The sequence below is a fragment of the Mesorhizobium sp. WSM4983 genome, from assembly GCF_029625765.1.
GTDB lineage: Bacteria > Pseudomonadota > Alphaproteobacteria > Rhizobiales > Rhizobiaceae > Mesorhizobium.
Genome location: NZ_JARTVM010000014.1, coordinates 57,672 through 115,342 on the forward strand (window position 1 = coordinate 57,672; position 57,671 = coordinate 115,342).

Annotated in this window: 46 protein-coding genes (2 of these 46 cut by a window edge); 35 read left to right on the top strand and 11 right to left on the bottom strand. The window is 62.4% G+C overall.

The features are described from left to right. The 5 genes in view from P9254_RS26930 to P9254_RS26950 are tightly spaced (at most 49 nt apart) and all read left to right on the top strand, a layout consistent with a single transcriptional unit that may run on beyond the window. A protein-coding gene (locus P9254_RS26930) for a mannose-1-phosphate guanylyltransferase/mannose-6-phosphate isomerase (protein WP_278056125.1) crosses the window boundary here: on the top strand, positions 1-290 show its final stretch. 1,126 nt of this gene lie to the left of the window's left edge; only the last 290 of its 1,416 coding nucleotides appear in the window; the start codon falls outside the window, past its left edge; its stop codon occupies positions 288-290. A gap of 49 nt (positions 291-339) precedes the next feature. Beyond that, positions 340-1,428: a GDP-mannose 4,6-dehydratase gene (gene gmd, locus P9254_RS26935; RefSeq protein WP_278056127.1), complete on the top strand. Its 1,089-nt coding sequence runs from the start codon at positions 340-342 to the stop codon at positions 1,426-1,428. 2 nt (positions 1,429-1,430) lie between these two features. Continuing rightward, positions 1,431-2,540, top strand: a complete 1,110-nt coding sequence (locus P9254_RS26940; protein WP_278056129.1) for a DegT/DnrJ/EryC1/StrS family aminotransferase — start codon at positions 1,431-1,433, stop codon at positions 2,538-2,540. Then, entirely contained in the window at positions 2,527-3,315 is a 789-nt protein-coding gene (locus tag P9254_RS26945; RefSeq protein ID WP_156752695.1) for an ABC transporter permease, read from the top strand. Before P9254_RS26940 ends, P9254_RS26945 begins: the two co-directional genes overlap by 14 nt. Next, complete coding sequence (locus P9254_RS26950) at positions 3,312-4,064, top strand: ABC transporter ATP-binding protein (RefSeq protein ID WP_278056131.1); 753 nt, start codon at positions 3,312-3,314, stop codon at positions 4,062-4,064. The genes P9254_RS26945 and P9254_RS26950 overlap by 4 nt, the downstream gene beginning before the upstream one ends. Before the next feature lie 50 nt (positions 4,065-4,114). Here the strand turns inward: P9254_RS26950 and P9254_RS26955 are convergent, their stop codons facing one another. Further along, positions 4,115-5,782, bottom strand: coding sequence for a glycosyltransferase (locus P9254_RS26955; protein WP_278056132.1), 1,668 nt, complete (start codon positions 5,780-5,782; stop codon positions 4,115-4,117). Continuing rightward, the gene (locus P9254_RS26960; RefSeq protein ID WP_278056133.1) at positions 5,782-8,109 is read right to left on the bottom strand and encodes a glycosytransferase; all 2,328 of its coding nucleotides are present in this window, start codon (positions 8,107-8,109) and stop codon (positions 5,782-5,784) included. The genes P9254_RS26955 and P9254_RS26960 overlap by 1 nt, the downstream gene beginning before the upstream one ends. A gap of 265 nt (positions 8,110-8,374) precedes the next feature. Between P9254_RS26960 and P9254_RS26965 the strand changes: the two genes are divergently transcribed. The 7 genes from P9254_RS26965 (at position 8,375) to P9254_RS26995 (ending at position 15,283) form a co-directional block, all read left to right on the top strand. Next, on the top strand, positions 8,375-8,989 hold the full coding sequence (locus tag P9254_RS26965; protein WP_278056135.1) for an acetyltransferase: 615 nt from the start codon (positions 8,375-8,377) through the stop codon (positions 8,987-8,989). Continuing rightward, the gene (locus P9254_RS26970; RefSeq protein ID WP_278056136.1) at positions 8,986-10,221 is read left to right on the top strand and encodes a glycosyltransferase; all 1,236 of its coding nucleotides are present in this window, start codon (positions 8,986-8,988) and stop codon (positions 10,219-10,221) included. The genes P9254_RS26965 and P9254_RS26970 overlap by 4 nt, the downstream gene beginning before the upstream one ends. 148 nt (positions 10,222-10,369) lie before the next feature. After that, positions 10,370-11,488 carry a glycosyltransferase gene (locus P9254_RS26975; RefSeq protein WP_278056138.1) on the top strand — a complete coding sequence of 373 codons (1,119 nt, stop codon included), beginning with the start codon at positions 10,370-10,372 and terminating at the stop codon, positions 11,486-11,488. Positions 11,489-11,731: 243 nt separating this feature from the next. Continuing rightward, positions 11,732-13,768 carry a UDP-N-acetylglucosamine 4,6-dehydratase gene (locus P9254_RS26980; protein WP_278056139.1) on the top strand — a complete coding sequence of 679 codons (2,037 nt, stop codon included), beginning with the start codon at positions 11,732-11,734 and terminating at the stop codon, positions 13,766-13,768. 65 nt (positions 13,769-13,833) lie between these two features. After that, positions 13,834-14,076 carry a glycosyltransferase gene (locus P9254_RS26985; RefSeq protein WP_278056141.1) on the top strand — a complete coding sequence of 81 codons (243 nt, stop codon included), beginning with the start codon at positions 13,834-13,836 and terminating at the stop codon, positions 14,074-14,076. Continuing rightward, positions 14,073-14,750: a glycosyltransferase family 2 protein gene (locus P9254_RS26990; RefSeq protein ID WP_278056142.1), complete on the top strand. Its 678-nt coding sequence runs from the start codon at positions 14,073-14,075 to the stop codon at positions 14,748-14,750. Before P9254_RS26985 ends, P9254_RS26990 begins: the two co-directional genes overlap by 4 nt. Positions 14,751-14,788: 38 nt before the next feature. After that, positions 14,789-15,283, top strand: coding sequence for a sugar transferase (locus tag P9254_RS26995; RefSeq protein ID WP_278056530.1), 495 nt, complete (start codon positions 14,789-14,791; stop codon positions 15,281-15,283). Here P9254_RS26995 and P9254_RS27000 read toward each other — a convergent pair. Continuing rightward, positions 15,271-16,206, bottom strand: a complete 936-nt coding sequence (locus tag P9254_RS27000; protein ID WP_095823922.1) for an NAD-dependent epimerase/dehydratase family protein — start codon at positions 16,204-16,206, stop codon at positions 15,271-15,273. The two genes, P9254_RS26995 and P9254_RS27000, sit on opposite strands and share 13 nt — an antisense overlap. After that, the gene (locus P9254_RS27005; protein WP_278056145.1) at positions 16,203-17,492 is read right to left on the bottom strand and encodes an O-antigen ligase family protein; all 1,290 of its coding nucleotides are present in this window, start codon (positions 17,490-17,492) and stop codon (positions 16,203-16,205) included. Before P9254_RS27005 ends, P9254_RS27000 begins: the two co-directional genes overlap by 4 nt. A gap of 454 nt (positions 17,493-17,946) precedes the next feature. Between P9254_RS27005 and cysD the strand changes: the two genes are divergently transcribed. The 3 genes from cysD to cysQ are packed head-to-tail and all read left to right on the top strand — an operon-like array spanning position 17,947 to position 21,588. Further along, a complete protein-coding gene (cysD, locus tag P9254_RS27010; RefSeq protein ID WP_066997810.1) occupies positions 17,947-18,852 on the top strand; it encodes a sulfate adenylyltransferase subunit CysD in 906 nt (301 codons plus the stop codon). 2 nt (positions 18,853-18,854) lie between these two features. Then, positions 18,855-20,792, top strand: coding sequence for a sulfate adenylyltransferase subunit CysN (gene cysN, locus P9254_RS27015; RefSeq protein ID WP_278056147.1), 1,938 nt, complete (start codon positions 18,855-18,857; stop codon positions 20,790-20,792). Between the two features lie 10 nt (positions 20,793-20,802). Next, on the top strand, positions 20,803-21,588 hold the full coding sequence (cysQ, locus tag P9254_RS27020; RefSeq protein WP_278056544.1) for a 3'(2'),5'-bisphosphate nucleotidase CysQ: 786 nt from the start codon (positions 20,803-20,805) through the stop codon (positions 21,586-21,588). A 21-nt stretch (positions 21,589-21,609) separates the two neighbouring features. On the opposite strand, the gene P9254_RS27025 is transcribed toward cysQ, so the two are convergent. The 4 genes from P9254_RS27025 to P9254_RS27040 all read right to left on the bottom strand — a co-directional run bounded on the left by P9254_RS27025 (position 21,610) and on the right by P9254_RS27040 (position 25,600). After that, complete coding sequence (locus P9254_RS27025) at positions 21,610-22,752, bottom strand: DegT/DnrJ/EryC1/StrS family aminotransferase (protein WP_127241329.1); 1,143 nt, start codon at positions 22,750-22,752, stop codon at positions 21,610-21,612. Positions 22,753-23,004: 252 nt separating this feature from the next. Further along, positions 23,005-23,928, bottom strand: a complete 924-nt coding sequence (locus tag P9254_RS27030) for a carbohydrate kinase family protein (protein ID WP_278056150.1) — start codon at positions 23,926-23,928, stop codon at positions 23,005-23,007. Beyond that, positions 23,925-24,371 carry an RbsD/FucU family protein gene (locus P9254_RS27035; RefSeq protein WP_278056151.1) on the bottom strand — a complete coding sequence of 149 codons (447 nt, stop codon included), beginning with the start codon at positions 24,369-24,371 and terminating at the stop codon, positions 23,925-23,927. The genes P9254_RS27030 and P9254_RS27035 overlap by 4 nt, the downstream gene beginning before the upstream one ends. 2 nt (positions 24,372-24,373) lie before the next feature. Further along, the gene (locus tag P9254_RS27040) at positions 24,374-25,600 is read right to left on the bottom strand and encodes an ROK family transcriptional regulator (protein WP_278056152.1); all 1,227 of its coding nucleotides are present in this window, start codon (positions 25,598-25,600) and stop codon (positions 24,374-24,376) included. A gap of 212 nt (positions 25,601-25,812) precedes the next feature. On the opposite strand from P9254_RS27040, the gene P9254_RS27045 reads away from it, so the two are divergent. From P9254_RS27045 to bglA, 10 genes are all read left to right on the top strand, one after another. Beyond that, positions 25,813-26,847, top strand: coding sequence for a sugar ABC transporter substrate-binding protein (locus P9254_RS27045; protein ID WP_066998169.1), 1,035 nt, complete (start codon positions 25,813-25,815; stop codon positions 26,845-26,847). Between the two features lie 161 nt (positions 26,848-27,008). After that, on the top strand, positions 27,009-28,073 hold the full coding sequence (locus P9254_RS27050; RefSeq protein WP_278056153.1) for an ABC transporter permease: 1,065 nt from the start codon (positions 27,009-27,011) through the stop codon (positions 28,071-28,073). Positions 28,074-28,075: 2 nt separating this feature from the next. Then, a complete protein-coding gene (locus tag P9254_RS27055) occupies positions 28,076-28,858 on the top strand; it encodes an ATP-binding cassette domain-containing protein (protein WP_066997791.1) in 783 nt (260 codons plus the stop codon). 148 nt (positions 28,859-29,006) lie between these two features. Beyond that, positions 29,007-31,469: a glycogen/starch/alpha-glucan phosphorylase gene (locus tag P9254_RS27060; protein WP_278056154.1), complete on the top strand. Its 2,463-nt coding sequence runs from the start codon at positions 29,007-29,009 to the stop codon at positions 31,467-31,469. Between the two features lie 115 nt (positions 31,470-31,584). Next, positions 31,585-33,819, top strand: a complete 2,235-nt coding sequence (gene glgB, locus P9254_RS27065; RefSeq protein WP_278056156.1) for a 1,4-alpha-glucan branching protein GlgB — start codon at positions 31,585-31,587, stop codon at positions 33,817-33,819. Positions 33,820-33,833: 14 nt separating this feature from the next. Next, positions 33,834-35,099 (top strand): glucose-1-phosphate adenylyltransferase, encoded by a 1,266-nt coding sequence (glgC, locus tag P9254_RS27070; protein ID WP_067327922.1) that lies wholly within the window; start codon positions 33,834-33,836, stop codon positions 35,097-35,099. Between the two features lie 66 nt (positions 35,100-35,165). Continuing rightward, positions 35,166-36,611 (top strand): glycogen synthase GlgA, encoded by a 1,446-nt coding sequence (gene glgA, locus P9254_RS27075; protein ID WP_278056157.1) that lies wholly within the window; start codon positions 35,166-35,168, stop codon positions 36,609-36,611. A gap of 3 nt (positions 36,612-36,614) precedes the next feature. Further along, positions 36,615-38,243: an alpha-D-glucose phosphate-specific phosphoglucomutase gene (locus P9254_RS27080; protein ID WP_278056159.1), complete on the top strand. Its 1,629-nt coding sequence runs from the start codon at positions 36,615-36,617 to the stop codon at positions 38,241-38,243. A 196-nt stretch (positions 38,244-38,439) separates the two neighbouring features. Continuing rightward, on the top strand, positions 38,440-40,440 hold the full coding sequence (gene glgX / locus P9254_RS27085; protein ID WP_278056161.1) for a glycogen debranching protein GlgX: 2,001 nt from the start codon (positions 38,440-38,442) through the stop codon (positions 40,438-40,440). After that, entirely contained in the window at positions 40,440-42,083 is a 1,644-nt protein-coding gene (gene bglA / locus P9254_RS27090) for a beta-galactosidase BglA (RefSeq protein ID WP_278056163.1), read from the top strand. Before glgX ends, bglA begins: the two co-directional genes overlap by 1 nt. A 6-nt stretch (positions 42,084-42,089) precedes the next feature. Here bglA and P9254_RS27095 read toward each other — a convergent pair whose 3' ends face one another. Next, positions 42,090-43,883, bottom strand: coding sequence for a pilus assembly protein TadG-related protein (locus P9254_RS27095; RefSeq protein WP_278056165.1), 1,794 nt, complete (start codon positions 43,881-43,883; stop codon positions 42,090-42,092). A gap of 23 nt (positions 43,884-43,906) precedes the next feature. Then, entirely contained in the window at positions 43,907-44,353 is a 447-nt protein-coding gene (locus tag P9254_RS27100; RefSeq protein WP_278056166.1) for a TadE/TadG family type IV pilus assembly protein, read from the bottom strand. A 292-nt stretch (positions 44,354-44,645) separates the two neighbouring features. On the opposite strand from P9254_RS27100, the gene P9254_RS27105 reads away from it, so the two are divergent. The 4 genes from P9254_RS27105 (at position 44,646) to P9254_RS27120 (ending at position 50,087) form a co-directional block, all read left to right on the top strand. Further along, the gene (locus tag P9254_RS27105; protein ID WP_278056167.1) at positions 44,646-46,238 is read left to right on the top strand and encodes a peptide ABC transporter substrate-binding protein; all 1,593 of its coding nucleotides are present in this window, start codon (positions 44,646-44,648) and stop codon (positions 46,236-46,238) included. A 174-nt stretch (positions 46,239-46,412) separates the two neighbouring features. Beyond that, positions 46,413-47,336 (top strand): ABC transporter permease subunit, encoded by a 924-nt coding sequence (locus tag P9254_RS27110; protein ID WP_278056169.1) that lies wholly within the window; start codon positions 46,413-46,415, stop codon positions 47,334-47,336. Beyond that, positions 47,329-48,453, top strand: a complete 1,125-nt coding sequence (locus P9254_RS27115) for an ABC transporter permease (protein ID WP_067327929.1) — start codon at positions 47,329-47,331, stop codon at positions 48,451-48,453. Before P9254_RS27110 ends, P9254_RS27115 begins: the two co-directional genes overlap by 8 nt. A gap of 17 nt (positions 48,454-48,470) precedes the next feature. Continuing rightward, positions 48,471-50,087 carry an ABC transporter ATP-binding protein gene (locus tag P9254_RS27120; protein ID WP_095800339.1) on the top strand — a complete coding sequence of 539 codons (1,617 nt, stop codon included), beginning with the start codon at positions 48,471-48,473 and terminating at the stop codon, positions 50,085-50,087. A 27-nt stretch (positions 50,088-50,114) separates the two neighbouring features. Here P9254_RS27120 and P9254_RS27125 read toward each other — a convergent pair whose 3' ends face one another. Next, positions 50,115-50,438: a hypothetical protein gene (locus P9254_RS27125; RefSeq protein ID WP_066997754.1), complete on the bottom strand. Its 324-nt coding sequence runs from the start codon at positions 50,436-50,438 to the stop codon at positions 50,115-50,117. A 350-nt stretch (positions 50,439-50,788) separates the two neighbouring features. Here P9254_RS27125 and P9254_RS27130 point away from each other — a divergent pair, with 350 nt between their 5' ends. The 6 genes from P9254_RS27130 to P9254_RS27155 form a co-directional block, all read left to right on the top strand. Beyond that, a complete protein-coding gene (locus tag P9254_RS27130; RefSeq protein WP_066997751.1) occupies positions 50,789-51,034 on the top strand; it encodes an acyl carrier protein in 246 nt (81 codons plus the stop codon). Positions 51,035-51,102: 68 nt separating this feature from the next. Continuing rightward, positions 51,103-52,242 (top strand): acyl-CoA dehydrogenase family protein, encoded by a 1,140-nt coding sequence (locus tag P9254_RS27135; protein WP_278056545.1) that lies wholly within the window; start codon positions 51,103-51,105, stop codon positions 52,240-52,242. A gap of 1 nt (position 52,243) precedes the next feature. Continuing rightward, the gene (locus tag P9254_RS27140; protein ID WP_278056171.1) at positions 52,244-53,167 is read left to right on the top strand and encodes an amino acid--[acyl-carrier-protein] ligase; all 924 of its coding nucleotides are present in this window, start codon (positions 52,244-52,246) and stop codon (positions 53,165-53,167) included. 1 nt (position 53,168) lies between these two features. Then, positions 53,169-54,167, top strand: coding sequence for a DUF1839 family protein (locus P9254_RS27145; RefSeq protein ID WP_278056172.1), 999 nt, complete (start codon positions 53,169-53,171; stop codon positions 54,165-54,167). Between the two features lie 37 nt (positions 54,168-54,204). Beyond that, entirely contained in the window at positions 54,205-56,742 is a 2,538-nt protein-coding gene (locus P9254_RS27150) for a glycoside hydrolase family 2 protein (RefSeq protein ID WP_278056174.1), read from the top strand. Then, a protein-coding gene (locus P9254_RS27155; protein ID WP_278056175.1) for an alpha/beta fold hydrolase crosses the window boundary here: on the top strand, positions 56,739-57,671 show its 5' portion. 858 nt of this gene lie beyond the right edge of the window; only the first 933 of its 1,791 coding nucleotides appear in the window; the start codon lies at positions 56,739-56,741; the stop codon falls past the right edge of the window. Before P9254_RS27150 ends, P9254_RS27155 begins: the two co-directional genes overlap by 4 nt.

The following is a 57,671-nucleotide window of genomic DNA, read 5'->3' on the forward strand; positions in this document are numbered from 1 at the left end:
ACCGCTTCAAGATCAAGCGCATTGAAGTGAAGCCAGGCGCCCGCCTGAGCCTCCAGGCGCACCACCATCGCTCCGAGCACTGGGTGGTGGTGAGCGGAACTGCCAGGGTCGTTAATGGCGAGAGCGAAATCCTGCTCACGATCAACCAGTCCACCTATATTCCCTGCGGCCACAAGCATCGTCTGGAAAATCCGGGCGTCCTTCCGCTTGTGATGATCGAAGTGCAAAGTGGGGAGTATCTTGGTGAAGACGATATCGTGCGGTTCGACGACGTTTATGGTCGGGCCTGAGGGTTCATCGGCTGGCAGAGCGGATCATTAGATAGTATCGAGAGCATTGATGACAAAGACAGCCCTGATAACCGGCATCACCGGGCAAGACGGTGCCTATCTGGCGGAACTCTTGCTCGAAAAAGGCTATTCGGTGCATGGCATAAGACGTCGTACATCGCTTTTTAATACAGACCGTATCGACCATTTGTACCATGATCCACATGAAAAAGGTGTGGACTTAACATTGCATCACGGCGACCTGACGGATTCATCGAGTCTTATGCGGGTTATTCAACTTGTGAAGCCTGACGAGATTTATAATCTCGCCGCACAAAGCCACGTTGCCGTTTCTTTTGAGGAGCCCGAATATACCGCAAATTCCGACGCTTTAGGCGCTCTGAGGATTTTGGAAGCCATTCGCATTCTTGGCATGGAGAAAAAGGTCCGCTTCTATCAGGCGTCTACGTCCGAGCTGTACGGGCTTGTGCAAGAGACGCCCCAAAAGGAGACCACGCCATTCTATCCAAGGTCTCCATACGCTGTAGCCAAATTGTATGCGTATTGGATTACGGTCAATTATCGCGAAGCGTACGATATTTACGCGTGCAACGGCATTTTGTTCAATCACGAGTCGCCGATGCGGGGCGAGACGTTTGTAACACGCAAGATTACGCGGGCTCTCGCCCGTATCAAACTAGGAATACAAGAAAGGCTTTACCTAGGCAATCTGAACTCTTTGCGTGATTGGGGACATGCGAAAGACTATGTCGAGATGCAATGGCTGATGCTGCAGCAAGAGACGCCGGAAGACTTTGTCATCGCAACTGGTGAACAACACTCAGTGCGCGAATTTGTTACCATTGCGGCTGCAGAACTGGGCATTGATATCCGATGGGAAGGCGAAGGCGTCGACGAAAATGGATACGACGCAAAAAGCGGTAATTGCGTCGTAGCTGTTGACCCTCGCTACTTCCGCCCAGCGGAGGTTGAAACGCTTCTTGGGGATGCCAGCAAGGCCAAAAAGAAGCTTGGTTGGGAGCCTAAGATCAAGTTCGCCGAGCTGGTCAAAGAAATGATTCATGAGGACTTCAAGGGTGCGCGGCGAGAGCAGTTGCTTGCAGAACATGGTTATCAACCCTTTGCTCGTCCAGAATAAACATGTCACGCATTCCAGTGTATGAGCCATACCTTGGTGGAAACGTATCCGCGTACGTCAATGAGTGTTTGACAACGGGTTGGATTTCCTCGCGGGGCGCGTTTATTTCGCGATTTGAGGACGCTTTTGCGAAGTATGTTGGTGCCAGCCTGGCCACTAGCGTTGCGAACGGCACCGTCGCCCTTCATCTTGCATTGGAGGCGCTGGGCATCGGTGCTGGCGACGAAGTCATCGTTCCCAGTTTCACTTACATAGCGACGGTCAACACTATTTTGCAGACCGGCGCGACGCCGGTGTACGTCGACTCGTTGCAGGACACGCTGCAGGTGGATCCGCAAGCAATGCGGAACGCCATAACCCCCAGAACCCGCGCGGTCATGGCGGTGCATTTGTATGGGCATCCCTGCAATATGGATGCGATCTCGACCCTCTGCCGCGATCATGATTTGCTGCTCATTGAGGATTGCGCGGAAGGGTTCGGCAGCCGCTGGAAAGGCCAGCATGTTGGCACCTTTGGGGATGTCGCCACTTTCAGTTTCTTCGGGAATAAAACAATCACAACGGGCGAAGGCGGAATGGTTCTGGCGCGATCGGCTGATGTGATGGACAAATGCCGGCGCCTGAAAAGCCAGGGCGTCTCCCCGACCCGTGAATACTGGCATGACGTGCTTGCTTATAATTATCGAATGACCAATATCCAGGCGGCAATCGGGCTGGCACAGATCGAGATGGCCGATAGCTTTCTTGCGCGCAAAAAGGCTGTCGCGGAAAGCTACAGGCAAGCATTTGCTGGCCTACCTTTGCGGACTCATGACCCGGTCGGACCGGTGGATCATTCCTTCTGGATGTGCTCCATTGTTGTCGATGATCCTGCGCAACGGGACCCGCTGCGCAAACACCTCGTGGAACATCAGGTCGAAACGCGGCCCTTTTTCCCACCTGCCCATCTCATGCCGCATTGCCGTGCAGACGTCGCACTGCCTGTTGCAGAGAGCATAAGCGCCTGCGGAATTAATCTGCCCAGCTATCCAACATTGACGCCTGAACAGCTTGAGCACATCTGGGAAGCCGTCACGTCCTTCTTCGATAGAATCGGATATGACCTTGCTTGACTACATGAAAGGCGTATGGGCGGCGCGCTACTTCTGGTGGCATCTGTCCATGGCCGATCTTCGCGCGCGCTGGAGGCGCTCCTTTTTCGGCGTGTTCTGGTCGATCTTGCAGCCACTCGGGCTGACGCTGCTCCTTTCTGTTGTCTTCAGCAATATCTTTGGAAGTTCGCTCGGGGCCTATGCGCCGTATATTCTCTCAGGAATGATCATCTGGGAGTACGTCATATCGACAGTCATCGGGGGTGCTTTGGCTTTTGTTCAGGCAGACGCCTATATCAAGCAAACCAGACACCCGCTTGCCATTTATACGTTACGCAACGTGCTGACAGGTCTGTTCGTGCTCGGACTTGCCAGCACGGCGCTCGTGGTCTGGGTCCTGGTTGTTTTTCCGCAAAATTTGTCCTGGAGTTGGTTCGCAGCTCTTACGATCTTTCCGATACTGGCAATGATCGCCTGGCCATGGGCAACCCTGATGGCTTATATCGGCACCCGTTTCCGCGATCTGCCGCACGCACTCGGCCTCATTATGCAGGCCATGTGGTTTGTCTCACCGATCTATTTCGAGACTTCTGTCTTCCGTAAGGGCAATTTGCATGTCCTTCTGGACTACAACCCTATCTACCACTTGCTCGAGATCGTCAGAGCCCCGTTGCTGCGGGGCGAGTGGCCTACGCCCTCGAACTACGGGTGGTGCATCGGTACGGCCGCGCTACTCGCAGTGTTCGCCGTCGCCGTCGGACGTGGCGCCGAAAAGAAGGTGATCTTCTACCTATGAGGAACGCGATACGACTTGAAAACGTCAATTTGCACTATGCTTCGACGGCTTTTCGCGAGTCCTCCTTAAAGGCCGCCCTTGCTTCTTCGTTAAGCTTTCGGCTTAAGAAGAAAGAGATCTTGGACATCCACGCACTGAAGGATACCAGCGTCCAGATAGAAGAGGGAGAGCGGGTAGGTCTGCTCGGGCATAACGGTGCAGGTAAAAGCACGTTCCTTAAAGTGGTTGCCGGGCTATATCCCATTTCGTCGGGAATGCGTACGGTGACAGGTACCGTACGGTCGCTCTTCGATCTCAGTCTGGGCTTCGAGCCGGATGCGACTGGGCGAGAGAACATCCTGTATCGGGGTCTTCTGCTTGGTCTCACGCCGAAATTCATGCGGTCGGTCGAGGAAGAGATCGCAGAATTTGCAGATCTGGGTGAATTCATCGACTATCCGATCAAGACCTATTCAGCCGGAATGCAGGTCAGACTGGCTTTTGCGATATCGACCGCAGTCGGCGGCGACATACTTCTGCTCGACGAGGTTGTCGGCGCAGGCGATGCGAACTTCATGGCGAAAGCCAAGAAGCGCATCATGGACCTTGTGGACAATGCCGAAATACTAGTTTTGGCCTCACATGACTTCAACACCTTGCTGTCGCTCTGCAAGCGCGGTGTTGTGCTTCATCATGGCAACGTTGCCTTTGATGGTCCGATGGAGGACGCCATCACCACGTATCGGCGCATCAACGGAATTGCAGGATAGTCGGCATCCGCTAAGCCGTATCGGCTGATATCCCCGGTGAGGGAAGCGACTTATTCCATTGTCCGACGGGGTCGCGAATTGTGGTCAGCTAGAATTTTCTCAAATGCAACGACGTGCTCCATTGCCACGTCTCGCCAAGTGCGCTCACGCAGCAGCTCATACAGAGGAAATTGCAGATCATAAAGTTCGCTTCGATGGTTGAGGCCAAACACAATCTTCTCGGCAATCTCCTCTGGCGACAGCGGGTCGAAGAGCATCTGATCCGCAAGCTCTTCCTTAATGAATTCCTCGGTCTGAGGGATTCGACTCATGATCACTGGTGTCCCTACAGACATCGCCTCTGTGAATGTGAATGGAAAGCCGCCCTCATAGAGGGTGGGATTTACCGCGAGGGCCGCGCCTCGATAAAGGGCGGCTAGCATCTGATCCGACACATCCTGCGCCAATATCACGTCGTACCCTAGGCGCCGCTCTTCGAGAAATTTCCTCACCTCCGGGGCATAGTCGAGGTGTCCTGTGAGGATCAGCTTGCATTGATAAAATTTCCTCCTTAGAACTATTTCATAAGCTTTTAAAAGGTTTAGGATGTTTTTGTTAGGCCTAAACTGGGACGCGTAGAATAAGTACTGGCAGTCTGTAAAATCGAAATCATGCAAATAGCGATCATCATTCCATCTTGCTCGCTGAAATTCTGTCAGTTTCACCCGCGCAAACTTATCCGTGGCCGCCTTAGCATCTGGGGTGCCATGGATCAGCACATTTCCGGATAAATCCATCGCCGCATGCGGTATAGTTATGATGCTGTCGCGAGGAACGCCAAATCGATCGTGAAGTGACGGACCCGCCGTCGTGGAACTATAGGTGATAAAATACTTACCGGACTGTATTGCAGATAGGGCTTGACCAAATACGGCATCGAGCCGATCGGTTCGCGAACCGAAAGCAAATCTAGTGGGGAATTCTCCTAGGACCATATCTGGATAACACTGAACGGTTGGCTTTTTGATCTGGTTGAATTCCGGCCAAAATATCGTTGGACTGTACCAGATATCAATATCGCTCAGGCGATCTATTATCGAGAGCATATTTGATACCTCTTTACGATGAACCGTATTGTAAATTGCCACCAGCAGCGATGGACGGTCACCAAGAGCACGACTTGCAAAATTAACTGCGCCACGCCTTACCGAAGCGAGTTTGCGAAACATTTTAACTTGCCTCTCTAGTCTTGGGATTCCGTAGAGAACCGCCACGACTAAGAGACCAATCAGGAACACCGGGGCGAGAGCAATCGTAGCGGCTGCAGCAACAATCGCAAGCGAAAGCACGCCAACGAAAAAGATTAGAACACTCCTCGTGCTCAAGGTGGCCATAACCGCGCGAAAGGCCGTACCGGCGCCACTAGATACTGCCTTCATTGAACGATGAAGTAACTGCCCTAGAAGTCCCTTTCTTGGCTGAGTACGTTGCCTAAAGAGGGCTTGATGAATGCGAACGATGACTGGTATCCTGGCAGGAGAGACTATATGGACTGAGCCTTCAGGGAGGCGAGAGGTCAACTTCTGGACGTCGCTAGCCAACCAAGATGGACAGACAACCGTTACCGGTTCTCCACAAGTTTGAGAAAAGCCGCGCAAGAGTTCAGCCATAAGGCGCCCGAGGCCTTGATTGGAGAACGGCGTGTTGGGACGGTAAGCTAAGAACAGTCCAATTTTCATCAGACAACTCCGAGGTACGGCAGCACAAGCCTGTAAAATTCGGCGCTCCGCGCGTCCCAGCTATTCAGTTCTAACGTTTGTGGCTCCGGTAAGCTGTGCGATTTCTCTCTCCAGCGCTCCTCCATCACCTTCATTCGCTGTGCCAGTTCGATAGGGTTTCTGGGATCGAAGAAATCGGGTTTCAAATTGAATCGTTCGGCCAGGTATCGCATTGGTGGGTAGTCACTGGACAACGACGGAGTGCCAACATAGGCCGCTTCAGCAACAGAGAAGGTGCCATTGTCCATGATAACGTTGTGCAGCAAAAAGCGAGCTCCGCTCAGAACGGAAACGTAACGATCCTCCGGAAGGTCTCCCAAGAACTTTACATGCCGGCGAAGGGTTGGGCTTGCGCGTAGAAAAGATCGGACTGATTCTGGGTATTTCGTGATTGCAGACCCATCGCCGCTATCCTGGAATTTGGGTGACAACTGATAAGTGTTCACTCCCGTGACGTAGCAATCCAGCTTGCCTTCCAGGCTCGTGTAATAGTGTTGGAGGGCCTCCAATGTCATAATGTGATTCTTGTGAGGCGCTGCATTGGTTGTCCAAATCATGTAGGGTGCTTGTTCCCGGTCTGCTGGCGACCGTCCATGAAGCTTGCTGAAATCTGCGACCATTGGCGCCAAGGCCGTCCTGGCTCGCGGCACGCCAACGTACTGGACCACGTCTTCCAATGTGTGGGGAGTGCTGGCGAAGACGGCCGTTGCGTGTCGGGCGGTTTGAATGGCCCCATTTTCGTAGTGATCGCCCATTGATTCCGGCACATATCGCTGAAGGAAGTCTTGCGCAAAAACACAATATGGTCTCAAGGGCGCGAGAGGCCAAGCGATGCTATTGGTTGAAAGAATCCAAAAGTCACAATCAAGCAGATCGGTAGCATCATCGACAGGAAGCCAGTAAGCTTGCTCTTTAGGTCTATTATTGTAACCAATTAACTTTTGAATTCTAGAAAGTTCAGTCCGAGAAATTAATCTCCAATTATATGCCCTTGTCTTTATATTGCGCTCTTTCAAATCAGAGAAATCAAGATCAGAATATACTTTATCATCAGGGTGTGCAAAAACAACCTCAACTTTATCGTTATTTCGTTCCGCTCCGACCGTCAGCATCTTCGCGGTCATCTTAGCGATGTTCAGGGAACCTCCCCTGAAAGACAGAGGTAGTATTACAGCGATGCGGCGACTGCGTTTTATAGACTGCAGCGGTGGATTGCTCCGAAATTCAGCGCTTTGTTCAATCTTAGCGAATTGGGCTCGCCAGATTGGCTCGCAGTAGGAACTCGAAAGCTGGTTCAGGAGGCTGGCCTGAGAGGAGATAACAGATTGGATGAATTTCTTGTCACCTTTCAATATTCTGTCAATTTTGCTTTGCGCCTGTTTGTCACTGGTGCATCGGCCTGGTAAATCTATTCCGCCAAGACGGTCGAGCATGCCGCTCGCCATAAATATCAGCGGCATACCAGCTCGCACCGCCTCGAGTGGATGGTAGTGGAGATGTCGTTCTTCGCGGCTATGATAAAACATAACGCGCGTGTCACGCATTACCCGCTTATAATCCTCGTCAGATAAGCGACCAGTTACACTAACGTCATTTTCGATTTGTATCGGCTGCGAGCCGGCTATAATGTGAGGGTATTTCCCAAAAACACTTTTGAAATGTTCATAGATAGTATTGTAGTAAGGTGAAGTCCCGATTCTTGGACAGACAAATAGTATCTTTTGATCTGTGCCGACCCAGGTATTCTCTACCACAGCATCCCTGAGCCCCAGCGGAAGCGTTAGCGCTCTGCGTCTAAATACTCCCGACTCGATCGAGGCAAGATGGTCATAGGCTTGGCCGAACCAAAATCGCTCGTGCCGCTTCTCGATCTCGTGCAGGAAGTAGAATTCCAAATTCTGTATCGTTAAATCCGTATAAGTTGTTTCCCCAGACAGACCAAACGGACGAAGTACAATATGACCATTGAACGTCCTGACCAATGCGGCTAGCTGGGCCGGAAAGAATGCACAAAAAGCGATATCAAAATGCTTATTTGCTATCTCGCTTACATCCGGAGACATGCCTAGATAAAAATTATGCCTATTTAACGTCTCAAGATCATCTGGGGGTATTGTCAATCCCTTGTCCCGACTGAAATCCACGGAAGCGCTTAGATTTGCCTCGTCGTAGTGGTATATTTTAGGAAGGAACACTTCATAGCCAAGCGACTCCAAGAGCGGAACCTCAAATTGGCGAAGAGTGCTGTGATTGATGAGCCAGAGTGCTCTACGGGGTTTCTCAGACAATGCCAAACCCTTCGGATATCTCGAGTCAGGGGCGATGAGCTATAAGCATTGGGATGGCTTGTCTAGGGGGCTCTGGGTGGTTAACACGGCATTCGGAAAAGGCCTGACGTGGACAGTTCGCACAAGATCGAGTGGCTGCCGGTGAACAGGCGGCGCTCTATGCCGTGCAGCGGGATCCTCTCCAAATGGATCTGGAAACATGGGGCTCGGAGGATATTGTGATATCCAATCGTATCGCCGTGGATCGCCAAGTGGTTCCAGCTTAATGCCAGCGAATCTCCCTCGGGGACTCTACATTTTGGGTTTGGGCGGGCATGGCCGCAGCGTCGCTGACGCAGCCTCCGAGATTGGCGTCAAGAACCTTGTCTTCGTGGATCCAAACCCGGCGGTACAGGCGATGGCAGGATTTGTCTTGTTGCGCAGCTTGCCGGATCAGATCGAAGACGGGTGGGCGATATTCCCTGCCATCGGCGACAACGGAATCCGAAAAACGATGTGCGCCGACCACACCGGGAGGCTGGCTACTCTTGTCTCTCGAAGCGCCTCGATTGGGTTGAGGGCCGAGATCGGCCGAGGGACCTTCGTCGGACGCCATGCGCATGTTGGCCCATTTGCACGGATCGGCGTGGGTGTGATTGTCAACACGGCGGCCGTTGTCGAGCATGATTGCGAGGTAGGTGATTTTTCGCATGTTTCCGTGAACGCTACCTTGGCGGGAAAGAGCCGTATAGGCAGCAACGTGATGATCGGCGCGGGCGCTACCGTCATCGACGGAGTTGGTATCTGCGACAATGTTACCGTCGGCGCGGGTGCGACCGTCGTCCGCAATATCGAGCAAGCCGGTACATATGTCGGCACACCTGCGAAACCGCTGTCTTGACTTCTCCTCCCAATCGCCGCGACGCCAACAATGTGCCAGATAATCAAGGCACAAACCTTTCATCGAAACTTAGGCAGGTCGGGTTGGCTCAGCGCCGAGCCGCGGTTGTTCACGACTATTTCGCGATTCGCGGTGGCGGCGAGCGCTTGGCCTTGATTCTGGCGCAAGCGCTGGAAGCGGACCTAGTCTACGGCTTTAGAGAAGATGAAAGCTATCCCAGCAATATGTTTGGACCTTCCGTGGACTTCGAGCTGTGGCGACCGTTGCGCCGGCCTGGCATCCGAGCGCTAGTATTGGCTTGGCGCTTCTCCCGCGCCCGAAACATGATGCACGCCTACTCAACCCGAATTTTCAGCGGCGCCTTTGCACCCTTTGCCGCGCCAGATCGCCGGACAAGTGGCGTGAATGTTTTCTATTGCCATACCCCGCCTCGATTTCTCTATGACCAGCGCGAACACTTTTTCGGCAGGCTGCCCGGGGCGGCCCAGCTCGCCGCGCCAATCATCACGAAGCTCTTCGAGAAGCGCTATCACGAGGCCATCTCTCGAATGGACGTCATCGTCGCGAATTCCGACAATACGCGCTTGCGGCTTCGCCGTTATCTCGGCCTCGACTGTGCGGTCGTCTATCCTCCGGTGGAAACCAATCGGTTTGGATGGCGTGGGCAGGCGGGCTACTACCTTTCTACCGCGCGTCTCTCGCCTCTGAAGCGCGTCGATCGCATTGTAAAAGCTTTTCTCAAGATGCCAGATAAGAAACTCATCGTCGCCTCTGGCGGTGAAGAACTGCAGCGTCTCAAGCACTTGGCAGCCGACGCCTCGAATATCGAATTTCGCGGGTGGACGAAAGATGAGGAACTTTCAGATCTTGTGGGCAACGCGATCGCGACCATCTATTTACCGCGCGACGAGGATTTTGGTATGTCACCGGTGGAATCCATGGCAGCTGGCAAGCCAGTTATTGGGGTCGCAGAGGGCGGCTTATTGGAGACCATCCAGCCTGGAAAGACAGGCATCTTGCTATCTCCGGAGTTCACAAACGAAGATCTGATCGGGGCAGTGCGCGACCTGCCACCGGAGCGGGCGGCGGCGATGCGGCGGGACTGTGAAGCCCGGGCGGCGGCCTTCACGCGAGAGGGCTTCATTGCAGCAATGCAAGGCGTGATCGACGATGCATGGCGGAAAGCTCGCGGTGAGGCTTATGTTACACCGCCGATATATCCTTCGCCATGAAACCCTCAAGGTCGCAGTCGGCTGACCGTCATTGGAGGGATTCCGGAATCGGATCGCCGGCTCGGAACAATTCAGGGCGGGAGAATCACGCCAGGGACATGCTACGGATCTTCGAGCAGGCCATCCGGCAAAGACGAAAGACCGACGCGTGAAAGTCCTGCATTTCTTCAAGACATACTGGCCGGACACGTTCGGCGGGGTGGAGCGGACCATCCATGCCATCGCCGAGAGCACGGCTCGGCACGGCGTCGAAACACAGGTGCTCTCGTTGAGCCGCACGCCGGAAGAAAACACGCAACGTCTTGACGGCCATGTCGCCCGCAAAGCCAGGCTGGATTTCGAGCTTGCGTCCACCGGATTTTCGCGCGAGGCCTTTCGTAAGTTCGGTGCGCTCGCCAGACAAGCCGATCTGGTCCACTACCACTTTCCATGGCCGTTCATGGATGTCGTGCATTTTCACTCCCGCCACGGCAAGCCGGCTGTCGTCACCTATCACTCCGACATCGTCAAACAGAGGCTTATCCTGCCTTTTTACCGGCCCTTGATGATGCGATTCCTCGGGGCTGTCGACGCTATCGTGGCGACATCGCCGAACTATCTCGAGTCGAGTCCTGTTCTCAGAACATTCAGGGCCAAATCGAAGATCATCCCCATCGGCATCGACGAAGGCGCCTATCCAACGCCAAGCGCGGCCGACGACGTCTGGTGCCGATCGACAGTCGCGGAGCCTTTCGTACTGTTCGTCGGCGTTCTGCGCTACTATAAGGGGCTGGATGTCCTGATCCATGCCGCCGGCCAGGCGCGGTGCAAGATTGTCATCGCCGGCTCTGGACCGGTCGAGCGCGAGCTCAGGCAACAGGCCGAGACGCTGGGCCGCGATAATGTGATTTTCCTTGGCGAGGTAGCCGAACCCCGCAAGATGGCTCTGCTACGCACCTGCCTCGGCTTCGTTTTCCCGTCGAATCAGAGGTCCGAAGCTTACGGTCTTTCACTCGCCGAGGCAGCCATGTGCGGCAAACCGTTGATTTCTTGCGAAATCGGAACGGGCACAAGCTATGTTAATGAAGCCGGCCGGACCGGGCTCGTTGTTCCGCCATCGGACCCGATACGCCTCGCCGAGGCCATCAACCGGCTGGTCGATTGGCCGACCGAGGCCGAAAGCTGGGGACGAGCCGCGCGCGATCGCTACGTTCGCCTGTTCACCGCCGAAAGGATGGGGCAATCCTATGCCGAGCTCTACCGCCAACTCGGTAGCCGCAAAGGCTGAACAACAAGCCCGTGCACCATCCTGCCCGGTTCAACGAAGAGTCTGTCATTTTACTTACCGCTGAGTTCATGACACTTGGCGGGTCGGTACTCGCCCAAAAAAACTCTGGCGATGCTTCCAACTCCGCGCTAATGCCATAGCCGGTGACGGGTTTGGGGATTTGCAATCTGGAGTGGCGTTGGACGGTGTTCTGTCCTGCGCCGTTCTGATAGTATTCCCGCGCCTGGAGTTCAGTACTACCCAATGACCGCCTATGTAGAAGCCGTATCGGGCCTCCGACCGAAGATGCGGCGCGCCATCATCATGGTCCAGGACCTCGTCATGGTCCTGATCGCGGTGGCGCTCAGCCTCACGCTCTCGCAGTCGCGGCTTTCCTTCGATGCGTTCTCCTCCGGCGGGCTCGCCTGCTGGGCGCTGATCGTGCTCCTTGCCCATCTCCTGTTTCGCACCTGCGGCCTCTACAGCACCGTCTGGCGCTTTGCCTCGACGCCCGACTTCTTCAACATCCTGAAGGGCTGCGGCAGCCTGACGGTGGTTCTCTATCTGGCCTCGATTGCCTTCCGCTCCTTTTTCCAGCCGGTCGCCGGCCTCAACGAGCGCCAGTTCATCGTCTTCTTCCTGGTCTCCTTCACCATCATTTCGGCACCCAGGCTCTACTATCGTTTCCTGCGCGACGGTGCGTCCTGGCGCATCCTGCGCCGCGCCGCCGGCGATGCGTCGATCAAGCAGGCGCTGTTCATCGGCCGGCTGAGCGAGGCCGACGTGATCGTCCGCTTCACCCGCACGGCGGTGCCGGCCGAATATGCCATCGCCGGCATCATGGCCACGGAGGCCGGCGCGCCGCTCGGCACGCAGATCCAGGGCGTTCCGGTCGTGGCGCTGCGGCCGCGTCTGGTCGAGGTGCTGGAAGAGTATGTCAAGGGCACGGAAAACCTCGACCTCCTGATCTTCGGCAAGGGGGTCGAGCGCGAGATCGAGGACTATGCCGAGCTGGTGCGCGTCGCCCGCCATAGCGGCATCGCCGTCGTCCAGTTCTCCGGTCTTTCGGAGCTGGGGCAGGGCGGCAAGCTGGTTCTCGATGCCGTCGAGATGGAAACCATCATGCGCCGTTCGGCGGTCGCCACCGACATCGCGCGCATCGGCGCCTTCGTCGGCGGCAAGCGCGTGCTGGTCACCGGCGGGGCCGGCTCCATCGGCCGTGTGCTGGTCAAGCGCGCGCTGGAGCTCGGCGCCGAGGCGGTGCTGGTGGCCGACAATTCCGAGTTCGGCATCTTCCAGCTCGATCAGATCATCGACGAGAAAGACCGCGACCGGCTGGCCAGCCGCATCGTCGATGTCACCGACCGGCCGCACATGATGCGCCTCGTCAGCGAGTTCAAACCCGCGATCATCTTTCACGCCGCGGCGCTGAAGCATGTGCCGCTGCTGGAAGAGAACTGGGAAGCGGCGATCGAGACCAATGTCTTCGGCACGCTCGCCTGCGCCGAGGTCGCGGCCGAATGCGGGGTGCCGCAGTTCCTGCTGATTTCCAGCGACAAGGCCGTCGACCCGAGCTCGGTGCTTGGCGTCACCAAGCGCGCGGCCGAGCAGATCGTCTCCTCGCTGCATGAAACGCACGCCGCGCCGTCGCCTTTCCCTGCCGGCGGGCTGAACGGCCGCCATGCCGGCGTCCCAACTGTGCGTCGTCCCGGCACCAAGTTCATCGCCGTGCGCTTCGGCAACGTCTTCGGCTCCAACGGTTCGGTGGCGACCATCTTCCAGGCGCAGATCGAGGCCGGCGGGCCGGTCACCATCACCGACCGGCGCATGACGCGCTATTTCATGACGGTGGCCGAGGCCGTCGATCTCGTCATCATGTCGGCCGCCGATGCCGAGCGGCGCCAGGGCAGGGACGACTATGCCATCTACATGCTCGACATGGGCGAGCCCGTGCCGATCCTCGAAGTCGCCGAAACCATGATCCGCATGGCCGGCAAAAGCCCCTATACCGACATTCCGATCCGCTTCACCGGCATCAGGCCCGGCGAGAAGCTGCACGAGGCGCTGCATGGCGAAAGCGAGGAAGTCGTCAAGCTCGACATCGCCAAGATCTTCGGCCTCAGGACCGACGTCGTCGAGTGGCGGAGGATCGAGGCCGCGCTGCCGGCGCTGGTGGCCGCCATACGGGACCAGGACAAGGCCGCGGCCCTCGCGATCCTGGCCGGGCTCAACCGGGCAGGGCAAGGCATTGGCGGCGCGCCCGAGCGGGCGGTGCCGAAAGCGGCTGGACAGATCGGTTAGGCCTGTGCCGCCCTCCCGCAATTGGCTATTGAAGCCTGTTCGAATGCGCTGCGGGTTCTGAAGCAGTGACCGGAAAAGATCAGCGCGTGGCCGTTCTCATGGGCACGAGGGATGGCGCCGCCTTTATCGGCGAACAGTTGCAATCCTTGCTCGCCCAATCATGGCCCCATGTCGATCGCTGGGTTTCCGACGACGGCTCGACGGACGCCACGCTCGCGATCCTCGAGGCGTGGCGGTCCCGCTGGAACAAGGGCTCCCTTACCGTGGTGCAGGGCCCGCGAAACGGCTTCGCCGCCAACTTCCGATGATCATCGATCCGCGCGTCGATGCCGATTACTACGCCTTTTGCGACCAGGACGATGTCTGGGAGCCGGACCGGCTGGAGAGCGCCATTCGCTGGATGGAGACACAGGATATGGCAATGCCGCTGCTGTTCTGCTCGCGCACGGCGACCATTTCGGAGACCGGCGTCCCGGCCGGCCATTCGCCGCTGTTCCGCCGCAACGCCCTGGTGCAGAGCATCGCCGGCGGCAACACCATGCTCTTCAACCGCGCGGCGCGCGACCTCCTGGCGAAGGCATCGGCAAGAACCGAATTCGTCAGCCATGACTGGTGGGCCTATCTCGTTGTCACCGCCGCCCGCGGCAAGGTCCGTTACGAGCCGCGGCCGCTGGTCAGATACCGGCAGCACGGGGCGAATCTGGTTGGCGCCAACATCTCGTGGAAGGCGAGGCTTTCGAGGCTCGGGCGGCTGTTCCAGGGCCAGTTCGCCACCTGGACGGACAGCAATCTCAGAGGCCTTGCCGTCAACCGCGACCTCGTCACACGCTATGCAGCACGCTGCCTTCGCCTGTTCATCAGGGCGCGCAAGGGCAGTGCTCTCAGGCGCTTCAGCCTGCTCGGCAAAAGCGGCGTCTACCGGCAGACCCTGATGGGCACGCTCGGCCTCTACCTTGCCTTTGGCGGCGGATCTGAGCCGTGACGGCAAAGCGGGCTTTCGACCTGACTATCGCGGCCGTCATGCTGACGGTTATGTCGCCTGTTGTGCTGATCGCCATGCTGGCGGTCAGGGCGACATCGCCCGGACCGGCCATCTTTTCGCAGCCGCGCGTCGGGCGGAGCGGCGCTGTCTTTGCCTGCCACAAGCTGCGCACCATGCATCGCAACACCCCGTCCTTGCCCACGCACGAGGCGCCTGCCGGGTCGGTCACCGCGGTGGGCAGGGTGCTGCGCTCGACCAAGATTGATGAGCTGCCGCAGCTCTGGAATGTGCTCAAAGGCGAGATGAGCCTTGTCGGTCCCCGTCCATGCCTGCCGACGCAAACGGAGCTGATCGGCCACCGGCGGCGGCTGGGCGTGCTTTCGGCGCTTCCGGGCATCACCGGGCTGGCGCAGATCAAGGGCATCGACATGTCCGATCCGAAACTCTGCGCCGAGATCGACGCTGCCTATCTGAAGGCCGCTTCGATCGGCCTCGACCTCAGGATATTGCTGGGGACATTCTACCGGGCCTGAGCGGCCTTTTCTCGCGCCAGTTCCTCAAGCCGGCCGAGCGTAGCGGTTTCCGGCATCCAACCTTCCGCGGCCAGCAGCGACGGATCGCAGATCTGGGTCGCGGTCAAGGCTTGCCATGATGGCTGCCTGCCGAGCAGCCTTGCCGCCAGCCGCAGCGGCATCGCAGGCATGGGAACAAGCCGCGGCGGACGGCCGAAACCACGCCGGAACGCGGCGATGATTTCGGACATCGCCAGCGGAGCTGCGTTGCCCGCGACATAGGCCGGGTGGAGCGGTCCCGGACGGCTGACAAGGTGCAGTACCGCGCCCGCCGCCGTGTCGGACGCGATCAGCGAGCGCACACCCGCCAGCACGCCGGCCGGCAGCGGCAGGGCGGTGTCGGCAAGCCGCATCAGCGATGCCATGTTGCCCCTCATGCTCTCCCCATAGACGGGCGGCAGGCGCAGTGCCGTGGCATCCGGGCGTCCGGCGTAAGCCTCGATCAGCCTGATCTCGCCTTCGCGTTTGGATCGGCCATAGGCGCATTGCGGGGCAGGGGCCATCGCCTCGTTGATCGTGCCGCTGAAGCCGGGACCGGCCACGGCCCGGATCGAGGAGAGATAGATGAAGCGCCCGCCGCAACGTGCGGCCGCGGCCTTGGCCAGGCGCGCGGTCAGCGTCGCATTGACGGCCTGATAGTCGGCGTCGCTGGCGTTCCGATCGTTGTTCAGCGCCGCGCAGTGGACGACATGGCTCACGCCGCGCATCAGTGTCAGGAAGGCATCGTCCGGCGCATCGGCGCCAGGCAGCGCAAAGACCTCGCCCGCAGCCTGCAGCCGTTCTGGCCGTCGGGACGCAATGCGTATGTCGAAGCCGGCCTGACGCAGCCGGCCGGTCACCTGGCGTCCGATCAGCCCCGTCGCCCCGGTGACCAGGACCTTCATGTTCGCCGGCCGGCGGCCGAAGGAATGGCTGCGCTCTTGCCGGTCGGCGGCACCGTTCGTCCGCAAGCCAGATAGGTTCCCGAAACCAGGAACACCATCAGCGTCGAATCGAGAAGGTCCTGACCGACCAGGATACCGGTCAGCCCGCCTATGAGATAGGTGACGACCGTGACGATGATCATCGTTGCGCCGAACCGTTCCGCTGGGCCGGCGCTGCGGAGCAGCGCTCTTGCCGCGTTCCAGGCCGCGACGACGAAGATCGCCGCCAAGGCGAACGCCCCTAGCAAACCGGCCTGCACCGCCGCGGTCAGAAAACCGTTATGGTAATGGTTGTAGCCTGCGTCCATGCCGAATTGATCGTGAAAACCCTGTTTCATCAGCGCCCGGCTGCCTGTGATGCCATGTCCGAAAATCGGAGCCTCGTGAAACGCCTTCGTGCCGATCTCCCACATCGCCACCCGCAGCCCAAGCGCCGTCGTATGGTCGTTCTTGGTGGTGAGCGCATCCAAGTCGCTGAAAAGGAAGTCAGCGCGATTGGCAATGACGGGAAACGCGATCGCGGCGAGCAGCAGGCAGGCGCCGCCGGCAATCAGCGCAATGCGCGCAAGTTTCAACCCGCTAAGCCGGCGCCGGTTGATCGAGAGCACGGCGATGCCCGCAAGCAGCAGCGCCAGCCAGATGATGCGGGAGCCCGAATAAAGCACAGCCAAGCTGCCCGCAAGCGCAGCGAAGGTCAGCAGCTTCCAGCGCTTTTCGATCCCCGACAGCGCGCCTGCGAGGCTCATCGCCGCGGCCAGGCAGGTCACCGTCGCGAATACGATGGCATTCCCGGCACCGCCTTCGGCCCTGGTGCCGATCCAGTAATACTGAACGACGGCGAGCAGCAGCGCGCCGAAACATGCCGCGGCGCTCGCCAGCACGACGATGCGTACAAGCACGGTCTTTTCCGTGATGCTCCAGGTCGAATAGGAGATCGGAAAGAAGAGGAAAGTGATCAGCGGCAGGAACAACCGCAGATCCGCCGCCAGCGTGCCGTTGACGATCGAAGCAAGGACGATGGCCGCGCAATAGGCACAGATCGCCACCGTCATGGCAAGCATCGACCGGTCGATGTTGAACCGCCGCCGTCTGATGGCGAGCAGAAATACGGACCAGAGCGCGCCGCCGTTGAAAACGAAGCTGACCACCGATCCCAGCACGGGCGGCGAGAAGAAGCAGACGATCGAGAAATAGATGTTGATCTGTGTCGGCGTGAGATGCCGCCGAAGCGATGTAAACGGGTTCAATGCCTTGCTTCGCAATCTTCCAGGTTGTGCGCAGACCCGCCGGGGTGCCGAACAATTGGCCTTGACCGATCCCGTTCTGCCGCGCCTCGCCCGCTCCCGCGCCGGTATAGCGGCTGGCTCCGATCTCCGATAGGGCGACCGAAGGATGTCCAGCCAAAAATCGGCGGCGTGGACGAAAGCTCTTGGAAGTCAACCTAGCCGATCGAAGCAAATAGGTTTGTTCGGCCCCTTTCAATTGCTCGGCTTGTCTGGGAGAATTTTCCGACTTATCAAGCTCACTTGGAAAATTCATTCCCAAAGCGCTGTGCCCGGCGCGGGTCTTGCATTGTTATGGGCGATGGCGATCTGCTAGAACGCCCGCGACAAGTGTCCAGGGCTTGACGGGCTGTTTTAGCAAACCGCGCCAATCGCCTGCTGCAAGGCCTGGCCGGCACGAAAGAACGCTCAATAGCTTATGAATATCGCGCTTACCCATCTGCAGCGGCTAGAGGCCGAATCCATCCACATCTTCCGTGAGGTTGCGGCCTCTTTCGCCAAGCCGGTGATGCTCTATTCGGTCGGCAAGGATTCCTCGGTGCTGATGCATTTGGCGATGAAGGCCTTCTATCCCGCCAAGCCGCCATTTCCCTTCCTGCATGTCGACACGACCTGGAAATTCCGTGAGATGATCGCCTTTCGCGATCAGATGGCGCAGAAGCTCGGCTTCGACCTGCTTGTCCATGTCAACGAAGACGGCGTGCGCGACGGCATCAACCCCTTCGATCACGGCTCGAACACCCACACCCATGTCATGAAGACGGTGGCGCTGCGCCAGGCGCTCGACAAATACGGCTTCGACGCGGCCTTCGGCGGCGCCCGTCGCGACGAGGAGAAGTCGCGCGCCAAGGAGCGCATCTTTTCCTTCCGCAATGCCCAGCATGCTTGGGACCCCAAGAACCAGCGGCCGGAAATGTGGAAGATCTTCAACACCCGGATCGCGCCGGGTGAATCGATCCGCGTCTTTCCCCTGTCCAATTGGACCGAGCTCGACATCTGGCAGTATATCTTGCAGGAGAACATCCCCATCGTACCGCTCTATTTCGCCAAGGAGCGGCCGGTCGTCGAACGCGACGGCATGCTCATCATGAAGGACGATGACCGCATGCAACTGCGCCCCGGCGAGAAAATCGAGAACCGTCTCGTGCGCTTCCGCACGCTGGGCTGCTATCCGCTGACGGGCGCCATAGAATCGGATGCCGACACGCTCGAAGCCATCGTCGGCGAGATGCTGACCGCCCGCACCTCCGAGCGCCAGGGCCGCCTCATCGACCGCGACGAGGCAGGTTCCATGGAAAAGAAGAAGCGCGAGGGGTATTTCTGAGCATGCGCCACATCCCGGCCAAGAGCCTCGCCCCAACCGATTCGATCCGCGACTACATGGCCGCGCAGGAGAAGAAATCGCTGCTGCGCTTTCTCACCTGCGGCTCGGTCGACGACGGCAAGTCGACGCTGATCGGCCGGCTGCTGTCCGATACCAAGCAGATTTTCGAGGACCAGCTCGCCGCGTTGGAGAACGATTCTCGCAAGCACGGCACCACCGGCGACGACATCGACTTCGCGCTGCTCGTCGACGGGCTGGAGGCCGAGCGCGAGCAGGGCATCACAATCGACGTCGCCTACCGCTTCTTCGCCACCCCGAAGCGCAAGTTCATCGTCGCCGACACGCCCGGCCATGAGCAATACACGCGCAACATGGCGACGGGCGCTTCGACCGCCGACCTCGCCATCGTGCTGATCGATGCGCGCCAGGGCGTGCTGCGCCAGACCCGGCGCCATTCGATCATCGCCTCGCTGCTCGGCATCCGCCACATCGTCCTTGCCGTCAACAAGATCGACCTCGTCGGCTTCGACAAGACCGTGTTCGACCGGATCGTCGCCGACTACGGCGAATTCGCGCAAAGCCTGGGCTTCAACAGTATCGTGCCGATTCCGATGTCGGCGCGCTTCGGCGACAATGTCACCAGCCGCTCGGAGCGAACGCCCTGGTATTCCGGGCCGTCGCTTATCGAGCATCTGGAAACCGTGTCTGTCGACGAGGCGGCGATCGAATTGCCGTTCCGCTTCCCCGTCCAGTATGTGAACCGTCCCAATCTCGATTTTCGCGGCTTTGCCGGAACCATTGCATCCGGTTCCGTTTCCAAAGGCGACGAGGTCGTGGTCGCCAAATCGGGCAGGGCCTCCCGGGTCAAGCGCATCGTCGCGCATGGCGGCGACCTTGAGCAGGCTGTTGCCGGCCAGGCCATCACGCTCGTCCTCGAGGACGAGGTCGAGGTTTCGCGCGGCAACATGCTGGTATCGCCGGCCGCACGTCCGCAGGTCGCCGACCAGTTCGCCGCCAATCTGGTCTGGTTCGACGAGCAGGCCCTGCTGCCCGGCCGGTCCTATATCCTGCGCACCGAAACCGATCAGGTGAGCGCGACCGTCACCGATCTGAAATACCGCGTCAACGTCAACGATTTCGCGCATGAAGCGGCGAAGTCCCTCGACCTCAACGAGGTCGGGGTGTGCAACCTGTCGACCCGGGCGCCGATCGCCTTCGATCCCTTCGCCGAGAACCGCACGACCGGCGCCTTCATCCTGATCGACCGCATCAGCAACGCCACCGTCGGCGCCGGGATGATCCTGCATTCGCTGCGCCGCGCCGAGAACATCCATTGGCAATCGCTCGACGTCGGCAAGCGCGGCCGCTCCGACCTGAAGAACCAGCGCCCGGCGGTGTTCTGGTTCACCGGTCTGTCCGGTTCCGGCAAGTCGACGATCGCAAATCTTTTCGAGAGGAAGCTGTTCGCGTCCGGCCGCCACACCTACATCCTCGACGGCGACAATGTCCGCCACGGCCTCAACCGCGATCTCGGCTTCACCGACGCGGATCGGGTCGAAAACATCCGCCGCGTCGCCGAAGTGGCCAAGCTGATGGCCGATGCGGGCCTGATCGTCATCGTCTCGTTCATTTCGCCCTTCAGCGCCGAGCGGCGCATGGCGCGCGAGCTGATGGGCGAGGGGGAATTCGTAGAGGTGTTCGTCGACACGCCGTTCGAGGAATGCGCCCGCCGCGACCCGAAGGGCCTTTACGCCCGCGCCTTGAGCGGCGAGATCAAGAACTTCACCGGCGTCGATTCTCCCTACGAGACGCCGGAGAACCCCGAGATCCACCTCGAGACTCTCGGCAGGACGCCCGAGGAGATGGCGGAAGCCCTGGAACACTGGCTGACGGAGCGCGACGTTGCCGAAGAGCAGTATGACGATGGCGGCGGCATCTGACGACGCGGCAATGCTTGGCGTGTTCGAGCGCCTCGCGCTCGATGCCGGCCGTGCGGTGATGCGCGTTTTCCACGAAGGCTGCGCCGTCGATAGCAAGTCCGACTCCTCGCCGGTGACGGAAGCCGATCGCGAAAGCGAAAAGATCATCCTGGCCGGCCTGCGCACCGCTTATCCGGAGATCCCCTGCGTCGCCGAGGAGGAGGTTGCGGCGGGTGTTGCCACGCCCGACCTCGACGGCGCCTTCTTCCTCGTCGATCCGCTCGACGGCACCAAGGAATTCGTCAACCGCCGCACCGATTTTACCGTCAACATTGCGCTGGTGCGCCACGGCGTGCCGGAAGTCGGCGTCGTGTTCGCGCCTTGCACAGGACGTTTCTTCTCCGGTCGGCCGGGAACGGCGGAAGCGATCGACGTTGACGGCGACTATCGTGTCGCCGGCCGTCGGCCAATCACCGTGCGGGCAGGCGGCACGCCGCTCGCCGTCGTCGCCAGCCGCTCGCACAACACGCCGGAAACCGAAGCCTTCATTCGCGATCTCGGCGCCACCGACATCGTCTCGATAGGCTCGTCGCTGAAATTCTGCCTGCTCGCCGCCGCCGAGGCCGACGTTTATCCGCGCTTCGGTCGCACCATGGAATGGGATACGGCGGCCGGCGATGCGGTGCTGCGCGCCGCCGGCGGCATGACCCGCACGCTGGACGGCCAGCCGCTCCTCTACGGCAAACGCAACCAGGCCGCTGACACGGATTTCGCCAACCCGTCCTTCATTGCGACGGGGAAGGGCGTGGAGGTTTAATCTCCTCCTGAAGGGGGGAGATCAGGCAGCCGCGACCTGCGCCGAGTTCGAGCCGATATAATTGCGGATCGTCTCGATGATCTTGTCCTGGTCGGCTTCGCTGAGGTAGGCGTGCATCGGCAGACAGAGGATCTGCTTCGGCAGCTTTTCCGAAACCGTAAGACCGGTCGGCGTACGCGGATAATCGCGGTAGGCGATTTGTTCGTGCAGCGGCTTCACGTAATAGATGACCGACGGGATGCCTTTTTCGCCGAGATGCGCCTTCAACCCGTCGCGCTTCGGCGTCTCGATGGCATATTGTGCCCAGGCCGAGCGGCCGTGGCCGAGATTGCGTGATGCCTTGACGATGTCGCCAAGCCCGTTGGCGTAACGGTCGGCGACCGCCTGGCGGGCCACCATCTCTTCCTCGAGGATGGCGAGCTTCTCGATCAGGATCGCCGCCTGCAGCGTGTCGAGGCGGGAATTGATGCCGACGCGGATGTTGTCGTACTGCGTCTCGCCCTTGCCGTGGAAGGCGAAGGAGCGCAGCTTGTCGGCGAGCGCAGCATCATTGGTGAACATCGCGCCGCCATCGCCGTAGCAGCCGAGCGGCTTGGCCGGATAGAAGCTGGTCGAGCCGACATGGCCGAAGGCGCCGCACATCGTGCCGTCGGCCGAGCCGCCCATCGACTGGGCGGCGTCCTCGATCACCAGCAGGCTCTCGCGCTTTGCGATCGCCATGATCGCCTCGTAATCGGCGGCAAGTCCGAACAGGTCGACCGGGATGATCGCCTTCGGCTTCAGCCTTCCTTGCTTCTTGATCATGTCGATCGCCGCCTCGAGGCTGGCGATATCGATGTTGTAGGTGTCGGGATCGACGTCGACGAAGACAGGCTCGGCCTTGGCGAGCGCCACCACTTCGGCCGTCGCGGCGAAGGTGAAGCTTGGCACGAACACGGCATCGCCCGGACCGATGCCGGCCGCAAACAGCGGTAGAAGCAGCGCATCGGTGCCGTTGGCGCAGGCCACCACATGCTTGACGCCGACGTAAGCCGCGAGCTTGTTCTCGAATTCTGCGACTTGCGGGCCGAGGATGTAACGGCCGTCTTCGACCACCGTGTCGATCGCGGCCTTCAGCCGGTCGCGGATTCGTTCGCGCTGCGCGCCAAGATCGATGAACTGCATGTCGGCCTCAGATGCTGCCAGTAAACCGGCCCGCTGGTACCAGACTTGCCACGGCTGAAAAAGCCGCCCATGGCCAGGGCGAATTGCGCAAGTGTCGCAGCCTGTTACCGTTTTTTGCCTGCGCCTTGCCAGAAGAAGCCGGAAATGCGGGCTTCCAAGCGTATTCGAAGCGGCTCTTGTCGCGCTGTTCCGGCCCTTCGAAACATAAAGTGATCGCTCGGGCACGGGCCGCTGGCGAGACCGGGCAACCGATCAGGCGATTTCGTGCCGCCATGGCGGGTTGGCGCCGGCCCGAGATACCGTCACCGCGGCTGCCTTGGCGCCAAGCTCCAGCGCGCTGCGGATGGCTTCCTCCGAGAGGCCGCCGATCGCTGCCTTGGTGAGCAGACCCTGCTCGTGCAGCGAGGCAAGGATGCCGGCATTGAAGGTGTCGCCCGCGCCGACGGTGTCGACCACCTTCACCTTCCGCGGCACCACCGTGACCTTGTGCTCCCTGCTGTAGCCGACGGCGCCTTCGCTGCCATGGGTGACGACGATCAGGCTGGGACCGCGGTCAAGCCAGTTGCGCACGACCTCCTCGTGCGAGCCCGCTTCGTCGAACCAGTTGAGGTCTTCGTCCGACAGTTTGACGATGTCGGCCATCGCCATCATCTCGCGGATGCGCCTCAGATGCTTGGCCTTGTCCGGAATGAAGTTGGGCCGGATGTTGGGGTCGAGCATCATCAATCGGCTGTTGTGCTCGCGCCGCATGAACTCCTCATAGGCCGATCCCGCCGGTTCCGAGATCAGGCTGATCGCGCCGAACAGCATCGCCTCGATCTCGGCGCCGAGCTTCGGCAGGTCCTCGATGGCGAGCATGCGCCCGGCGGTGTTCTCGTCGTAGAACGTATAGGTCGCCTGGCCATCGGTGAGCCGCACGAAGGCGAGCGTGGTCGGCTTGGGCGAGGTGTGCGCATAGGTCGAGCTCACCTTGCTGGCTCCCAGCGCCTCGCGGAGCTGGCCGCCGAACAGGTCGGAGGAGAGACCTGAGAAGAAGCCTGCCGGAGCGCCCAGCCGTCCGAGCGCGACCGCCGTGTTGAACACCGCTCCGCCGACATAAGGCGCGAAGGCCGCTTCGCCTTCCGCCGTCGTGCGCGGCAGCATGTCGATCAGGGCTTCGCCACAGCAGAGGATCATTGTGTCTCGGTCTCCGGCGGATGGATCACGCCCTTACGGATGATGATGTTGGCATAAAGCCTTGGCTCGCTGGTCGCGACGATCGCATGCGCGGCCTTGACGCGTGCATAGAAGTCGGCCCCCGCCAGCGCAATCACCTTGCGGCCCGGCGCGCGTTTGGCGCAGACCGCTTCCATCTCGTGATGCACGGGATCGGCGAGCGCCGGATCGCCTTTGACCGAGGCGCGGAACAGGGCCTCCGGCACCGCCGCATCCACCGGCAGCACGCTCAAAACGGCGTCCAGCACCGAAATGACGGCATGGCCGTCGGCGCGGATCAGCCTGCGCGCCTGTTCCTCGGCCGGATAATTGCCGTCGACGATGGCGATCTCGTCGCCATGGCCCATGGCTCTGAGCGTCGCCAGAAGCTGCGGGCCGAGCAGCGACGGAATGCCGATCAGCATGGTCAGGCGCTCCTGGAAATCGTCGTCGGTCCGATCAGGAAGCGTTCGGAAAGCGGCAGGCTGGCGCCGCCAAGCGCCCGCGCATGGATGCCGACCGTTCCTTCGCGTACGACCGGCAGCTTCAGCCCCTCGGCGTCGATACCGGTGATCGCGTCCGTCACCGCATCGACAAGCCTCCGCCGCACGTCGAGCGGCATCCAGCCGTCGATCACCGCGGCCTCGAAATCGATGACCGACGAGGCGGCAACGATCGCATAGGCCAGCGCTTGTGCAGCACTTGCGATCCAGTCGTCGAGCTCGGCGCCGATCTCGCCCCATTCCTGCGGCGAGGTCCACAGATAGGAGCCGTCGATGCCCTTGGCGCTCAGCGCCCTTTCCAGCATGGCGATCGAGGCGACATCGATAAGCTGTGTCGGCTTGCCGTCCGGCCCGGGCACCGGCATCGAACCCAGGGCGCCGGCATTGCCGGTCGGCCCGCCGAACAGGCGGCCGTTGAGCACGATGCCGCCGCCGGCAAAGGCGCCGATATAGAAATAGACGAAGTCGCGCGCCGCGCCTGCCTGGCCGAAGACGAGCTCTGCCCCGCAAGCGGACGTGGCGTCGTTCTGCAGATAGACCGGAAAGTCGCATTGGGACTGGATGTCGGCGCGGATGTCGCGATGGCGCCATTCATCCATGATCTCGCGCGGCGCGCCGGCTGTGTCGGCCCAGCTCCAAAGCTCGAACGGCATGGCGATCCCGAGCCCGGCGATGCGCTTGTCCTGTGCCGGTGTCAGCTCGCCGCGCATTTGTTTAATCCCAGCGCCGACGAACTCCACCGTCTCGCGCGGCGCCGGATAACGATAGGAATTCTGCAGCATCGATCGCACATTGCCGAGGAAGTCGATCAGCACCAGCTCGGCGCTGCGGCGGCCGATTTTGAGACCGATGAAGAAAGCTCCTTCCGGATTGAGCGCCATCGGGATCGACGGCTGGCCGATCTTGCCGCGCAGCGGCGCCTGGCGCACGAGCAGCTTGTCCTCTTCCAGCTCCCGCATGATGACGGATACCGTCTGGGCCGACAGCCCGGTCATGCGCGCGATGTCGGATTTGGCGAGGCTGCCATGCTGGCGCACCAGTGACAGCACCAGCCTTTCATTGTGGTCGCGCATGCCGCTCTGGTTCGTGCCGCGATGCAGCCGGCTCTCCAGAGCCTCGGGCGAACCGTGCCTCGCAATGCCGGTCTCCACCCTGTTCCTCCCGTCGGTTTCCCCACACTGGCTTTTCGTTCAGAATGAGTGAACAGCGCAAGTCTGTCAATAATAAATAAGAGTGATTTAATTATTGACAGATGATGCGGACTGGTGTCTTTTGGGGTGGCGTCCACGCTGGGAAAAATGGTTGGATGCGCTCGAGGCGCCGGGTTGGCCGGCGTCCGGAATGGTTCCATTGGGAGGAAATCGTGACCAAGAAATCGCTGCTGAAGTCCACCGTATTCGCGGCGGCCGGGCTGGGCCTGCTCGCATTCGCCTCGTCCGCATCGGCTGCGGGCGTCGGCGCCTGCCTGATCACCAAGACCGACACCAATCCCTTCTTCGTGAAGATGAAGGAAGGCGCCACCGCCAAGGCCAAGGAACTCGGCGTCGACCTGAAGACCTATGCCGGCAAGATCGACGGCGACAGCGAGAGCCAGGTCGCGGCGATCGAGAGCTGCATTGCCGACGGCGCCAAGGGCATCCTGATCACCGCCTCTGACACCAAGGGCATCGTGCCGACGGTGAAGAAGGCGCGTGACGCCGGCCTGCTGGTGATCGCCCTCGACACGCCGCTCGATCCGATCGACGCTGCCGACGCGACCTTCGCCACCGACAATCTGGAGGCCGGCAAGCTGATCGGCGCCTGGGCCGCCGCCACGCTCGGCGACAAGGCCAAGGACGCCAAGATCGGCTTCCTCGACCTCACTCCCTCGCAGCCGACCGTCGACGTTCTGCGCGACCAGGGCTTCATGATGGGCTACGGCATCGACGTGAAGGATCCCAACAAGATCGGCGACGAGGACGATCCGCGCATCGTCGGCCACGACGTGACCAACGGCAACGAGGAAGGCGGCCGCAAGGCGATGGAGAACCTCCTGCAAAAGGACAACACCATCAACGTCATCCACACCATCAACGAGCCGGCCGCAGTCGGTGCCTACCAGGCGCTCAAGGCCGTCGGTCTGGAAAAGCAGGTGCTGATCGTTTCGGTCGACGGCGGCTGCCCGGGCGTCAAGTCGGTTGCCGAGGGCGTTATCGGCGCCACCTCGCAGCAGTACCCGCTGCAGATGGCGGCGCTCGGCATCGAGGCGATCGCCAAATTTGCCAAGGACGGAACGAAGCCGAAGCCGACCGAAGGGAAGAACTTCTTCGACACCGGCGTCAATCTCGTCACCGACAAGCCGGCCAACGGCGTCAAGTCGATCGACACCAAGGAAGGCCTCGCCAAGTGCTGGGGCTGACGCTCTGACGGTTCACAAAGCTTGCGGCTGGGGGCTTGATCCCCGGCCGCATCGGGTGGACGATGCGCCTTCGTCAAGCGCGGACAATCCTGGCGACAGACCGGAAGAGGCGTCGACGGCGCGCGCAGCAATGAGAAGGCTGTGCGCATACGGGAGGATACATGTCTCAGATTCAGGAATTCGAGAAGGTACTTTCGGGCAGCGACTCCAGCGTCGCGGCCTTCGACGAGCACGGCAAGTCGTTGGTCAAGCGCGCCCAGCATTTCCTGCACTCCACGCCGGCGGCGGTGCCGCTGATCGTGCTGGTGCTGTCGGTCATCATCTTCGGCGTTGCCATCGGCGGCCGCTTCTTTTCGTCCTACACGCTGACGCTGATCCTGCAGCAGATCGCCATCGTCGGCATCCTGGGGGCTGCCCAGACGCTGGTCATCCTGACCGCCGGCATCGATCTTTCGATCGGCGTGGTGATGGTCATCTCGGCGGTGGTCATGGGCAACTGCGCCATCACCTACGGCATGCCGACAATCCTGGCCGTGGTGCTTGGGCTTGGCGCAGGCGCGGTTTGCGGCATGCTCAACGGCTTGTTGGTCGCCTATATGAAATTGCCGCCCTTCATCGTGACACTGGGCACCTGGAACATCGTCATGGCCACCAATTTCATCTACTCGGCCAATGAGACGATCCGCGACGCCGATGTCGACGCTCAGGCGCCGCTGCTGCATCTCTTCGCGCTGAGCTTCAGGGTCGGCTCCGCCGTGCTGACGGCCGGCGTCATCGCCATGGTCCTGTTGGTGCTGCTCTTGTGGTATGTGCTCAACCACACGGCGTGGGGCCGCCATGTCTATGCCGTAGGCGACGACCCGGAAGCGGCGAAACTCTCCGGTATCCAGACCAAGTCTGTGCTGATGGCCGTCTATACGCTTGCCGGTCTGATCGCCGCCTTCGCTGCCTGGGTGTCGATCGGCCGCAACGGCTCGATCTCGCCGTCCGCCGCCGTCACCGACTACAATCTGCAAGCGATCACCGCGACCGTGATCGGGGGCATCTCGCTCTTTGGCGGCCGCGGCTCCATCCTCGGCACGCTGTTCGGCGCCATGATCGTCGGCGTCGTCTCGATGGGCCTCAACATGCTGGGCGCTGACCCGCAATGGAAAGTGCTGCTCACCGGTGTCCTGATTATCGGCGCCGTGGCGATCGACCAGTGGATCAGAAAGGTTTCGGTGTAACCATGACCCAGCAGGCTGTTCTCACCGCGCGCGGTCTAACCAAGCGCTACGGCCGCGTGACCGCGCTCAACAACTGCGACTTCGATCTCTACCCGGGTGAAATCCTGGCCGTGATCGGCGACAACGGCGCCGGCAAGTCGACGCTCATCAAGGCGATCTCCGGCGCCGTGCATCCCGATGAAGGGGTGATTGAGCTGGACGGCAAGCAGGTCCAGTTCAAATCGCCCATCGAGGCCCGCGAGGCGGGGATCGAGACCGTCTACCAGAACCTGGCATTGTCGCCGGCGCTGTCGATCGCCGACAACATGTTTCTCGGCCGCGAGATCCGCAAACCGGGTCCGCTCGGCAGCTGGTTCCGCATGCTGGATCGTCCGGCGATGGAAAAGCGCGCCCGCGACAAGCTGACCGAACTCGGCCTGATGACCATCCAGAACATCAGCCAGGCGGTGGAGACGCTTTCGGGCGGCCAGCGCCAAGGCGTCGCCGTGGCTCGCGCCGCCGCCTTCGGATCGAAGGTGGTGATCATGGACGAACCGACGGCGGCGCTCGGTGTCAAGGAAAGTCGCCGCGTCCTCGAGTTGATCCTCGACGTCAAGAAGCGCGGCCTGCCGATCGTGCTCATCTCGCACAACATGCCGCATGTCTTCGAGGTTGCGGATCGCATCCACATCCACCGGCTTGGACGGCGGCTGTGCGTCGTCGATCCGAAGCAGATTTCGATGTCGGATGCCGTCGCGCTCATGACCGGCGCCAAGAAGCCGCCGGAGGACGCGCTGGCGGCCTGATTTCCGTCCACCATAGCAATTAGCCGCAGGTGCATCGGATGGACACTCCGTCCTAAATCGATTTAACATTATATGCTGCAGTGCGGCAAACTGGGGTAGGAGAAACGGTGAAAGCCGCTATGATCAGGCCAACCGAACGAGAGGCGATATGAAACCCGCCATGACGATCGAAGCCCCCGCTCTCGACCACCCCGATCCCAGGGCGCTCGCCGAAGAAGTCTTGATGTCGCTCAAATACCGGGTCGGCAAGGACACCACCGTCGCAACGCCCTACGACTGGCTGACCGCCTCGATCAAGGTGGTGCGCGACCGCGTCGTCGATCACTGGATCCAGGCGACCAAGGAAGCCTACGACCAGCAGGAAAAGCGCGTCTACTATCTCTCGCTCGAATTCCTCATCGGGCGCCTGATGCGCGACGCCTTCTCCAATCTCGGCCTGATGGAGAACATGCGCGAGGCGCTGGCATCGCTCGGCGTGGATCTCGACCTCATCGCCGGCCTCGAACCGGACGCAGCCCTCGGCAATGGCGGTCTCGGCCGGCTCGCCGCCTGCTTCATGGAAAGCATGGCAACGGTCGATATTCCCGCCCACGGCTACGGCATCCGCTACGCCAACGGCATGTTCCGGCAGGAGATTCATGACGGCTGGCAGGTCGAGCTGCCGGAAACCTGGCTCGACCATGGCAACCCATGGGAGTTCGAGCGGCGCGAACGTTCCTTCGAGGTCGGCTTCGGCGGTTCGGTGGAATCGATCACCTCAAAGGACGGCCGCCTGGAGCGCCATGTCTGGAGGCCCAACGAGCATGTGCTGGCGGTCGCCTATGACACGCCGGTCGCGGGCTGGCGCGCCAAGCGGGTCAACACGCTGCGGCTGTGGTCCGGCATGCCGATCGACCCGATTCTGCTCGACAAGTTCAATGCCGGCGACCACATCGGCGCGCTCGCCGAAAGCAACAAGGCCGACGCGCTGTCGCGCGTTCTCTATCCGGCCGACTCGCACATGGCCGGGCAGGAGCTCCGGCTGCGCCAGGAATATTTCTTCTCGACTGCTTCGCTGCAGGACATCGTCCAGCGCCACCTCAGCCAGTACGGCGACCTGAAGTCGCTGCCCGACAAGGCCGCGATCCACCTGAACGACACCCATCCGGCCGTCGCCGTGCCGGAGCTGATGCGGCTTCTGATGGACGTTCACGGCATGGATTTCGACCTTGCCTGGGACATCACCAAGCGTACCTTCGCCTACACAAACCACACGTTGCTGCCGGAGGCGTTGGAAAGCTGGCCGGTGCCGCTGTTCGAGCGTCTGTTGCCGCGCCACATGCAGGTCGTCTACGCCATCAATGCCCAGGTTCTCCTGGAGGCGCGGGCCACCGGAAAATTCTCGGGCGAGCAGATCGCCCGCATCTCGCTGATCCAGGAAAATGGCGACCGCCGCGTGCGCATGGGCAATCTCGCTTTCGTCGGCTCGCATTCGATCAACGGCGTCTCGGCGCTGCACACCGATCTGATGAAGGAGACGGTGTTTGCCGATCTCCACAAGCTCTATCCCGACCGCATCAACAACAAGACCAACGGCATCACTCCCAGGCGCTGGCTGATCCAGTGCAATCCGGGCCTGACCGCGCTTGCCCGCGAAGCGATCGGGAACCGCTTCATGGACGACATCGAAGCGATCAAGGATCTCGATCCTCTTGCCGGCGACTCCGCTTTCCGCGAGAAGTTTGCCGCCGTGAAGCGCCAGAACAAGGTGAGGCTTGCAAACCTAGTCGCCGACCGGCTCGGCATCAGGCTCGATCCTTCAGCGCTGTTCGACATCCAGGTCAAGCGCATCCACGAATACAAGCGCCAATTGCTCAACATTCTGGAGGCGATCGCGCTCTACGACCAGATCCGCTCGCATCCCGAGCGGGACTGGATGCCGCGGGTTAAATTCTTCGGCGGCAAGGCGGCGCCGAGCTACCACAACGCCAAGCTCATCATCAAACTGGCCAACGACGTCGCCCGGGTGATCAACGGCGATCCCTCGACGCGCGGCCTGCTCAAGGTTGTGTTCGTGCCGAACTACAATGTCAGCCTCGCCGAGGTGATGATGCCGGCGGCCGATCTTTCCGAGCAGATCTCGACCGCCGGCATGGAGGCTTCCGGCACCGGCAACATGAAGTTTGCCCTCAACGGCGCCTTGACCATCGGCACGCTCGACGGCGCCAATGTCGAGATCAAGGAGCGCGTCGGCGACGACAACATCTTCATCTTCGGCCTCACCACCGCCGAGGTCGCCGAACGCCGCGACAACGGCTACAATCCGCGCGGCGTGATCGCGTCCTCGCCGGAGTTGTCGCAGGCGGTGTCGGCGATCTCCTCCGGCGTCTTCTCGCCTGACGATCCCAACCGCTACCGCGACCTAATGAACGGCCTTTATCAGAGCGACTGGTTCATGGTGGCGGCCGATTTCGACTCCTACGCCGCCTGCCAGCGCGAGGTCGACGATGTTTGGCGCAACAGTCCCGACTGGTACGCGCGCGCCATCCGCAATGTCGCCCGCGTCGGCTGGTTCTCGTCCGATCGCACCATTCGCCAATACGCGAAAGAAATCTGGAACGTACCTGTCTGATGTGATTGCATGAGGCCGCCGACAACGTGGACGTGCATGTCGCCCAAAAGTGCCTAGCCGTTTTGGGCCAACATATGCACAAACCAGAATAGTTCCCAGGGAGGGACGCCGCCTGATGAGGAAGCCGCGCGCGACCGCTGCACCAAGCGGGCCGGACGGACTGGCGCCAGCCGGCGATGTCGCGGCCATTGTCGCCGGAACGCATGGCGATCCCTTTGCAATTCTGGGTGTGCACGCGGCCGGCAAGGGCTTTGTCGCCCGCTGCTTCGTGCCCAATGCCGAATTCGTCACCGCCTATACGCTCACCGGCAAGGAAGCCGGGGAACTCGTGCGCAGCAACGATACCGGCTTCTTCGAGGGCAAGCTGTCGATCCGCAAGCGTCAGCCGCTGCGCTATCACGCGAGGAATGCCGGCGGCGACTGGTGGCTGACCGACCCTTATTCCTTCGGCCCGGTGCTAGGCCCGATGGACGACTACTACATGGCGGAGGGCTCGCACCTGAGGCTCTTCGACAAGCTCGGCGCCCATATCATCGAGCATGAAAGCGCCACCGGCGTGCATTTCGCGGTATGGGCGCCCAACGCCCGGCGCGTCTCGGTGGTCGGCGCCTTCAACGACTGGGACGGCCGCCGGCACACCATGCGCGACCGCAAGGACACCGGCATATGGGAGCTGTTCATTCCGGACCTCGGCGCCGGCCAGCCTTACAAGTTCGAGATCATCGGTCCCGACGGCGTGCGCCTGCCCCTCAAGGCCGATCCGTTCGCCTTCGAGTCCGAGCTGCGCCCGGCGACCGCTTCGGTGACGGCGCCGCCGATGGCGCATCAATGGGGCGACGAGGCGCATCGCAGCTTCTGGCAAAAGGCCGATCCGCGGCGCGAGGCGATCTCGATCTACGAGGTCCATGCCGGCTCGTGGCAGCGCCGCGATGACGGCACCTTTCTCACCTGGGACGAGCTCGCCGCGCAGCTGATTCCCTACGTGGTCGAAACCGGCTTCACCCATATCGAGTTTCTGCCGATCTCGGAGCACCCCTACGATCCGTCATGGGGCTACCAGACCACCGGCCTTTATGCGCCGACCGCGCGCTTCGGCGATCCCGACGGCTTCGCCCGCTTCGTCGACGGTGCGCATCGTGCCGGCGTCGGCGTCATCCTCGACTGGGTGCCGGCGCATTTCCCCGTCGACGAGCATGGGCTGGTGAAGTTCGACGGCACCGCGCTCTACGAGCATGCCGACCCGCGCCAGGGTTTTCACCCCGACTGGAATACCGCCATCTACAATTTCGGCCGCCGCGAGGTGGTGTCGTTCCTCGTCAACAACGCGCTGTTCTGGGCCGAAAAATACCATGTCGACGGTTTGCGCGTCGACGCTGTCGCCTCGATGCTCTACCTCGACTATTCGCGCAGGTCGGGCGAGTGGATTCCCAACGAGAAAGGTGGGCGCGAGAATTTGCAGGCGGTCAGCTTCCTGCAGAAGATGAACAAGGAGCTTTACGGCCATCATCCCGGGGTGATGACGATCGCCGAAGAATCGACCTCATGGCCGAAGGTATCGCAGCCGGTGCATGAAGGTGGACTCGGCTTCGGCTTCAAATGGAACATGGGCTTCATGCACGACACGCTGGAGTATTTCTCCAAGGAGCCGATCTACCGCAAGCACCATCACAACGACATCACCTTCGGCCTGGTCTACGCTTTTTCCGAGAATTTCGTGCTGCCGCTCTCTCATGACGAGGTCGTGCACGGCAAGGGCACGCTGCTCCACAAGATGGCAGGCGACGACTGGCAGAAATTCGCCACTCTGCGCGCTTACTACGCCTTCATGTGGGGTTATCCGGGCAAGAAGCTCCTGTTCATGGGCCAGGAATTCGCCCAGCGCCGCGAGTGGAGCGAGGAACGCGCGCTCGACTGGAATCTGCTGGAGCACGCCCCGCACCGCGGCGTCCGGCAGGCAGTGCGGGACTTGAACTACCTCTATCGTTCGCGCCCGGCGCTGCATGCGCGCGACTGCGAGCCGGAAGGCTTCTCCTGGCTGATCGTCGACGATCGCGACAATTCGGTCTTTGCCTGGCTGCGCAGCGCGCCGGACGGCAACCCGATCGCCGTCATTTCCAATTTCACGCCGGTACCGCGCGAGAACTATCGCGTGCCGCTGCCGAAGGCGGGCGAGTGGCGCGAGATCATCAACACTGACGCCGCCGAGTATGGCGGCTCCGGCATGGGCAATGGCGGCATGATCGTGGCGAGCGGGGAAGGGGGCGGCACGTCGGCGACGATGCTCTTGCCGCCGCTGTCGACGATCATGCTGGAATTCGTCGCGGATGAAGCAAAGGTCCGGACAGCTTAGGAGGGAGGCAAACGATGGCAGAGATCAAGAGAACCCAGCCGCTGGCGCGCGATGCCATGGCCTATGTGCTGGCCGGCGGCCGCGGCAGCCGCCTCAAGGAGCTGACCGACCGGCGCGCCAAGCCCGCCGTCTATTTCGGCGGCAAGACGCGCATCATCGATTTTGCGCTGTCCAATGCGCTCAACTCCGGCATTCGCCGTCTCGGCGTCGCCACCCAATACAAGGCGCACTCGCTGATCCGCCACCTGCAGCGTGGCTGGAACTTCCTGCGCCCCGAACGAAACGAGAGCTTCGACATCCTGCCCGCCTCGCAGCGCGTCTCGGAAACGCAGTGGTACGAGGGCACGGCGGATGCGGTCTACCAGAACATCGATATCATCGAGGCCTATGGCCCCGAATACATGGTCATCCTAGCCGGCGACCACATCTACAAGATGGATTACGAGCTGATGCTGCGCCAGCACGTCGATGCCGGCGCCGATGTCACCGTCGGCTGCCTCGAAGTGCCGCGCATGGAGGCGACCGGCTTCGGCGTCATGCATGTCGACAAGAAGGACACCATCATCTCCTTCATCGAGAAACCCGCCGACCCGCCCGGCATACCGGACAAGCCGGACCATGCGCTGGCCTCGATGGGCATCTATGTCTTCAAGACCAAGTTCCTGATGGAGCAGTTGCGCCGCGACGCGGCCGAGCCAGGATCCAGCCGCGACTTCGGCAAGGACATCATCCCCTACATCGTCCAGCACGGTAAGGCGATCGCCCACCGCTTCGCCAAATCCTGCGTCCGCTCCTCGCACGAGTCGGAGCCTTACTGGCGCGACGTCGGGACGGTGGACGCCTATTGGGAAGCCAATATCGACCTGACCGATGTCACGCCCGAACTCGATCTCTACGACCGGGATTGGCCGATCTGGACCTATGCCGAATTGAAGCCGCCGGCCAAATTCGTGCATGACGAGGACGGCCGTCGCGGCGAGGCGATCTCCTCGCTGGTGTCCGGCGACTGCATCGTTTCCGGCGCATCGCTGCGCCGCAGCCTGATCTTCACCGGCGCGCGCATCAATTCCTATGCGAAGCTCGAGGAAGTGGTGATGCTGCCCGACGTTCAGGTTGGGCGCAACGCGCGCCTCAAGCGCGTCGTCATCGACCATGGCGTCCACATACCGGAGGGGCTGGTGGTCGGCGAGGATGCGGCACTCGACGCCAAGCGCTTCCGCGTTTCGGAAAAGGGCATCTGCCTGATCACTCAGGATATGATCAACAAGCTGTCAACCTGATAGGGTTGATCGGCAAGTTGTCAGTCTGATCAACAAGCTGTCACTTTAGCCGTGGATCTTAGGCGCATGCAGGTTCTGTCCGTCACGCCCGAAATCTTCCCGCTGATCAAGACCGGCGGGCTTGCCGACGTGACCGGTGCCCTGCCGATCGCGCTCGCCAGCAAGGGCGTGGCGATGCGCACGCTCATCCCCGGCTACCCGGTGGTGATGGACGCTTTCAAGAAAAAGAAGGCCGTCTATCAGTACCCGCTGCTGCAGGGCGGCAAGGCTTCGGTTCACGCCGTCAAGATCGGCGAGCTCGAGCTCTTCGTGCTCGACGCGCCGCATCTTTTCGACCGCCAGGGCGGGCCCTATGGTACCGCCTCCGGCTCCGACTGGCCCGACAACTGGCGGCGCTTCGCGGCGCTGAGCCAGGTCGGCGGCGACATCGCCGGCGGCGCGATCTCCGGCTACCAGCCAGACCTCGTGCATGCCCATGACTGGCAGTCGGCAATGACGCTCGCCTATATGCGCTACGGCAATGCGATCGGCGTGCCGTCGCTGATCACCGTGCATAATCTTGCTTTTCAGGGACAGTTCGGCTCCGGCATTTTCGGCGAGCTCGGCCTGCCGGGCGTGGCGATGCAGCTCGATGGCGTCGAATATTATGGCGGCGTCGGCTTCCTCAAGGCCGGCCTGCAGGCCGCCTGGGCGATCACCACGGTGAGCCCGACCTACGCGCAGGAAATCCGCTCGCCGGAATTCGGCATGGGCCTCGACGGCCTGATCAACATGCGCGCCGTCGACCTCTACGGCATCGTCAATGGCATCGATGTCGACATCTGGAACCCGGCGACCGATAAGCACCTGGTCGCCAACTATTCGGCCGAGACGCTGGAAGCGCGCGACCTGAACCGCAAGGCCGTGGAGGACCGCTTCAGCCTCGAGCCTGACGACAGCCCGATCGTCTGCGTGGTCAGCCGTCTGACCTGGCAGAAGGGCATGGACATTTTGGCTGCCGTGGTCGACGGCGTCGTTCAGCGTGGGGCACGACTGGCGGTTCTGGGCTCGGGCGATGCCGGCCTCGAAGGCTCGCTGCTCGCCGCGGCCGCGCGGCATCGCGGCCGCGTCGGCGTCGTCATGGGCTATGACGAGGCGCTCTCCCACATCATGCAGGGCGGTTGCGACGCCATCGTCATCCCTTCACGCTTCGAGCCCTGCGGCCTGACCCAGCTCTATGGATTGCGCTATGGCTGCGTGCCGGTCGTCGCCCGCACCGGCGGCCTCGCCGATACGATCATCGACGCCAACGAGGCGGCACTTTCGGCCGGCGTCGCCACCGGTTTTCAATTCGCGCCGAACAATGGCGGCGCCCTCCTGCACGCCATCCGTCGCCTGGTTGAGGCGCATGCCAGACCCGCCGCCTGGGCCTCGATCCAGCGCCAGGGCATGAAGGCCGACGTTTCCTGGGACAAGAGCGCCGAGAAATATGTCGAACTCTATCGCTTGCTGCTTTCAAAAAGGGCTGCCTGAGGCATGATCAAAACCGTCCCTACCAAACCCTATACCGACCAGAAGCCCGGCACCTCCGGCCTGCGCAAGAAGGTGCCTGTCTTCCAGCAGGAGCACTATGCCGAGAACTTCATCCAGTCGATCTTCGACGCGCTGGAAGGTTTTCAGGGCAAGACGCTGGTGATCGGCGGCGACGGCCGTTTCTACAACCGCGAGGTCATCCAGACGGCCATCGCCATGGCCGCTGCGAACGGCTTCGGCAAGGTGATGGTCGGGCAGGGCGGCATCCTGTCGACGCCGGCCGCGTCCAACATCATCCGCAAATACAAGACCTTTGGCGGCATCATCCTGTCGGCCAGCCACAATCCGGGAGGCCCGCACGAGGACTTCGGCATCAAATACAATGCCGGCAACGGCGGCCCTGCGCCGGAGAAGATCACCGACGCGATCTTCGAAAAGTCCAAGACGATCTCGAGCTTCAAGATCGCCGACATCGGCACCGTCGACATCGACACGATCGGCACCTTCCAAGCCGGCGGCATGACGGTCGAGGTGTTCGACCCGGTCAAGGACTATGCCGAGCTGATGGAGAGCCTGTTCGACTTCGACGCCATCCGCGCGAATTTCAAATATGGCTTCCGCATGCGCTTCGACGCCATGCACGCGGTGACCGGCCCCTATGCCAAGGAGATCCTCGAGCGTAGGCTCGGCGCCCCGGCCGGGACCTGCCGCAATTTCAAGCCGCTGCCCGATTTCGGCGGCCATCACCCCGATCCGAACCTGGTCCATGCCAAACATCTCTATGACGAGATGATGGGGCCGGACGCGCCGGATTTCGGCGCCGCTTCCGACGGTGACGGCGACCGCAACCTGATCATCGGCAAGGGCATCTTCGTAACGCCCTCGGATTCTCTGGCGATGCTGGCCGCCAATGCGCATCTGGCGCCCGGCTACAAGGAAGGCCTGAAGGGCATCGCCCGCTCGATGCCGACCAGCGGAGCGGCCGATCGCGTCGCCGAGAAGCTCGGCGTCGGCATCTACGAGACGCCGACCGGCTGGAAGTTTTTCGGCAATCTGCTCGACGCCGGCATGGCGACGATCTGCGGCGAGGAAAGCGCCGGCACCGGTTCCAACCATGTGCGCGAGAAGGACGGGCTGTGGGCCGTGCTTCTGTGGCTCAACATCCTCGCTGTGCGGGGCGAGAGCTGCAAGGACATCGTCACCAAGCACTGGGAAAGCTACGGCCGCAACTATTATTCGCGCCACGACTATGAGGAGGTCGAGACAGACCGCGCCAACGCACTGGTCGACGAATTGCGCGCCAAGCTCGGCTCGCTGCCCGGCACCAGCGTGCGCGGCATGAAGATCGCCAGCGCCGACGACTTCGCCTATCACGACCCGGTCGACGGCTCGGTGAGCAAAAACCAGGGCATCAGGATCCTGTTCGAGGGCGGCTCGCGCGTCGTGTTCCGGCTCTCCGGCACCGGCACTTCCGGCGCCACGCTGCGCGTCTATATCGAGCGTTACGAGCCCGACAAGGCGAGGCATGACCTCGACACGCAGGACGCGCTCGCCGACCTCATCGCCGCCGCCGACGACATCGCCGGCATCAAGAGCCACACCGGTCGCAACAAGCCGAGCGTGATTACTTGAAAGTGGTGAGGATTTCCCCTTCTCCCCTTGTGGGAGAAGGTGGCCGAGCGAAGTTCGGACGGTTGAGGGGTGCTCCAGCTTGGCGCAAACCCGTGTCCAGAACATCGACGCCTCATTCCTTCCAACGCCCCTCATCCGTCTCGGCGCTGCGCGCCGATCCACCTTCTCCCACAAGGGGAGAAGGGGAGAGGCCCGCATGACCCTCGGCGCCAGCATCACTCCCGAAGGCATCCGCTTTGCCGTTTGCTCCTCATCGGCCAGACGTCTTTGGGTCTCGCTCTTCGACGACAGCGGCGCGCGCGAGATCGACCGGCTGGAACTCAACCCGGAAGGCGAGGGCGTGCATGCACTCCTTGTCCCCGGCCTTGGGAACGGCACGCGTTACGGTTTTCGCGCCGACGGCGACTATGCGCCGGAGCGCGGCCTCTGGTTCGATCCGAACAAGCTTCTCATCGATCCGTATGCCGTCGAGGTCGATCGTCCATGCCAATATCACTGGAGGCTGGCCGCCAAACGCAATGAAGGCGCCGACACTGCGCCGCTCATGCCGAAGGCAATTGCTCATTCCCTGCCCAAACCGCAGCCGCCCCAGCCGCCGCTGTTCCGGCCCGGCGGCCTGATTTACGAACTCAACGTCCGCTCCTTCACCAGGCTGCATCCGGACGTCCCTGACGTGCAGCGCGGCACCATCGCGGCGCTTGCCCATCCGGCTGTCGTCGAGCATCTGAAGCGTCTCGGCGTTTCCGCCGTCGAGTTGATGCCGATCACGGCCTCGATCGACGAGCGCCATTTGCCGCCGTTGGGGCTGAACAATGCCTGGGGCTACAACCCCGTCACCTTCATGGCGCTCGATCCCCGCCTGGCACCGGGCGGCCTGAGCGAATTGCGCGATACCGTCGCGGCGCTGAGTGAAGCGGGTATCGGCACGATCCTCGATCTCGTCTTCAACCACACCGGCGAAAGCGACCGGCTCGGGCCGACACTGTCGCTGCGCGGCCTCGACGCCCGGACCTATTACCGGCACATGCCGGACGGCCGACTGGCCAATGACACCGGCACCGGCAACACCGTCGCCTGCGACCACCCGGTCGTGCAGAGGCTGGTGCTCGACACGCTGCGCCATTTCGTCCGCCATGCCGGCGTCGACGGCTTCCGCTTCGATCTGGCGCCGGTGCTCGGCCGCGTTGACGGCACGTTCGATCCGGAGGCGCCGCTTCTCGAAGCCATCGCCGGCGACCCCATGCTCGCCGACCGCGTGCTGATCGCCGAGCCATGGGATATTGGCGCGACCGGCTACCAGCTCGGCAATTTCCGGCCGCCATACCTTGAATGGAACGACCGCTATCGCGATGACGTCCGGCGTTTTTGGCGCGGCGACACGGGCGCGATCGGCGCTTTAGCCACGCGGCTTGCCGGCTCCTCCGATGTCTTCGGCAGGGCGGGCCAGCCGGTGAGCCGCAGCGTCAATTTCATCGCCGCGCATGACGGCATGACGCTGGCCGACATCGTTGCCTATGAGAAGAAGCACAATGCGGCCAATGGCGAGCACAATCGCGACGGCCACAATGACAATCTGTCGTGGAACAACGGTGTCGAGGGCGAGACCGATGACGCCGAAATCGCCAAGGCCCGCTTCGGTGACCAGCGCGCGCTGCTTGCGACGCTCTTTGCCTCGCGCGGCACCATCCTGCTGACCGCCGGCGACGAGTTCGGCCGCACACAGAAGGGCAACAACAACGCCTATGCGCAGGACAACGCCATCACCTGGCTCGACTGGGCCGGCCGCGACCGGGCGCTGGAGCGGTACACAGCAGCGCTTGCGCAACTGCGCCGTGCCTTTCCGCCGTTATCCGACACGAATTTCCTGACCGGCAAAGCTGCAGACGGAATGGAAATCCCGGACGTCGAGTGGTTGACCGAAACCGGCGCACCGCTCGGCGAGGCCGACTGGACCGATCCCGGCCGTCACCGCCTCGTCATGATCCTCGGCGATAGCCAGCGCGGTCGCCTTGCCGTCATGGTCAATGGCGACCGCCGCCAATGCGTCTTCACCTTGCCGCCGCGAGATGGCTACGAGTGGCGTTCGGCGATCGACACGCAGGCGATCGACCTGGCGCGGCCGCTGCCCGGCCGCACCGTCAATTTCATGATCGAGCGCAGGGCGGCCGGAAACGCCCACGCCGGGAAGGGTTCGTGATGGCTGGTGGGAATGCCGAATGGTGGCGCGGCTGCGTGGTCTACCAGATCTATCCGCGCTCCTTCCAGGATACGACCGGCGACGGCAGCGGCGATCTCAAGGGGGTAACGTCGCGTCTTGCCCATGTCGCTTCGCTCGGCGTCGACGCCGTCTGGCTCTCGCCCTTCTTCAAGTCGCCGATGGCCGACATGGGCTATGACGTGTCGGACTATCGCGATGTCGATCCGATGTTCGGCACACTGGAGGATTTCGACGCGCTGGTCGCCGAGGCGCACCGGATCGGCCTCAAGCTCATCATCGACCAGGTGATCTCGCATTCGTCCGACAAGCACGAATGGTTTGTCGAGAGCCGCGCCAGCCGTGACAACGCCAAGGCGGACTGGTATGTCTGGGCCGACGCCAAGCCGGATGGCAGTGCGCCCAACAACTGGCAGTCGCTGTTCGGCGGGCCGGCCTGGGAGTGGGACGCCACCCGCCGGCAATACTACATGCACAATTTTCTCACCGCGCAGCCGGATCTGAATTTCCACAATCCGGAGGTGCAGGATGCGGTGCTTGACACCGTGCGCTTCTGGCTGGAGCGCGGCGTTGACGGGTTCCGGCTGGATACCGTGAACTACTATGTCCACGACCGCTGGCTGCGCGACAACCCGCCGCTGGCTTCAAGCGTCGCCGGCACCAACGTCGCCACCACCACCTACGCCTTCCAGGAGCATCTCTTCGACAAGACGCGCCCCGAGAATCTCGATTTCCTGAAGCGCTTCCGCGCGTTGCTCGACGAATATCCGGACCGTGCCGCCGTCGGCGAAGTGGGCGACGAGGAGCGCTCGCTGCAGACGCTCGCCGCCTACACCTCCGGCGGCGACAAATTGCAGATGTGCTACACTTTCGACCTGCTCGGCCCGCAATTCTCGGCCGCTCATGTGCGCGGCTGCGTCGAGGCGTTCGAGAACGCGGTTGCCGACGGCTGGGTCTGCTGGGCCTTCTCCAACCACGACGTCATGCGCCATGTCAGCCGCTGGACGCAGCCGGGCGAAAATCCTGATGCGGTAGCGAAATTCGCGATCGCGCTGCTGTCCTGCCTGCGCGGCTCGATCTGCCTCTACCAGGGCGAGGAGCTTGGGCTGGAGGAAGCCGAGCTTGCCTATGAGGACCTGCGCGATCCGCTGGGCGTCCGTTTTTGGCCGGGCGTGAAGGGCAGGGACGGCTGCCGCACCCCGATGGTGTGGGAGGCCGGGGCCGAAAATGGTGGCTTCTCCGCGGCCAAGCCCTGGCTGCCGGTACCGCCGTCGCATCGCGCCCGCGCGGTCGATGTGCAGGAGGGCGAGGGCGGTTCTGTCCTTGCCGCCTATCGCTCGATGCTGGCCTTGCGCAAGCGCCATCCGGCGCTGATCGCCGGCTCGATCCGGTTCCTAGGGGCGGAGGGCGATGTGCTTGCTTTCATCCGTCAGCGCGAAAACGAGAACTTGCTATGCGTCTTCAACTTCGCCGGTGAGCCGGCGAACTGGACGCTGCCGGCCGAGATCAGCGATGTCGAGATAACGGTTCTTGCCGTAGACGTCGCCGGCGTTCTTGGCGGTGTTCTCGGAGAAACTGCGCTGGCGCTGCCGCCTGTAGGGTACTTCGTCGGGAGAATTGGCTGACGGTCGCTACTGCACCAGCACCGAGCGTCCGCAAGTCGCGCCGGTGACCCGCACATCGGCCTCGCCGACATGCACGCCAAGCACCGCAAGCACATTGTAGACGAGGTTGTCGACCGGCGCGGTGACGCTGTTGAGCAGCGTCGTCACCGCCGGCTTCACCGTGCCGAGCAGGGTGGTCGCGTCGAGACCGAGGCCGAGCGCGTTGACCGTCAGCGACAGGTTGTTCACCAGCGAGGTGGTGAGCGACTGCGTCAGGTTCTTGGTCGACACTGTCTTGATCGCCTTGTTGGCGATCTCGGTGGCGCTGAAGGTCAGATTCGTCGGCGCCATGTTGGTGACCGAGAAGCCCGACGATCCCTTGATCTGCAGCAGATTGACGTTGACCAGCAGCATCTTGAGGCTGACGTCGGCGATGTCGGCGTCGCTGAAGGATTGCGGCTTGCCGAAATCCGCGAAGCCGCTGGCGTTGCTGTCGGCGAGATGGGCCGCGACGACGCCCGGCTGCGCGGCGATGGAGACCTTGATGCTGGAGGGCCCTGTCGGGCAGCTGATGTCGGTCAGCTTGGCTTCGGCATAGGCGACCTCGATATTGAGCGGCAAGTTGACGGCAAGCAGCTTGACGCCGCCCCCCAAATTCATTCCGGCTGTGCCATTTCCGGTGCCGTTGCCAAAGCCATTGCCGTTGTTCCCGTTCCCAATCCCGACGCTGGCATTGAGCTTGATGCGCGTCTGCGCCGTGCGCACCACCGTGCCCAATTCTCCCACCGCCAGCCACGGCGACGATTGCATGGGTTCGCCGACGGCGACCTGGAGCGTCGTCGATGTCAGTCCCGGTATCGTCGCCCCGAGGTCGACCGTAACCTTGTTCGTGCCGTTGGCGAGCGCCGCGGCTGCGCTCAGCATGCTCATGGCGCTGGCGCTGACCGAAAGCCCGGCGGGCTTCTGTCCGAGCGCCAGACTGCCTACCGAGCCGAGGTCGACGAGATGGCCAAGCGGGACCTTGACCGAGTTGGTGGCGCTCGAGGCCATAGTCTGCAGCGCGAGCTTGGCGGTGCGGTCGAGCCCGGGCACGTTGGCCATCGCGGTGGCGATCTGGCCGACCGTTGCCTTCGAGCCGAGCACGTCCGAATAGGTAACACCGGTCAGACGCAGCTGCGTCGCCAGCGCATCGGTGAAGGAGAGCACGTCGACATCGGCCGAGATCAGCGAATTGTAGTCCATCACGCTGAGCGAGAGGTTGCCGCCCAGAAGCGCGCCGAGCAGCGCGTTGAGGACGCCGCCATTGACGCTGGCGAGGCGCGATCCGACCGAGAATGCTGCTGCGGGCTGGGCGCTTGCGGTGGCTGTCGTGCCGATCACCGGCGGAGCCATCACCGAAGCGGCGAAATAGAGCGTGCCGAGCTTCTTCATCGACACCTGGACGGCATTGTAGGGCAGCTTGCCCGCTTCGAAGCGGCTGCCGGCCGCGATGGAACTGACCCCCGAATAGCGTCCGGGCACGACCTCGACGACCGCCTTGCTGCCGGTCGGCTCGATTTTGGTGCCCTGCTGCTGCACGGCGACGGACGTGATTCCGTTGTCCCTCAGCGTCGTCAGCACGGCTTGCTGGGCTTTGTTGATGTTGGCGGCGGCGGTGATCGCGGCGAGGTCGACGATCGACTGCGCGGCGCGGCGTTCGTTATAGAGCGAGCCCTCATCGATCGCGAACGCGGTCAGCGTCAGCGCCACTGGCGTGCAGAGCGCGGTCATAACCGCGAAATTGGCGCGCCGGTCGGCGATCAGCCGTCGCGCAGCGTCCATCACTCTCCCCGCGGAGTAGCGCATCATATGCCTCCGACCCGGATCGTCGACTGGCGCTGGATCGTGGTGCCCGGCAACGGCAGCGTCCGGAACAGGCTCCAGATCGGCAGGTCGCGCGCGTCATAGCTGACTGAGACGATGAACTGGCTGCCGTCGACGGTACTGTCCTTGGCGTCGACCGTCAGCTTTTTCGGGTCGACAAAAGCATAGCCCGCGACGTCATGGCTGATGAAATCGGTGACCAGCGCCTGGCGCTCCGTCTGGTTGAGGCCGGCGATCGCCGCTCGCGCCGCGTCCGCGGCGATCTGCTGGACCGAATGGCTGGCGCCGAAATAGATTCCGTATGCAACCATTCCTAGCAACAGCAGGATGAAGATCGGCGCCAGCATGGCGAACTCGACCGCCGACGTGCCCGCGGCGTCAGCCCGGAAACGGAACCAAGGAGCAAGGAAATTTCGGTTCTTCAGCATGGGCCGGAGAATGCCAAAACCTGCTTGCAAAAACAGAAAACGGCTGGAACAACCGAAAGGTGCACACAGTTGAACGGGGACGCCTAAGCTTTAGAGTTCGCTGTTTTAGCGAAACGCTGCTCACTCAACGTCAAGCAGCGGGCAGTTGAAATAAGATATTCCTCTGTCTAGTCTCCCGCCACCAGCCGCCGGAAGGGAACCGGCGGCGCGCTCAAAAGGGACCCGTTGACGGTTCCGGGGCGTCAACACTCAAGGCGTGGTTGAGGGGCCGCGCCAACAAGGGAGAGACTTCATGCTCAAAAACCTGCTGAAGGCGACCGTGTTCGCCACCACGATGGTTTTGGCGACCGGTGCTTTCTACACGCCCGCCTTTGCCGAGACCGTCTACAATCGCGGATCCGCTGCCGAGGCGGAGACGGTCGATCCGCACAAGACGTCGACGGTCTACGAGGCCGATATTATACGCGACCTGTTCCAGGGCCTCGTCATGCATGACCCGAAGACGAACCTCATTCCGGGCGCCGCCGAAAGCTGGACGGTGTCCGACGACGGCACTGTCTACACCTTCAAGCTGCGCAAGGACGGCCTCTGGTCGGATGGCAGCCCGGTGACGGCGGACGACTTCGTCTATTCGTTCCATCGGCTGGAAGACCCGGCCACCGCTGCAGAATACGCCTCAATGCTGTATCCGGTGAAAGGCGCCGAGGACTTCAATACCAAGAAAGGCAAGGCCGAGGATATGGGCGTGAAGGCGATCGACGCCAACACCCTGCAAGTCACACTGAAGGCTCCGACGCCCTACTTCCTGGAGATGCTGACCCACCAGGCGACCTATCCGGTCAACAAGGCTTCGATCGACAAGCTCGGCGCGGACTGGATCAAACCGGGCAAGCTGGTCTCCAACGGCGCCTATACGCTGGCGGAGTGGGTTCCCAACGACCACATGAAACTGGTCAAGAACCCGAAGTTCTGGGACGCCGCGAGCGTCAAGCTCGACGTGGTCAACTACATCCCGACCGAGGATCGCTCGTCCGCGATGAAGCGCTTCGAGGCCGGCGAACTCGATAGCTATGGCGACCTGCCGACCGAACAGCTCGCCGATCTCAAAACCAAATTCGGTGACCAGATCCGTGTGGGGCCATATCTCGGCACCTATTATTATGCGGTCAAGACCGACAAGGCGCCTTGGGACAACGTCGAGCTGCGCAACGCCATCTCGATGGCGATCGATCGCGACTTCCTCGCCGAGAAGGTCTGGCAGAACTCTATGCTGCCCGGCTATTCGATGGTGCCTCCGGGCATCGACGGCTACACGCCGGCACTGGCCAAATACGCCGACATGTCTCAGATCGACCGCGAGGATGCGGCCAAGAAAGTGCTGGAAAAGCTGGGCTATACACCCGAGCATCCGTTGAAGATGGAGATCCGCTACAACACCTCGGAGAACCACAAGAACACGGCGGTCGCCATCCAGGAACAGCTGAAGCCGCTCGGCATCGAGGTGACGCTGCTCAACACCGACACCAAGACCCACTATGGCTTCCTCGAGCAGAAGGGCAACTACGACGTCGCCCGCGCCGCCTGGATCGCCGACTACAAGGATCCGGAGACCTTCCTCGGCATCTCGCGCAAGGCGAGCGGCAACAACTACTCGAACTACAACAGCCCTGCCTATGAAGCCGCCATGGACAAGGCAGCCGCCGCCGGCGGCAAGCCTGAGGAGCGCATGAAGGACCTCGCCGCAGCCGAGCGCATCCTCGTCGACGATGTCGGCCAGATCCCGCTGCTCTACTACAGCTACCACGATATCGTTTCCTCCAAGCTGCATGGCTTCGAGGACAATGTCATGGACATTCATCCGTCTCGCTTCATCTCCAAGGACTGACAAGGAACCTTGGCCGTGCCGCCGCTCTCTTTCAGGGAGTGGCGGCCGCGGTCTGTCGTCGTGCCGGGCCGAAAGTCGGATTGGATTTTCGGCGACGCCGGTGCGAAGATCAGAGATGCCAGCGCGCCACGATCTCGTCTGGAGAGCCGTCGCCCTGGCTGAAGCGGGGCGCCGATGCTGCGTTATGTCTTCCGGCGGCTATTGACCGCCATCCCGACGCTGTTCGTCATCGTGACGGTGGCGTTCTTCCTGATCCGCGTCGCGCCAGGCGGCCCGTTCAATCAGGAGCGGGGCTTGAGCCCCGAGATCAGGGCCAATCTCGAAGCCCAGTTCGGCCTCGACGATCCGCTCTGGCTGCAATATTTCCACTATCTCGGCAATCTTTTGCGCGGCAGTTTCGGACCGAGCTACAACCTGCCGGATTTCACCGTCACCGAACTCTTCGCCAAAGGCCTGCCGATCTCGGTGCAGATCGGTACCTCGGCGCTGGTGCTGGCGCTGCTGCTGGGCTCGATCCTCGGCACGATCGCGGCGCTCAACCAGAATAAAATAGCCGACTATTCGGTGATCGCTCTAGCCACCGCCGGCAGCACCATCCCCACCTTCGTCACCGCGCCGGTGATCCAGCTCGTCTTCGGCCTTTCCTGGAAGCTGTTGCCGATCGGCGGCTGGGGCGACGGCGCCTTAATCAACAAGGTCGGGCCGGTGCTGACGCTCGCCCTGCCGCAGATCGCCATCGTCGCCCGCCTGATGCGCGGCTCGATGATCGAGAGCCTGCGCTCGCACCACATCCGCACCGCCCGCGCGCTCGGCCTCTCCGACTGGTCGGTGGTGGTCAAGCACGCGCTGCGCGGCGCCGTGCTGCCGATCGTCTCCTTCACCGGTCCGGCGGCGGCGGCGCTGCTCACCGGCTCGATCATCGTCGAGACCATCTTCTCCATTCCAGGCGTCGGCCGCTACTTCGTCGACGCCGCGCTCAACCGCGACTACACGCTGGTCATGGGAACCGTGGTGGTGATCGCGCTCTTCACCATCGTTTTCAACCTGATCGTCGATCTTCTCTATGCGGTCGTCGATCCGAGGGTGCGCTATGACTGAGCTTGCCGTAGCCGCTCCGGAGCCGATCGTCGGCCGCTCGCTCTGGGGCAATGCCTGGGCGCGGCTGAAGCGCAACCGCGCCGCCATGTTCAGCCTCTACTATCTGGCATTCATTGCCGTCATCAGCGTGTTCGGCCCTATGGTCGTGCCGCATGAATACACGACCATCTACGGCGACTATGTGCGCACGCCGCCGAGCCTGTCGGCCTATCCGAAGCCCGACATGATCCAGGGTGCGCTGAGCGACGCGATCAAACGCATGCGCGTCGACATCAAGGAGTGGCACCAGGACGGCAGCCGCGTCGTCGTCACCGTCACCTCCAAGAAGCCGATCGACGACCGCAATATCCGCTATCTCGACCGCTCCGACGCCTTCGACGACACGAAGATCGAGAGCAAGTCGCCCGATGGGCTCGAAATGACCATGAGCTCGGCCGTCAAGCAGCAGTATTTCTTCTTCGGCACCGACAACACCGGGCGCGATCTCTTGTCTCGCACGCTGATGGCCGGGCGCATTTCGCTCGCGATCGGCCTGCTTGCCGGTGTCGTCGCCGGCGTCATCGGCGTGATCTACGGCGCGACGGCCGGCTTTGCCGGCGGCAGGGTCGACGAGGTGATGATGCGCATCGTCGACGTGCTTTACTCGCTGCCCTTCATCTTCTTCGTCATCATGCTGGTGGTGTTCTTCGGCCGCAACTTCGTGCTGATGTTCCTGGCGGTGGGGGCGGTGCTGTGGCTCGACATGGCGCGCATCGTGCGCGGCCAGGCGCTGTCGATCCGCAGGCAAGAATACGTTCAGGCGGCGGAAGCGATGGGCGTCGGCCAGCGCGGCATCCTCGTGCGCCACGTCATCCCCAACCTGCTCGGGCCGGTGGTGATCTACATGACGCTGCTGGTGCCGCAGGTCATCATCCTGGAAAGCTTCCTGTCCTTTCTCGGGCTTGGCGTGCAGGAGCCGATGACCAGTTGGGGCGTGCTGATTTCGGTCGGTGCCAAGAACATCGGCTATGCCAACTGGCTGCTGTTGTTCCCGGCCTTCTTCCTCGTTTCGACGCTGTTCGCGCTGAACTTTGTCGGCGACGGCCTGCGCGACGCGCTCGACCCCAAAGATCGATAAGGATGGGGATCGCTGACATGGCTTCCGAAACGATCCTCAGCGTCAAGGACCTGCGCGTCCGCTTCCAGACCCTCGACGGCACGGTCGAGGCGGTGAAGGGCATCAGCATAAAGGTCAATGCCGGCGAGACCGTCGCCGTCGTCGGCGAATCCGGATCCGGCAAGAGCCAGACGATGATGGCCGCGATGAGCCTGCTTTCCTCCAATGGCGAAGCGACCGGCCAGGTCGACTACCGCGGCCGCAACCTCCTGGAGATGACCAAGAGCGAGCTCAACAAGGTTCGCGGCCGCAAGATCAGCATGATCTTCCAGGAGCCGATGACCTCGCTCGATCCGCTCTACACCATCGGCAACCAGCTCATCGAGCCGATCCGCCGCCATCGCGGCCTGAGCGCCCAGGCCGCACGTGAAGAGGCGCTGAAGCTGTTGAGACTGGTGCACATCCCCGATCCCGAGCGGCGGATGAAATCCTATCCGCACGAAATGTCGGGCGGCCAGCGCCAGCGCGTCATGATCGCTATGGCTTTGGCGAACGATCCCGACATCCTGATCGCCGACGAGCCGACGACGGCGCTCGACGTCACCATTCAGGCGCAGATCCTGATGCTGCTTGCCGAACTGCAGCGCAAGCTCGGCATGGCGATCGTCTTCATCACCCATGATCTCGGCATCGTCCGCCGTTTCGCCGACCGCGTCTATGTCATGCGCCAGGGCGAGGTGGTGGAAGAGGGCGAGGCGGAAGCGCTTTTCGCCAATCCGCAGCACGCCTACACCAAGATGCTGCTCGCCGCCGAGCCGACCGGCACCAAGGCGGCCGCGCCCGCCAATTCGCCCGTGCTGCTCGAGGGCCGCAACGTCGAGGTCGTCTTCAAGATCGGCGGTGGCTTTCTCGGCGGCGAGCCGCTGATGCTGCGGGCCGTCGACAAGATATCGATCCGGCTGAAGCGCAACCAGACGATCGGCATCGTCGGCGAGTCCGGCTCCGGCAAATCGACGCTCGGCCGCGCGCTGCTGCGGCTGCTCCCCAGCGACGGCGTCATCCGCTTTGGCGACCGCGACATCTCAGAGGCCGACCGCCACGCGATGCGGCCGCTGCGGCGCGAATTGCAGCTCGTCTTCCAGGATCCGTTCGGCTCGCTGTCGCCGCGCATGACGGTTGGCCAGGTCATCACCGAAGGGCTTTTGGTGCACGAGCCTTCGCTGACGGGCAAACAGCGCGACCAGCGTGCCGTTGAGGCGTTGCGCGAGGTCGGCCTCGACCCCAACGCGCGCAACCGCTACCCGCATGAGTTCTCCGGCGGCCAGCGCCAGCGCATCGCCATTGCCCGCGCTATGATCCTGAAGCCGAAAGTGGTGGTGCTTGATGAGCCGACCTCGGCGCTCGACCGCTCGGTGCAGAAGCAGATCGTCGAGCTATTGCGCAAGCTGCAGTCGGACCACGGACTGTCCTACCTCTTCATCAGCCACGACCTCGCAGTGGTGCGCGCCATGGCCGACTACATCATCGTCATGAAGCAGGGAAAGATCGTCGAGGAAGGGCCGGCCGAGGAGATCTTCGGCAATCCGCGGGAAGCCTACACGCAGACACTGATGAAGGCGGCGATCGATACGACCAGGTTCCGCATCAGCGCTTGAGACTTCCGCTGCTCGGCGACGCCCTAGTCACTGCGAGGACGGGCAGCGGCTCTTCCTGGCCGCGATGATCGCTTGCTGCTGTTGCTGCAGCCGCTCGATCCTGGCGGTATCGCGATTGGCCACGACCGTCTTCACGCGCTCGCCGCCGAGCAGCCAAGTCGGCACGCTGGTATTGGCGACCTTGCCGCGGCTGATCGCCGTCCGCGAAATATCGGTGGCGGTGTCGCCGAGCGCGCTGTTGAGCTCGGCGCAGCTCATCCCGTCGTATTTCGCCGGATTGATCGACGCAACACTCGACGAGCAGCCTGCGATCAAGGTCAACGGCAAGAGAGCCCGCAGCGTGAACTTCATACTCTTACCCCGGTCTCGCCGTTCCAAAAATCGTCCAGCAGCTCTCGAATGGGATAGCGGCAACCATTAGGCCAAAGTGAGGGCCTATTGTCGACCATTTATCTGATTGATTGATTGACGGCAGGCTTTTGCGGAAGGCTGGCGGCGGCGAAAGCGCGTGGCTTGATATCGATGCGGATACAGAGCCACAAGAAACGCCGGACAGAGGTCCGTCCGAATCGAGAGCCGTAAAATTGTATTGCGGTCCGTTACCGATCCTTAGGCATGGTTGAAACTGCTCTGCGGCATTAACGCCACGGTTGCGTTGCGTCTGCGATATTGCCGGCTGCACAACGCAAGGTGGGGCCTCCATGATTGACCAGATACGCTCGCTGCTCGAGCAGCATCCGATGATTCCGCTGAATTTCGGCGCGCTCGCCGACGACGCCAATCTCTATGACGCGGGGCTGACCTCCTTCGCCTCGGTGCAGATGATGCTGGCGCTCGAAGAGGAGTTCGACATCGAATTCCCCGAGACGATGCTGACGCGGCGCACCTTCTCTTCGCTGGCCAGCATCGCGGATGCGGTTTCGCAGTTGACGCGCAAGGCGGCGTAGCCATGAACGTGTTGAGAAAGATAGAGGCGGCCTCGCTCGCGGAGGCGCCCGAAGCCGCGACCGAGCGCATGCGCCGCGTCGCCGAGATCGCCGCCGGCCATGCCGACCCCGTCGACAAGGAGGGGCGTTTCCCGGCGGAGACGATCGAGGCGCTGAAGCGCGAGCGCCTGCTCGGCGTGGCGATCCCGATCGAGCATGGCGGCGAGGGGCTCGGCACGTTGCAGATCGCCGACCTCATCGTGCAGCTCGGCCAGGCCTGCGGCTCGAGCGCGATGATCTATGCCATGCATCAGATCAAGACGTCGAGCTTTGTCACTCACGGAGGCGCCAGCGATTGGCACCGCGCTTATATGCGGCGCATCGCCGACGAGCAGCTTCTGATGGCTTCGGCGACTACGGAGGCCGGCATCGGCGGCAATTTGCGCAACTCGATCTGTGCGGTCGAGGTCGCCGGCGGGCGCTTCGCGTTGACCAAGGAAGCCACCGTCATCTCCTATGGCAACTATGCCGACGCCATCCTCGCCACGGCGCGTCGCGCCCCCGATGCGGCCAGCTCCGATCAGGTGATGGTGGTGATCCCGGCCGACGGCAACCGCACGCTTGAGCGCACGTCGGTGTGGGACACGCTCGGCATGCGCGGCACCTGCTCCGACGGCTTTCATCTGGTCGCCACGGGTGACGCGGCGCAGATATTCCCGGAGCCGTTCTCCGAGATCGCGGCGCAGTCGATGCTGGCCAGCTCGCACATCTTCTGGGCGGCGACCTGGTTCGGCATTACCGCCGACGCCTTCAATCGGGCGCAGGCCTTCGTCAAGGCGGCGGCGCGCAAGCAGCCCGACTCCATGCCGCCGGGCGCGCTGAGGCTTGCCGAAGCGGCCGCCCTTTTGCAGGAGATGAAAGGCCACCTTGCGGCCGCCATCCACCGCTTCGAAGCGGCCGCGGGCGACGACGACGCGCTGTCTTCGATCGGCTTCGCCGCCGAGATCAACGCGCTGAAGGTCGCGGCCAGCGAGAAGGCCGGCGCCGTGGTGCGTCTCGCCATGCTGGTCAACGGCATTCTTGGCTACAAGAACGGTACCCCGTTCAGCGTCGGCCGGCACCTGCGCGACGTGACCTCGGCGCCGGTGATGATCTCCAACGACCGCATCCTTTCCAATACCGCGACGCTCATGCTGATGAGCCGCTTCGACACCGGCCTGGGGAGCTGAGATGGACGCCAAGACATTCGACTCCAAGTCGCTGCTCGACAGCCTGTTCGAGAACGGCATCCTGTTCGAATCCGGCGTCGACGGCCTTTATGGCCGTTCGGGCGCGTTCGAGGACGTGATCGAGCGGTTCGAGCGTCTCGTCACCCGGCTCGGCGCGCCCGACAAGGCCACCCGCATCCATTTTCCGCCGGGCATGAGCCGCGCGACGCTGGAGAAGAGCGGCTACATGAAGAGCTTCCCGCAGCTTGCCGGCTGCGTGCATTCCTTCATGGGCGGCGAGCGGGAGCATGCGCAGCTGCTCGGCATGATGGCTGACTGCGGAGACTGGACGGAGCTGCAGAAGGCGACGGACCTCGCGCTGACACCCGCCGCCTGCTATCCGCTCTATCCCACGATAGCTGCGCGCGGCCCGGTGCCGGCGCAGGGCCTTCTTTTCGAACTCTCCTCCTACTGCTTCCGCCACGAGCCGTCGAAGGACCCGGCGCGCATGCAGCTCTTCCGCATGCGCGAGTTCGTCAAGATCGGTACGGCCGAGCAGGTGCGCTCGTTCCGCGAAAGCTGGCTGAAGCGCGGCAGGGCCATGATCGAGTCGCTCGACCTGCCCTGCGAGGTCGATCTTGCCAACGATCCGTTCTTCGGCCGCGGCGGCAGGATGATGGCCAACAACCAGCGCGATCAGGGCCTGAAATTCGAGCTGCTGATTCCGGTGACCAGCATCGAGAAGCCGACCGCCTGCTTGAGCTTCAATTATCATCAGGACCATTTTGGCCAGACCTGGGGCCTGAAGTTCGCCGACGGGGAGTTCTGCCATTCGGCCTGCGTCGGCTTCGGGCTGGAGCGCGTGGCGCTGGCGCTGTTCCGCCACCATGGGCCGGACACGGAAGCCTGGCCGGCGGCGGTCCGCGACGTGCTCTGGAGCGTGTGAGATGCTGAGGGCTATCGCCGGCCTCGATCCGGCCACCTACCGGCCGCACTGGCTGCACGATCCGCAAAGGCGGTGGCCGCAGACCAACTGCTATGTCGACCTTCTGATCGAGGTTCTGCACGCGACCGGGCACGATCCGGTCGCGGCGCTCGGTTTCACCGCGGCGCAGGATTTCGAAGGTGATCAGTTCACGTTCTTCAAGTTCCCGACCGCCGACCTGCAGAGGCTGGCGGGGCTGGACATCCAAGAGCTGGCGGTCTTCGACCGGCTGGAGACGCATGTGCTGACGCAAGTCGAGCTCGGCCGGCTGCCGCTGGTCGAGGTCGATGCCTTCTACCTGCCCGACACCAAAGGCCTCACCTACCGCAGCGGCCATTCCAAGACCACGGTCGGCATCAATGCGCTCGATTCCGAGGCGCGGCAGATGCGCTACTTCCACAATGACGGCTACTTCGCGCTCGAGGGCCAAGACTATGACGGCATCTTCGGCCAATGGGATGGTGTGTCGGCGGGCGACCTGCCGCTGTTTCCTTACGCGGAATTCGTGAAGCTCGACGCCACGCGCCCGGCCCGCGACGCGGTCGGGACCGCGGCGGCGCTGCTCACGCATCACCTGAAGCGGCGGCCGAAGCGCAATCCGCTCGACGCCTATGCGGCCGCGTTCGGCCGCCACGCTGAAAGGCTGGCGACGAAGTCGCCTGCCTATTTCCACACCTATGCCTTCAACACGCTGCGGCAGGTCGGCGCGAATTTCGAACTTCTTGGCAGTCATCTCGAATGGCTGGGGCAGCACGGCGAAACCTGCCTGGCAGAGGCGGTGCAAGCCGCCGGCAGCATTGCCGAGGGCGCCAAGGTCATGCAGTTCAAGCTCGCCCGCGCGATGGCGCGGCAGCGCTTCGACGGCTTGACCGAAGCAATCGCGCCGATGGCGCAGGCCTACGAAACGGTGATGAACGTGCTGGACGCCCGCATGGCCGGTGTCGCCTCCAAGGCGGCCTAGCGGGCCGGCCGACGCGCATTTGATGATGGGTGGGGGAATGGACGCCACGGTGTCGATCGCCGGCACTGCCGGATTGCTGGATCGGGGGTGGCGGATGGCCATCTCGGCGGCAGGTGCCTGGGCTTCGCCGAATGACATAGACGCAAATGCCGAATGGCTGGACGCGGCCTGTCCCGGCACGGCGGCCGCCACGCTGGAAAAGCATGGCCGCTGGGACCGCAAGCAGCCAACCCGGCTGCACGACCGCGATGTCTGGTACAGCCGCAGGCTCGACGCGACCGGTCCGGTGCGGCTGGTGTTCGAGGGGCTGGCGACTGTCGCCGAGGTCTGGCTTGACGAGCGGCTGCTGCTCACCTCGACCTCGATGTTCGAGCGCCATGAGGCTGCGGTAAGCCTTTCAGGGGGCGAGCAGCTCGCCATCGTCTTTCGCAGTCTCGACCGCCATCTGGAAACGGCGATCGGTCCACGCGCCCGCTGGCGCCCTCGCATGATCGACGATCAGCGGCTGCGGCTGGTGCGCACGACCCTGATCGGCCATATGCCGGGCTGGTGCCCGAGCTTCGATGTCGTCGGGCCGTGGCGTCCCGTCAAGCTGATCCACGAAAATGGCGGGCAGCGCATCCTCGATGCCGACATGCGCGCCAGGCTCGACGGCACGACCGGGCATCTTGCCGTTGCGATAACCCTCGCCGAACCCTTCGACAATGCGCAAACGGCGCATGTCAGCTGTGCCGGAGTGCGCGCGCCCCTCAAGTTCGAGACACCCACCCGGCTGACGGCGGAATTGGCCATTGCCGATGTCGCCCCATGGTGGCCGAACAGACATGGCGAGCCGGCGCTGCACGAAGTCATGGCGACGCTGGGCACGGTGCGCAGCCGGCTGGGCCGAGTCGGATTCCGCCGCATCGAGATCGATCGCGGTGCTGACGGACGCGATTTTCGCCTGGTCGTCAACGGCGTGCCGGTGTTCTGCCGCGGCGCGGTCTGGACGCCCTCCGATCCCGTGCGACTGCCCTGCGAGCGAGCCGAAATCGAGCCCGACCTCGATCTCGCGCGCCAAGCCGGCGTCAACATGCTGCGGGTCGGCGGCACCTTCGCCTATGAAAGCGATGCCTTCCACGAGCTGTGCGATGAGATGGGCATTCTGGTCTGGCAGGACTTGATGCTTGCCAATTTCGACTATCCGGCGAAGAGCGCGGCCTGGCGGGCGGCGCTGTCGGGCGAGGTGGAGAACCTGTTGGGGCGGCTTCGGCATTCGCCGTCGCTGGCGGTGCTGTGCGGCGGCAGCGAGGTGGCGCAGCAGGCCGCGATGCTCGGCATGCCGGTGGCGATGGATCCGACACCCTGGTTCGACGATGTCGTGCGTCCGGCCGCGCAGGCGATCCTGCCCGATCTGGCGCTCGTGTCCTCCTCGCCCTCCGGCGGCAGCCTGCCCTTCGCCGCGGATGGCGGCCCGACGCACTACTATGGCGTCGGCGCCTATTGCCGGCCACTGGAGGACGCGCGCCGCGCAGAGGTGCGTTTCGCCAGCGAATGCCTCGCCTTCGCCAACGTGCCGGAACAGGCGACGCTCGATGAGCATCTGCCCGTTCCGCCCGGCCACGATCCGCGCTGGAAGGCCGGCGTGCCGCGCGATGCAGGTGCGTCGTGGGATTTCGAGGACGTGCGCGAGCATTATCTGGAGACGCTGTTCGGCGTCGACGCTCGCCGGCTGCGCATGGAGGATCCAGCGCGCTACCTCGACCTCTCGCGCGCTGTCATTGCCGAGGTGGTTGAGCGCACGATCGATGAATGGCGCAGACCGGCCTCCCCGACGGCGGGCGCGCTGGTGTTCTTCTGGAAGGATCTGCTCCCGGGAGCAGGGTGGGGCGTCGTCGATTCTGCCGGTCGGCCGAAATCGGTCTGGCATGCGCTGAGACGCGCCTTCGCGCCGCTCCGGCTGACGCTGAGCGATGAGGGCGTCAACGGGCTGAGCGTCCATCTCGTCAATGACACGGCAAGGGCAGTCGAGGCGACGCTATCGCTTGCCTGCCTGCGCGACGGCGTCACCCCGGTGGTGGCGGCGCGCCGGCCGGTCACTCTGCAGGCGCGCGGGACGCAGTCGCTTGCGGCATTCTCGCTGCTCGGCGCCTTCTTTGATCTGTCTTATGCCTATCGCTTCGGCCCAGCGGGGCACGAGGTAACCGTGGCAAGGCTGGAAGACCGCGACGGCGAGATCCTGGCCGAAGCCTTTCATGTGCTTCCCGGCGTCATGACCGCGCGACGCGATGTCGGCCTGTCGGCAGGGCTGATGCGCGGCAGAGACGGCTGGCGCCTGCGGCTCGCTTGCAAGCGCGCCGCCTATCACGTCGCCATCAAGGATGGGCTGTTCTTCCCGCGCGAGAACGGCTTCCACCTGATGCCGGGCGCGGTGAAGGAAATTGGCCTGGATGGGCCGGCCTCTGCCACTCCGGCCGGCGTCGTGACGGCGCTGAATGGCGATCGCGAGGTGGCCTACGATGCGCCGCAAGCCGACAATGTAGAGACCAGGGCGGAGATCATGCGTTCGTTGCGGCCTGCCGGGAGCGTGGCATGAAGGGGGTCGTCTTCGCCGACACGATCGGCTGGCTTCATGAAGGCAGGGGAACCGGGCGACGCGGCCGGGGTGTCGTGATCGCCGGGGCGCATGGCCACGAGGACCTGTGCAGCCGGCGTTTCCTGCGGCTTCTGGCTGACAAGGTGGCCGAAAACGGTCTGCCGGCGCTGCAATTCGACTATCCCGGCTGCGGCAATGCCGCCGGGGATCATTCAACGCCCGGTCAGGTGCAACGGTGGACGGCGAGCATAGGCGCGGCGATCGATCGGCTGAAGCAGGATTGCGGCGTGGCGGACGTCATTTTGGTCGGCTTCCGGCTTGGTGCCCTGCTGGCCCCGCTGGCGGCGGCCGGACGCGACGACGTGGCGGGTCTCGTGCTGCTCGCGCCGCCGTCCTCCGGCAAGGCCTATGTTCGCGAGGTCACAGCCATGTCGCGCATGATCGACGCGCCGCTGGCCAGCCGTTCGGCGGGCGAAGGGGTTTTCACCGAGGGGCGCGAGGCCGCCGGCTTCCGAATTTCGCATGAAACGCTGGCTGATCTCTCGGCGCTCGATTGGCGGCATGCAGCGGCTGGCCTTCCATCCCTGCCGATGCTGGTGCTTACAAACGGCAAGCCGCTGGCTGCCGAAGAGGTGCGCGGCGACTCGGCTGGCGCTGCGGAAATCGCGACGGCCGAGTTCGATGGCTATCCTCTCTTGATGTGCGACCCGACCGCTAACCGGATTCCGGCCGCCGCTCTCGATCGCTGCGCCGCCTGGATCGCCGACCAGGCCGGCGAAGCGGCAGCGGGAAAGGCCATGCCGCGCGATGTGTCGCAGATCCTGGACGGTCCGCATTACACGGAAAGCCCGGTGCTGATCGGACCGGCGCCGATGATCTGCGGTGTGCTTTGCCGACCGCGCGACCGCCAGACCGAGGCCGAGCCGGTG

Coding starts and splice junctions, on each gene's coding strand:
- gmd (WP_278056127.1), top strand. CDS start 340: ATGACAAAGACAGCCCTGATAACCGGCATCACCGGGCAAGACGGTGCC.
- P9254_RS26940 (WP_278056129.1), top strand. CDS start 1,431: ATGTCACGCATTCCAGTGTATGAGCCATACCTTGGTGGAAACGTATCC.
- P9254_RS26945 (WP_156752695.1), top strand. CDS start 2,527: ATGACCTTGCTTGACTACATGAAAGGCGTATGGGCGGCGCGCTACTTC.
- P9254_RS26950 (WP_278056131.1), top strand. CDS start 3,312: ATGAGGAACGCGATACGACTTGAAAACGTCAATTTGCACTATGCTTCG.
- P9254_RS26955 (WP_278056132.1), bottom strand. CDS start 5,782: ATGAAAATTGGACTGTTCTTAGCTTACCGTCCCAACACGCCGTTCTCC.
- P9254_RS26965 (WP_278056135.1), top strand. CDS start 8,375: ATGCCAGCGAATCTCCCTCGGGGACTCTACATTTTGGGTTTGGGCGGG.
- P9254_RS26980 (WP_278056139.1), top strand. CDS start 11,732: ATGACCGCCTATGTAGAAGCCGTATCGGGCCTCCGACCGAAGATGCGG.
- P9254_RS26990 (WP_278056142.1), top strand. CDS start 14,073: ATGATCATCGATCCGCGCGTCGATGCCGATTACTACGCCTTTTGCGAC.
- P9254_RS26995 (WP_278056530.1), top strand. CDS start 14,789: ATGCTGACGGTTATGTCGCCTGTTGTGCTGATCGCCATGCTGGCGGTC.
- P9254_RS27000 (WP_095823922.1), bottom strand. CDS start 16,206: ATGAAGGTCCTGGTCACCGGGGCGACGGGGCTGATCGGACGCCAGGTG.
- cysD (WP_066997810.1), top strand. CDS start 17,947: ATGAATATCGCGCTTACCCATCTGCAGCGGCTAGAGGCCGAATCCATC.
- cysN (WP_278056147.1), top strand. CDS start 18,855: ATGCGCCACATCCCGGCCAAGAGCCTCGCCCCAACCGATTCGATCCGC.
- cysQ (WP_278056544.1), top strand. CDS start 20,803: ATGCTTGGCGTGTTCGAGCGCCTCGCGCTCGATGCCGGCCGTGCGGTG.
- P9254_RS27025 (WP_127241329.1), bottom strand. CDS start 22,752: ATGCAGTTCATCGATCTTGGCGCGCAGCGCGAACGAATCCGCGACCGG.
- P9254_RS27030 (WP_278056150.1), bottom strand. CDS start 23,928: ATGATCCTCTGCTGTGGCGAAGCCCTGATCGACATGCTGCCGCGCACG.
- P9254_RS27035 (WP_278056151.1), bottom strand. CDS start 24,371: ATGCTGATCGGCATTCCGTCGCTGCTCGGCCCGCAGCTTCTGGCGACG.
- P9254_RS27050 (WP_278056153.1), top strand. CDS start 27,009: ATGTCTCAGATTCAGGAATTCGAGAAGGTACTTTCGGGCAGCGACTCC.
- P9254_RS27055 (WP_066997791.1), top strand. CDS start 28,076: ATGACCCAGCAGGCTGTTCTCACCGCGCGCGGTCTAACCAAGCGCTAC.
- P9254_RS27060 (WP_278056154.1), top strand. CDS start 29,007: ATGAAACCCGCCATGACGATCGAAGCCCCCGCTCTCGACCACCCCGAT.
- glgB (WP_278056156.1), top strand. CDS start 31,585: ATGAGGAAGCCGCGCGCGACCGCTGCACCAAGCGGGCCGGACGGACTG.
- glgC (WP_067327922.1), top strand. CDS start 33,834: ATGGCAGAGATCAAGAGAACCCAGCCGCTGGCGCGCGATGCCATGGCC.
- glgA (WP_278056157.1), top strand. CDS start 35,166: ATGCAGGTTCTGTCCGTCACGCCCGAAATCTTCCCGCTGATCAAGACC.
- P9254_RS27080 (WP_278056159.1), top strand. CDS start 36,615: ATGATCAAAACCGTCCCTACCAAACCCTATACCGACCAGAAGCCCGGC.
- glgX (WP_278056161.1), top strand. CDS start 38,440: ATGACCCTCGGCGCCAGCATCACTCCCGAAGGCATCCGCTTTGCCGTT.
- bglA (WP_278056163.1), top strand. CDS start 40,440: ATGGCTGGTGGGAATGCCGAATGGTGGCGCGGCTGCGTGGTCTACCAG.
- P9254_RS27095 (WP_278056165.1), bottom strand. CDS start 43,883: ATGGACGCTGCGCGACGGCTGATCGCCGACCGGCGCGCCAATTTCGCG.
- P9254_RS27100 (WP_278056166.1), bottom strand. CDS start 44,353: ATGCTGAAGAACCGAAATTTCCTTGCTCCTTGGTTCCGTTTCCGGGCT.
- P9254_RS27105 (WP_278056167.1), top strand. CDS start 44,646: ATGCTCAAAAACCTGCTGAAGGCGACCGTGTTCGCCACCACGATGGTT.
- P9254_RS27110 (WP_278056169.1), top strand. CDS start 46,413: ATGCTGCGTTATGTCTTCCGGCGGCTATTGACCGCCATCCCGACGCTG.
- P9254_RS27115 (WP_067327929.1), top strand. CDS start 47,329: ATGACTGAGCTTGCCGTAGCCGCTCCGGAGCCGATCGTCGGCCGCTCG.
- P9254_RS27120 (WP_095800339.1), top strand. CDS start 48,471: ATGGCTTCCGAAACGATCCTCAGCGTCAAGGACCTGCGCGTCCGCTTC.
- P9254_RS27125 (WP_066997754.1), bottom strand. CDS start 50,438: ATGAAGTTCACGCTGCGGGCTCTCTTGCCGTTGACCTTGATCGCAGGC.
- P9254_RS27130 (WP_066997751.1), top strand. CDS start 50,789: ATGATTGACCAGATACGCTCGCTGCTCGAGCAGCATCCGATGATTCCG.
- P9254_RS27135 (WP_278056545.1), top strand. CDS start 51,103: ATGCGCCGCGTCGCCGAGATCGCCGCCGGCCATGCCGACCCCGTCGAC.
- P9254_RS27140 (WP_278056171.1), top strand. CDS start 52,244: ATGGACGCCAAGACATTCGACTCCAAGTCGCTGCTCGACAGCCTGTTC.
- P9254_RS27145 (WP_278056172.1), top strand. CDS start 53,169: ATGCTGAGGGCTATCGCCGGCCTCGATCCGGCCACCTACCGGCCGCAC.
- P9254_RS27150 (WP_278056174.1), top strand. CDS start 54,205: ATGGACGCCACGGTGTCGATCGCCGGCACTGCCGGATTGCTGGATCGG.